Genomic DNA, 57,671 nt, shown 5'->3' with positions numbered 1-57,671 from the left:
CCGTCATCGCGCCAGGCGCGCAGCCGCTCCGGCCCCAGCATGGCGTAAAAAGCGTCGTAGAGCGGGCGCAGATAGGGATGCACCTTCTCGTAGAGGTCGCCGGGCAGAAAGCCCAGCTTCTCCCCCGCTTCCACTATGGGGCGGGTGAGGATAATACGCTCGGCCAGGTTCAGCTCCAGCGCGCGCAGCGCGGCGGCCACGGCCAGATAGGTCTTGCCGGTTCCCGCCGGGCCGGTGGCGATTACCAGGTCATGCTCGAAAATCGCCTCCAGATACCGCTTCTGCCGCGGCGAGCGCGGAACGGCGGGCCTGCGGCAGGCGGCCTCTTCCTCCCGCGGGGAGGGCTGGCGCGGCGGCGGCTGCTGCGCGGCGGCCCTTATGCGCGAGAGCGCCTTGTCCACTCTGGAAACACTGCCCCGCACCGACAACTCCACAGCCTGCCCGTCCGGGTCGTGGCGGACGAAAATGCCCACGCGCAGTTCGCGCTCCAGCTGGCGCAGCCTGCTGTCCTGCGCGCCCAGCACGGCCAGCGCCTGCGCCGAATCCTCCAGCCTGATTTTTTTGGTAACCATCAGATCAGCGTGCGGCCCCTGGGGATTACGGCTATGCCGGAGGGGTCTATGTAATGGTGCTGCGCGTCCTCGTCCGGGTCGTGGCCTATGGAGATTTTGGGGCCCAGCGTGTTGAAGCGGTCCACTATCACCTTCTTGAGGCGGGTGCCGGGGCGGATTTCGCAGGCGTCCATTATGATGCAGTCCTCAATGACGCATTTCTCGTGCACCGTTACGCCGCGGCCCAGTATGCTGTGGTGTATGGAGGCGTTGTCTATGATGCAGCCGTCGCTTATCATGGAATCGCGCACGTCGGCGCCTATGAATTTCGCCGGCGGGGAATTGTAGCTGGCCGAATGTATCTGCCAGCTGCGGTTGCTAAGGTCCAGCCTGGGCTTTTCGCCCAGGAGGTCCATGTTGGTCTGCCAGTAGCTCTGTATGGTCCCCACGTCGCGCCAGTAGCCTTTTTCCTCGTAGGATTTTATGCCGGGCAGCGTCTGCGAATGGAAATTCCACGCGAATACGCGGTAGCGCTTGCATATCGCCGGCAGAATGCTCTTGCCGAAATCAAGCCCCGGCATTTCGGCATGTTCCTCGTGAAATATTTTCACCAGCGAGTTGTAGTTGAAAATATAATTGCCCATGGAGGCGTACACGCAGCCCGGATTGCCGGGAATGGGTTTCGGGTTGGCAGGCTTTTCCTCGAAGCCGGTAACGCGGCCTTTTGAATCCGTCATTATGGTGCCGAAGGCGCTGGCCTGTTTTATCGGCACCGTCAGCGCGGCTATTGTCACGTCGGCGTTGTTGGCGACGTGGAAATCTATCATCTGGCGCACGTCGCAGCGGTAGACGTGGTCGGCGCCGAATATGGCCAGGATGTCGGGCTTGAAGTCGCTTATTATGTTGAGGTTCTGGCGCACGGCGTCGGCTGTGCCGCGGTACCACATCTCGCCCAGCCGCATTTGCGGCGGCACTATGGTGATGAACTGGTCGTTGGTGATACCGCTTAGCCTCCAACTCATGCGCACATATTCAATAAGCGACTGCGACATGTACTGCACCAGCAGGTAGGAGGAGAACACGCCCGAGTTGACGAAATTGGAAAGGACGAAATCTATGATTCTGTACTTTCCGCCGAAGGGCACCGCCGGCTTGGAACGTTCCTTGGTGAGCGGGTACAGCCGCTCGCCCTTGCCGCCCGCCATCACAATTCCCAGAACTTTCATATGCCGCCTCCTATCCCAGACTGTCCAGAATTTCCGCCAGATCCGCGCCCACACAGAGCATGTTGGGCGTGTCGCGCAGCGCGAACTGTTTTATGCGCAGCTCGCGCAAATCGCGGGAGGCAAGCGCCAGGTCCTCAAGCGCGTCCGCCTCGCGGACTACTATATGCTCCTGCTCGTCCATGCCGTAGGAGTGGAAGAAATGCTCCGCCACTCCGGGAAACCGGGAAAGCGCCGCCTGCCGCTCGGCCAGGAATTTGTCGCGTTCGGGCTGGGAAAGCTCGTGCCAGGCATGCGCCCGCACCAGCGGGTGCAGCAGCATGTAGCGGTACTTGCCGAACAGCCCCGCCGGCACCCCGCCCGCGCAGTTTCTGGCGGGCGGCTGCTCCGGCAGGGTGAAAAGCCCGATAAAGCACATCGCCGGCGTGAAATACCTGCCCGCGCCGGAGGTGGAAATGCGCGACCAGGCCTTCTGGATAAGCCTTATGTCGGGCGCGGCCATCCACAGCAGCATATCGCAGCGGGCGTCCAGCCCCACCAGCGAATAGGTGCGCAGGAAAACCTCCTCCTGCGCGGCGCTGACCGTGTTTTCCAGCTCCTGCTTGGCGGCGATGCGCTCGTTTGAGAGCAGGCGGCGGAATTCCGGCGCGGCTTTAAGGAACAGGAAGTTGGCGTAGCGTATGTCGGACTGCCTGGATTTTTTTTCCATAAATCAGCTCTTGCCGCCGATTTTCCGGGCGGGGCAGGGGCAGCTGGCCCCTTCAGGCTTGATGTTGTAGAGCGAACTGGGGTCTATGTAAATCATGCCCGGCTCCACCCCGTCCAGAATTTCCGCGTAATTGCCCAGCCGTCCGCCGGGCTTGACCTTGGCCAGTATCAGCATATAGGTCTTGCCTTCGCGCCGTATAAGCGTGTTGACCGGAACCTTGGCGTAACGGGGGTTTGCGGGGTTTTGAATTTCGCCGGTGAAAACCATACCCGGCTGGTATGACTTGTCTCCGGTGGTTACTTCCACGCGCACTTGGTAAAGCCCGGTGTCGCCCACTGGCACGAAGCGGTCCAAAACGCCCCTGCCCTTGAGGCCGTCCGGATCCGCAACGATGGCGGGCATGCCCGGCTGCAGCGGTATGGGGACTTTGGTGTTGGTCCTGCCTATCACGTAAAACTTGCGGCCTATGGTGAGAATGGGGTCGTTCTCGTGCAAATCCTGGCGGTCCTTGACGTTCATCTTGACCACAATGCCGGAATAGGGAGCCTTGATATGCTCATAATCAAACACGCTGCCCCAGCGCCTGCGCACCGTGGCGGTGGAGGCGCCTATATCCAGCTGCGCGGCCATTTCCACCGAGGTGATGACGCCAAGGTCCTGTCCCTGTTCCACCCACTGGAACAGCTTGGTTTTGAATTCGTAAAGCCTGCCGTCAAAGGGCGCCAGCATGTCCGCGAAATCCGAAGCCGTGGTGGTGCCCGCAAAATGCACGAACCCTTCCACCGCGCCGGTTTTCACTCCGTCAAAAGAGCCGGAGAACACGCCTCTTGCAGTGGCAGGCGGTATATATTCCTCCGTTTTCCAGTATTTTTTTTCGGCGGGCTTTTGCGGCAGGGCCGCCTGCTTTGACTTTGTGGAAGAGCCCGTCTTTACACGTTTGCGCCTGGCGGGGGCGCGGGCTTTCCCGGTCGCCCGGTTTGCCGCAGGAGGGGGTGCGGCTTCCGGCGCGGGCAGCGTATCCCCGCCGGCGGGGGAGGGCATGGGCATGGGCGTCGCCTGCTGTTCCGCCGGCTGCGGCTGCGCGGCGCTGTCCGCCGGAGGCTGCTGCGCGGGCGGCTGCGGCAATGTCTGCGGCGCAGCCGCAGGCGGCTGCGCGCCGGAGTTCTGCTGCGGCTGGTCCGCTATCGGCCCGCCGGAGGCCGCGCCGGATATGCCCGGGGTTGAAAGCTGCTGCGGCACATTCGCATGAGTCTGCACTTCCGGCTGGTCCTGTGCCGCGGCGCAGGCGGCCAGCAGCATCATTGCGCTCAGCAGCATTTTCATAATCAGAAGCACTTCATGGACTGGCCGGAAAACTCCGCGGGACGGGAAAGATAGAGTTTCTCGAAAGCTTCCAGTGTCCAGGGCATTTTCATGCGGAATATGTTTATTATGGCGTCTGCATAGGCCCGGATTTCAAGCTGCGCGTGCGCGTCCGCGCGCAGCGCCAGGAAATTGAACAGGCTTCTGGCGTTCACCGTCCAGTAGAACTGCGTGTACTGGGACACGGGCAGCGCCATTCTGGCCATTTCGCGCGCGACGCCGGAGGCCAGCAGCTTCCGGTAGGCGGCAAAAGAAGCCTCCACCGCGGCGGAATACTCCGCCAGCAGCTTTTCCTGGTCCAGCTTTTCGGACGAGACGGAGCCCTGCTTGTTCCCCGTATCCTGGGCGCGGAAGGCCTGCGGGATGTAAAACTCGTCCCGGACCTCGGTATAGCGCGCGCTGACCTCGTTGTAGGAGCCCCAGCGGTGCCGCATCCATTGCCGGGCGACGAATATGGGGCATTTTACATGGAATTGGAAGACGCAATGCTCAAAAGGCGTGAAATGCGCGTGGGCGAGCAGGTATTCTATGAGCTTCTTATCCCGCTCCTCCCCCTTGGAATCGGAACCGAATGTAACCCGCGCGGATTCCGCCGCGCGCAGGTCTCCGCCCATGAAATCCTTCAGGCGGACAAATCCCTTGTCCAGCACGGTTACGGACGCGGCTTCCCGCTCTGTGGTTGTGGTCATAATCATTCCTTGCCAGCCGGCGCCATGGCCGGCCCGGCATACAGCGGCCCCGGCTGCAACTTAAGCCCCGCGCGGTGCATCTGCTCAAGCCAGGACTGCAAACCCTTTTCCGGCAGGGAGACTGTCCCGCCCCGGGTGTAAAACGCGCCCGCAAGTATCTCCCCGGTGATTCTATCTAATTCCCCCGCATCAGGTGAATAGCCGAGAACAAGAGTTCTGGCCCCCGCCGATAATTCGCGCACGGCCTTCAGCAGTTCCGCGCGGCTGCGCCGGGCGCGTTCGCCCGCCGGAGCGGGGGGGGACAGCTTTGCCGGCGCGGAGCCGCCCATCCGCCCGAAAGCGGCCCCTGCCCTGCTGTTGCCGGCAAAGAGCAGCGCGGCGCGCGACTTTTTAATACCGGCCTTGCGCGCGGCGGCGTCCGCCGCGGAGGCAAGGCATGACAGCAGCGCGCGCGCCTCGCCGGGGTCGTCCGGCTCGGCGGCGACAACAACCAGCGCCGCGGCCCCCGGCGAAACCGCCGCGAAAGCCGACGCCGGAGCCAGCAGCGCGGAAAACAGCATATCGCTTTTGTCCAGCCCCTGCGTCATCACTACGGGAATTTCGTTGCGTGCGCGCTCTGCCCGGCGCGGGAGGCGGCCCGCGTTCAGTTTCTTCGTATACGGCGCGCTGGGATTTTCCGCAAGGCCCAGCAGGAAGCGGCTCTGCTCCAGCTCCGGCGAATCCGGCGGCAGGAACGCGGGCACCGCTATTATTTTTCTGACTCCCGCCGCGGCCAGCCGCCGCAGCGCGGGCGAAAGCGCGCGCAAATCCGCCGCGCCGAATACTGTTTCCACCGGCATTTTCCTGCCCAGCGGCGCGCAGGCCCGGCCAAGCTGCCGCTGCCAGCCCGCTCCGCTTTCCGGGGAAAGCACCAGCAATCCGGCCTCTCTGCCGGCGTTCTGCGGCGTTGCGGGCGCGCGGGTCCGCGCGCGGAAAACGGCGGTGTCGCTCTCCATCGGCGGCAAAGACCGCGCCGCCGCGGGCGCGGCGCAAAGCAGCGCCGCCAGCGCGACCGCCGGGCGCGTTTTCAACCGCAGTTGCAGGGCGGACGGCATGTCAGTAAGAGACCAGTTTGATTGTGGTTTTGCCGTCCGTGCCCACCACGGCGGCCAGCACCCCGGCCCCTATGCCCGGCACGGAGCCGCTTTCAATGTCGCAGGCATAGCCGTCCAGCGGGGTTTCGCCGGCGGGTTCAAAGGCGCTGCCGGTCCAGCGCAGGGCCATGAGTTTTGCGTCCTTGTAATGGGAGAATGTCTCCGACAGCAGGCCGTCGCGCGGGATATTGGCCACGGCATAGAACATGCTGCCGGACGCCGCCACGCGCGGATAGAATTTGAGCAAACCGCCCTGCGTCCTGAGCACATTGGGCGTCTTGCCGAACAGGGCGTCGGTTTCCGCGTAATTTTTTCTTTGCGCGAACTGGGCGCGCAGCCGGCCCGAATCCGCAGTCATCACCAGCGCATGGGCCTGTCCGCTGTCTTCCAGCACGTTGAAGCCGTAGACGGTGTCAAAACGGGGGATGTCCGTCCGCGCGGATGAAAGCGCGAATTCGCCGCCGCGAAACTCCACCCGGCGCACGGAGGACGCCCTGAACTCGCCGGAATTGTAAAACTGCTGGCCGTAAAGCCGTCTTTCCCCGGAAGGCAGCGCAACCGAGCGCGACAGCCAGCCCGTTACCGTGCTTTTTTTAAGTTCGCCGCCGGATATTTCCAGCGCGGCGGTCTGATACGCGCCGGACGAATTGTCGTAAACCGATACGAATAATTGCGGCCTGCCCGCGCCCCTGATATCCGCTGCGTCAACCGTTATTATGCGGTAAAGCCCGCCGGGCCGCCACGAGTATTTCCGCGCAAAACCGCCGGAAAAGCCGTATACCGCGACCTCGCTTTCGGAGGCGACGGCAACCTCCTCTCCGGAGCCGTCAAAATCTCCCAGCGCGAGGGAGACCGCCTCGCAGTCCAGCGCCGGGGATTTCCAGATTACTTTCTCCCGCCCGGAGGGCTGCGCCGCCGGCGCGGGCGGGGCGGCCTGCGCGGCCCACTCAAAGAACTGGCCCGGTTTTGCCGCGCCGATGCCGGTTAGCAGCGTCCCGACGGCGTATTTGGGATGAGTCTCCGTTATCTCGCCGGAGGCGACATTGTCATGCGTCCTGCCCAGGGACTGTTTTGTAACGGGATTGACCAGTTCCCCGCCTTCCTCGTATACGGCAAAGCGCGCGCCCGCGCGCGCGGCCTGCGAGGAGGCGGTTATGTCCAGATACACCGTCGCGGAATCGGTCTTGACCACATAGCCGTCCTGCGCGTTCGCGCGGACGGAAAAAAGCAGCGCCGCCGCCAGCAACTGAAAACAGGTTCTTAACATAGTAAAATTGTATATATTTACCCGATTGGAGGAAACATGAAACGCGCATGCGGAGCTTCTTTTGTAAAGCTGGCGGGGATTATGGAGAAACTTCTCTCCCCCGAAGGCTGCCCCTGGGACCGCAAGCAGAGCCACAGGACGCTCATCAGGCACATGCACTCCGAGGCGCGCGAGGTGGAACTTGCCGTCAAAAAGAAAGACTGGGCCAATCTGGAGGAGGAACTGGGCGACCTGCTGCTTCAGGTGGTCTTTCACGCCGAGCTTGCCCGCCGCGCCGGCAGGTTTGACCTCAACGATGTGGTGCGCGGCATTTGCGGCAAGTTGGTGCGCCGCCATCCGCATGTTTTCGGCGGCAAAAAGCTCAAAACCGCCAGGCAGGTGCTGGTCCAGTGGAAAAAAATCAAGGAATCCGAGAAGCGGCGCAAATGATTCCCCCGCCTGGGAATTGGCGGGTTTACGCCATGATGCTGGCGGCGGCCTCCATATGGGGCGCGTCGCTGGCTTTCACCAAAACGCTGGTAAGCGAATTGTCCCCCGTAACCCTTATAGCAATGCGCTGCCTGCTGGGCGCGGCGGTGATGTTTTTCCTGAGCGGGCCGCTGGGCTGGCTTAAAAAGCTCTCCGCGCGGGAATGGCTGCTGCTTGCCGCCTGCGGCCTCTCCGGCGTGCTGGCTACGCAATTGCTTCAGGCCTGGGCGCTGACGCGCACCAGCGCCAACCATGCGGGCTGGCTGATGGGGTTCGGGCCGGTGGTGATAGCGGCGATGTCGGCGCTGTTTCTGGGAGAGAGGATAGGCCGCCTGCGCTGGCTGGGCTTTGCCGTGGGTTTTGCGGGAACGCTGATGGTTATTTTCTCGTCCCAGAGGGACGCGGGCGGGGCGGTAATCCCCACCGGCACGGGCGACCTGGTTTTTCTGGGCGGCTCTTTTTCCTGGGCGGCGTATGTGCTGCTGGTGTCGGCCATGGGCAATGTGCCGCAGACGGGCGTAACCTATATGAATATGGCCATGTCTTTTGCGGCGCTTGCGCCGGTGGCGCTGCTGCGCGGCGGCGCGGGCGAGGTTGCGCGCCTGAGCGCGCATGGCTGGTGGGCGCTGGCCTATATGGGCCTGCTTTCCTCCGGGCTGGGGTATTATTTATGGAATACCGGCGTGCGCCGGCTGGGGGCCTCGTCTTCCGGCTCTTTCCTGTATGCGGAGCCGTTCGCCGCCCAGTTCGCGGCGGCCTGGTTTCTGGGGGAGCGGCTTTCGCCTTATGCCATACTCGGCGGGCTTGTGATACTGTGCGGCGTCTACTGGGTCAACGGCGGCAGGGCCGGGGCCGGGCCGCTTAAGAGAATCTACTGCATGGTCGCGGAGTAGCGCGCAATAAAAGCGGCCCCGTTCGCGTTAATTGACCAGCCGGTCATTTTTTGGATATGCTCAAATGAACATGCGCCTTGCAATCGTTTTTGTCCTGACGGCCTGCGCGCCGGCTTTCTGCGGCGGGGGCGCGCCGCTTTCCTGGCAGGACTGCCAGGAGGCGGCGCTTAAAAGCAATCCGTCGCTGGCGTCATACCGCAACGCGCGCGACGCCGCGCGGTTCACCTACTCCGCCGCCAGAAACAACCTTTACCCGGCACTGAGCGCGTCGCATTCCTATTCGCGCGGCGGCAATAATTACGGCTCCGGCCCGGCGGATTCCTGGGGCGCGAATCTGGGAATATCGCAGACGCTGTTCAATCCCAAAACCTACGCCGGCATCGCCGTGCAGTTGAAAGCCGCCGAGCAGGCCGACATATCGCTGCATCAGGCGGCGGTGGCGGCGCGGGCGAATTTGCTGAACTCGTTCAACTCGCTGATATACGCGCAGACGGGCGTGAACGTGGCCAAACGGATTTACGACATACGGCGCCAAAACGCCGATACCGTGGCCCTCCAGTACCAGGGCGGCACGCAGAGCAAGGGCAACATGATGTACGCCCGCGCCCAGGCCGAGCAGGCCAGGGCCACCATAGCCCAGGCCGAGCGCGCCGTGATTTCCGGACGGCGCGACCTGGCCAAAAATCTGGGGATGGACGAGTTTTCCGCGCTGGCTTCCAGCGGGGAGCTGTCGGTCCCGGTGTCGGCATCCGGCATCAGCATAGACGACGCGGCGCGCAATGTCCCCGCCGTCATGGCCGCCGCAAAACAGCTTGAAACGGCCCGGGCCCAGCTTGACCTGGCGGGAAGCGACCTCTACCCCTCGCTGTCGGCAAACGGCGGGCTGAACTGGAGCGGCCAGCAGGAGTTTCCGGGCAACCGGGCGTGGACGCTGGGCGCGGCGCTGACCTGGCCGCTGTTTTCCAACGGCCCGACATACCATAAAAACACGGTTGCCTCCGCGCGCAGCCAGCTTGAAAAAACGCGCGAGGATTACCGCTCCGCTTTTCTGGGTGCCAAGTCTGATTTGCAGTCCGCGCTGGCGCAGCTGGACAACTCCATAGACTCCGCCGGCGTAAGCGCGCAGATGCTTTCCGCCGCGCGGCAGCGCTACGGCGAAAGCTCCATAGAATACCTGGCCGGCACCATCAACTTCCAGAACTGGGAGGATGTGTCGCAGTCGCTGGTGTCGGCGGAGCAGGATTATCTGGGCTCGCTTCTGACAGTCAACAAGGCCCGCGCGCAGCTGGACAGCCTGCTGGGCATTCCGCTGGGAGAATAATTTATGAAGAAAATATTTTTCCTTATAATCATCGCCGCGCTGGCCGGCGGCGGATACTGGTATTACGCGAAAGCCAATCGCGGCAAAAAGCAGCATTACGGCTCCGCCGTGGCGGAAAAGGGCAATATAACCGAGACCGTCGAAACCACCGGCAACGTGGAGCCGCTCAACCGCGTGCAGGTCAATTCCCCTGTCGGCGGGCGGGTGGACAGGCTGCTGGCGGAGGAAGGCGACAAGGTCAAGCGCGGCCAAATTCTGGCGTATCTGAGCTCCACCGAGCGCGTGGCCATACTGGACGCCGCCCGCGCCAGCGGCGAGGCCGAAATATCCAAGTGGGAGGACACCTACAAGCCCACCCCCGTGCTTTCCCCTCTGGACGGGACCGTCATTCTGCGCAACGTGGTCCAGGGCCAGACAATAGACACAAACACCTCGCTTTACGCGCTTTCCGACGATCTGATAGTGGTCGCCCAGGTGGACGAATCCGACATAGGCCGCCTGAAAACCGGCCAGCGGGCCGATATAACGCTGGACGCCTATCCGGGGAAAAAGGTTCACGGCCTCATTTTCCAGATTCTCCAGGAAGGCAAGAATGTAAGCAACGTCATCACCTATAACGCCAAAATCCGCCCGGACGCCGTGCCGCCGTTTTTCAAATCAGGCATGACGGCCAACATCAAAATCATGGTAAACCGCAAAAACGGTGTCATTATTCTGCCCGCCATAGCCATAAGCGAGGACCAGGACGGCAGCAAAACCGTGCTCAAGGGAACGCCCGAAAACCCGGTCCCCGCGCCGGTGAAAACCGGCATAGAGGACGGCTCCAACGTGGAAATAGTCTCCGGCGCGGAGGAGGGCGAGAAGGTGTTCTACCGCTCATCCCACATCCAGCAGTCCGCCGGCGCGTCCACCAATCCGTTCATGCCGGCCCGGCCTGCGCAGCAGGGCAATAAAACCGCCAACCGGGCCGCCCGGCGGTTCATGTGATAACAGGCAATGCGCCTCTTGTAGACATAAAGGGCATAACCAAGGTCTACCGCCTGGGCGATACGGACCTGGAGGTGCTGCGCGGCGTAACGCTCTCCATCCGGGAGGGCGAGTTTGTGGCCATAATGGGCCCCTCCGGCTCCGGCAAGTCCACGCTGATGCACATACTGGGGCTGCTGGACAGGCCCACGGCGGGGCAGTACAGCATCGCCGGCAGGGACATCCTCAATTTGAGCGACGACGAGACGGCTTTTCTGCGCTCCAAAACCATAGGCTTTGTTTTCCAGCAGTTCAACCTGCTGCCGCGCATGACGGCCTGCGACAACGTGGCGCTGCCGTTGATATACTCGCGCGCGCAGGGCCGCCGCGCCGTGGCGGAAAAGCATCTGCGCCAGGTGGGGCTGGAAGACAGGCTGGACCACCGGCCCAACCAGCTCTCCGGCGGGCAGCAGCAGCGCGTGGCCATAGCGCGCGCGCTGGTCAATAACCCCAAGATAATTTTCGCCGACGAGCCCACAGGCAACCTCGCCTCCGCCCAGGCCGACGAGGTCATGCGCATGCTTACGGAATTCAACAGGGCCGGCATAACCGTCATCATGGTAACCCACGAGCCGGACATAGCCGCCTGGGCCAGCCGCGCCATCCACATAAAAGACGGGCAGATTACCGACGATAAAACCAGGTCTGACGCGCCGCCTCTGCCCGCGCCCACAAAGCACGCGCACACAACGCGCGGCTCCGCCTATCTTACGGCGGCGGAGCTGGCGGAGAATTTCATGTCCGCGCTGCGCGCCATGGCGGCAAACAAAATGCGCTCTTTCCTGACCATGCTGGGCGTCATCATCGGCGTGGCGGCCATAGTGGCGATGATGGCGCTGGGGCGCGGCGCGCAGAAAGCCATAGAGGACCAGCTTTCGGCCATGGGCTCCAACCTGGTGATGATAATGCCCGGGTCTTCCGGGATGGGCGGCGTCTTCGGGGCAAGGGCCAGCCGCTTTACCGCGGAGGATATAAAGGTCCTCGCCGAAAACAAAAGGCTGGTCGCCAACGTCGACGGCAACGTGCAGGACAACGAGCAGGTCGTTTTCGGCCCCAACAACACCAACACCCAGATAACCGGCGCGTATCCGGTTTATGCGGCCATGCACAATGCCGTTCCGGTCTACGGGCGCTTTTTCACCGGCGCCGAGAACGAGAACATGGAGAAAGTGGCCGTAATCGGGCAGACGGTGGCCACTAATCTGTTCGGCGCCAACAATCCCGTGGGCCATACAATAAAAATAGCCCGCAAGAACTTCAAGGTCATAGGCCTGCTGCCGGCCAAGGGCGCCTCCGGCTTCCGGGACCAGAACGATATGATAGTAATCCCGCTCAACACGGCGATGAAACGCTCCCTGGGCAAGAAATACATAAACCAGATATGGCTGGAGGCCAAAGACGCCTCCTCGGTTGATGCGCTTATAGACTATGCGGCCTCCGTCATCCGCAAGCGGCACCGCATACCGCCGGGCAAAGATGACGATTTTCAGATAATGAACATGTCCGACCTGCGCGACATGCTCAGTTCCACCACAAACACCATGAGCATGCTGCTGGGCGTAATCGCCGGCATTTCGCTGGTGGTGGGCGGCATAGGCATAATGAACATCATGCTGGTCAGCGTAAGCGAGCGCACCCGCGAAATCGGCCTGCGCAAGGCCATCGGCGCCAGCCGCGCCGCCATACTGACTCAGTTCCTGATAGAGGCCGCCGCGCTGTCCATCTCGGGAGGGGCGCTGGGGATAGCGCTGGGCGCCGGCTCGGCTGTGGCGCTGGCCAAAATCGCCAACTGGACTTTGATTGTCTCGCCTTCGTCGGTGATAATGTCGGCGGTGTTTTCGGCCTCGGTCGGGATACTGTTCGGCTTCTGGCCGGCCAAGAAAGCCTCCGAACTTTCCCCCATAGAAGCCCTGCGCTACGAGTAACATTGTTTTTCTCGCCGCCAGCCGCGTAAATGGGTAAAATACAGGCAATGGACAAGATACTTATACGCGGGGCGCGGCAGCACAACCTCAAAAACATCACGTTGGAATTGCCGCGCGAAAAAATGATCGTTATTACCGGACTTTCCGGTTCCGGCAAATCCAGCCTGGCTTTTGACACCATTTACGCCGAAGGCCAGCGGCGGTATGTGGAAAGCCTCTCGGCCTACGCGCGGCAGTTTCTTGAACTGATGGACAAGCCGGATGTGGACCATATAGAGGGCCTCTCCCCGGCGATTTCCATAGAGCAGCGCGCGCCTTCGCGCAATCCGCGCTCCACGGTGGCCACCGTAACCGAGATTTACGATTATTTCAGGCTGCTGTTTGCGCGCATAGGCAAAAGGCATTGCCCCAAATGCGGCAGGCCGGTGGAGGCGTGGTCGGTTCAGGCCATGACCGCAGACATACTGGCCCGGTTCAAAGACAAGAGCATTTACATTTTCGCGCCCGTGGTTTCGGGCCGCTCCGGCACTTACGAGGAGCTTTTCGCGCGGCTGAAAAAATCCGGCTTCGCCAAGGCCCGGGTTGACGGCAAAATCATTGAGCTGGGCGCGCCGCCCAAACTTTCGCGCTACAAAAAGCACACCATAGAACTGCTGGCCGACGAGCTGCGCGCCGGTCCCGAAGAAAAGGAGCGGCTTGCCGAATCGCTGGAAACCGCCGTGCGCTACGGAAACGGCCTCGCGCTGGCGGAGGAAATAAAGGCCAAAAATTCCTTCACCTACAGCGAGGCCAGCGCCTGCCCCGGCTGCGGAACCGGTTTCACCGGGCTGGAGCCGAGGCTTTTCTCTTTCAACTCGCCCTACGGCGCGTGCGGGGAATGCGCGGGGCTGGGCGTCAAAACCGTGGTGGACGAGGAACTGGTGGTGCCGGCCCCGGCGCTTTCCATAGCAGGCGGGGCCATCGCCGCCTGGTCCAGCCCCGTTACCACCAAAAGCAACCGCTGGAAAAATTCCTGGTCGTCCTATTACATGGAGATTGTGGGCGACGTTTGCTTGCGCAACAACATCCCGACCGACAAACCCTGGCGCAGCCTCCGGCCCGAGCAGCGCAAACTGCTGCTTTACGGCGGCGGCGCATACCGCGTGCACTGGGCGGGCAAGGACAGCGCGTTTGAGGGGATAGTCAACAACCTCATGCGCCGCTACACCGAATCGGAAAGCGCGTATGTGCGGGAGGAGATTTTCAGCCGCTATATGCGCGAGGTTACCTGCCCTGCCTGCAAGGGCGCGCGCCTAAAGCCGGAGGCGCTGGCGGTGCTGGTGGCGGGCAAAAATATCTCGGAAATCGCCGCGCTGCCGGTTGACCGGGCGCTGGCTTTCGCCAAAAGCCTTTCGCTGACCGAAAAAGAGCTTGTAATCGCCCGGCAGATTCTGCGGGAAATAAACGCCCGGCTGGGTTTCCTGTCCGCCGTGGGATTGAATTACCTGACGCTGGACCGCCGCTCGGAAACCCTTTCCGGCGGCGAGGCGCAGCGAATACATCTGGCCACGCAAATCGGCTCCGGCCTGACCGGCGTTTTATACGTGTTGGACGAGCCGACCATAGGCCTCCACTCCCGCGACAACGAAAGGCTGCTGTCCACCTTAAAATCGTTGCGCGACATGGGCAACACCCTGGTTATAGTGGAGCATGACGAGGAAACCATACGCTCCGCCGACTGGGTGGTGGATTTGGGCCCCGGCGCGGGCGAGCATGGCGGGTATATAACCGCGCAGGGAACGGTGGAGCAGATTCTTAAAAATCCCGCTTCGCTGACCGGGAAATACCTGCGCGGCGAGGCCGTTATAAAACGCGCCTTCCCGCCGGTGAAATCGCCGTCCGGCTGGCTGGAAATAAAAGGGGCAAGCCAGTTCAACCTCAAGGATATAGACGTCAAAATCCCGCTGGGGATGTTTGTGTGCGTGTCGGGGGTGTCCGGCTCGGGCAAGTCAACGCTGGTGCACGAAGTTTTATACAAGGCGCTGGCAAAAAAAATCTACGGCGCCAAAGAGGCTGCGGGCGCGCACAAATCGCTTTCCGGCACGGAGAAAATCAACAAGGTCATCATAGTGGACCAGTCGCCCATAGGCCGCACTCCGCGCTCAAATCCGGCGACTTATACGGGCGTTTTTTCCGGCATACGCGACATTTTCAGCCAGCTGCCGGAGGCCAAACGGCGCGGCTACAAGCCGGGGCGGTTTTCCTTCAACGTAAAAGGCGGACGCTGCGAGAAATGCGAGGGCGACGGCATACTGCGTATTCAAATGCAGTTCCTGCCGGACGTCTATGTCCGTTGCGAGGAATGCAACGGGCGCCGTTTCAACGAGGAGACTTTGCAGGTCCATTACAAGGGCAAAAGCATAGCCGACGTGCTGGATTCCAGCGTCTCGGAATGCCTGAAGCTCTTTGAGCCGCTGCCGCACATAAAAACCACGCTGCAAACGCTGGAGGATGTGGGGCTGGGATACATCAAGCTGGGCCAGAGCGCAACCACCCTCTCCGGCGGCGAGGCGCAGCGCGTCAAGCTGGCCTCCGAGCTGCGCCGCCGCGCCACCGGCAGCACCTTATACATTCTGGACGAGCCTACCACCGGCCTGCATTTCGCCGACATAGAAAAGCTGCTTTCGGTGCTGCACCGGCTGGTAAGCCATGGCAACACCGTTGTCATCATAGAGCACAATCTGGACGTCATCAGGACGGCGGACTGGATTATAGACCTGGGGCCCGAAGGCGGCGACAAGGGCGGGCATATAGTGGCCGCCGGCCCGCCGGAGAAAATCGCAAAGGCCCCGGATTCGTGGACCGGCAAATACCTCCGCCCGCTGCCGGGAAAACCAGCCTGAAACTTTAGGCTAGATATACCCCATTTTTCCGGCTTTTTCGCGCAGGCCGGCGCGGAAATCCGGGTGGGCGACGCTTATCAGGTTAAGCGTCCGCTCCCGCACCGTGCGGCCCCGCATGTAGGCGATGCCATGCTCGGTTACTATATGGTCGCAATTGCTGCGGTGCAGCGTTACGGCCGTGCCCTCGGGCAGCACCGGCACTATGGTGCTGACGGTGTTGTTTTTCGCCGTGGAGTAGCACGCGATTACCGATTTACCCAGCCCGTCATAAGCCTCTTTTGCGCCCACGGCGGTGTCGGTCTGGCCGCCGGTGCCGGAATACTGGCTGGTGCCGATTGATTCGCTTGCCACCTGGCCGGTGAAATCCACCATCAGGCAGGTGTTTATTGAAACCATGCGCGAATTCTGGCGGATTACCGCCGGGTCGTTGACCCAGGAGCCGCGCCTGAACTCCACTGCCGGATTGTCGTCCAGCCAGTCGTAAAGCTTGCGCGAGCCCATCGCGAAAGTGCACACGAATTTGCCCCGCGCCAGCGACTTGCGCGCGTTTGTAACCGCGCCCTGATGATAAAGCTCCATCACCGAATCCACCAGCATTTCCGTGTGGACGCCCAGGTCCTTTTTGGCGCGCAGCGCCAGCGCGGCGGCGTTGGGTATGCCGCCTATGCCAAGCTGTATGGTGGCGCCGTCGTCCACCAGTTCGGCGATATGGTTGCCGATGAGCATGTCCTTGTCCGACGGGACGGGGGAGGGCAGCTCCGGCACGGCGTGGCCGCATTCCACGAAATAATCAACCTCGCTTACGTGAACGGCGGTGTCGCCGAAGGTGCGGGGCAGGTTTTTGTTGACCTCCAAAATGACAATATCGGCGGCCTCCATTACGTCTCGCTCGTAAGTAACGCCCAGCGAAAGCGACACGAAGCCGTGCTTGTCCGGCGGGGTGCAGGTGCCAAACAGCATGTTCGGCTTGTGTGCGTGGATGCGGTCCAGCGCGGCGCGGTGCAGCATATTGGGCACGAAAGTAACCGTTCCCGTCCCCGCCGCTATCGCCTGGCGCGAGCCGGGCGCGTGGAACCAGCTGCACAGCTCAAAACGGCCTTTCATGGCGGGGTTCATGTAGAATTCGTAGGGCTTGAGCGTCAGCACCGAAAAAACGTGCACGTTCTCCACCCTCTCCGCCGCGAGATGGAACCGGGACATGCACCCCTGCGGCTCCGAGGCGCACTGCGCCACTATCACGTCGTAATCGGATTGTATGAGGCCCGCGGCGTCATCGGCGGAAATCAGCTTGCTTTTATAGGTTGTCAGCCAGCTTTTCTCGCCGGTTTCCTGTATGGTTTGCATGGTTTCTCCGGTTGCGCGGCGGCAAGGGCGGGGTGTATGGCTTTGCGCCAGTTTTCAATCCCGTCCCTTCCGCGTATGCGCATATGAATTGAGAGGATGTAAACTCCCCCGTCCAGCGCGTCCCGCCAGTTCTCCGGGAAGCGCGTGAAATCCTTGTATGTCGTTATAAGCGGCCTGCCGCCGCACAGCCGGGAGGCGTCCGCCAGTTCGGCCAGGGTGTAGGGATGATGGTCGGGATAGCGCCATTTCTGGGTAAGCTCCAGCCCCAGTTTGCGCAGAGTGTCCTCAAAAGACTGCGGGTCGCCCACCGCGGAAAGCGCGGTGGCCTCTCCCTTTATGGAATCCAGCGGGACTTTGCGCGCGTTGCGGACGTCAAGGTAATACTCCGGCTCGTGGACGGCTTCCGCCAGCGGCGCGGCGCTGTTGCAAAGCCCGGCCAGGCCTTTGGCCGCCGCCAGCCGCTCCGGCGAGGCCAGGTCGGCATGGGTAATCAGAATAAGCCCGGCGCGCCCGAGCGCGGATTTAGGCTCCCGCAGCCGGCCCAGCGGCAGCAGCGAATTGCCGCCGAACGGGTCGCGCGCGTCCAGCAGCGCCACGTCCATGTCGCGGTTGAGGCGGAAATGCTGGAAGCCGTCGTCCATCAGCAGCACGGGGCTTTTGAATTCGTCCACGGCGGCGCGGGCGGCCTTCACCCGGTCCGGGCAGACCACGACGGGCACGTCGCAGTCGCGCAGCGCTTCAAACATCATGTAGGCTTCGTCTCCCGCCTCGCGCCACGATGCCGAATGCCGGGAGGACAAAATCACCACCACATCCTTGTCCGCTGCGCGCTTGTAGCCCCGCGTGATTATCGCGGGGCGCAGCCCCGCGGCGGCCAGTTCGCGGGCGGCCAGCATCACGGCGGTGGTCTTGCCCGTGCCGCCCGTTGTGATATTGCCAAAACACACCACCCGCGCGTTGACGGAAAAGGATTTCATGAACCCCGCGTCGTAGGCAGCCTTGCGCGCCGCCACCCCCGCCCGGTAGAAAAGCGACAGCACCCAGAGCAGAACCCTGCCCGCGAAATTCGCCCGCAGTTTTTCCTGAATTCCCGCAAAATCCATCGTGGAAATTCTACAAAATTTCCCGCGCCCCCAACCTTCCTGTGATTGCGACATTCGCAACCCATACAATTGCTTTGGGTTCACGGATAGGACTATTTGCCAGAGATTGCTTCCTGTAAGTATTTGTTTATGCGGTCACGAGACGCTGTTTCCGATAACGATGAAAACTGCTTTTCTACAACATCGCTGAATTTCGCAAGTGTACGACGATTTATATTCTCTTGATCCTCAAATATTGCAACCGAACGGAAAGACACCCCCCACTTTTCAAAGGTAAGCAGATTTATTTGCGCAATGTGGCATTTTTCTGTATTGTTGATTCCATAGATAAGCAACGGTTTCGCCATGCCATTGACATAACAATCTATCGCATATTTTTTTTGCGGGTCCTTTTCGGGAAAACTATAACCGAATTTAGCCCGCTCGGCGGGAATGATTTCTGATATACATCGGTTAAAATCTTCCATAAATGTCGAACGCACCATTTCTCTGGATAAAAAGGATACATCTGTAATTCTAGTCAGTCCTTGCAAAAAAGAGAACAACGCATCGCCAATATTTTCTTCTGTGGTTTCTAGAATTAACTCGCTCTCATTGTCTTGCATACCATAAGTTGCAACCACATTAGCTATTACCTTTGCGCGAGTGCCTTTCCCTAACTCTTGGTGTGAGATATCATAACTCAAGTGTAAATATGTGTCTCCCTCATCGGAAAAGCGCCATTTGTTCCCTTTTTGGGACAGAATCACCCTCAAATGGTCTCCATCGTCAAACTGGAAGGGAGTCACCACGTGGTATCTATTGAGGCCTTCCTGCATTAGCCGAACGGAGGCTCCCGCCTTATCCCTGAGAAGCTTTTCGATAGAATCTTTATTCATCCCTGCCCCCTAACGGCAACCATGGCCGAGTGTCGTCGTTTTCTTGCGATATATTGCACAAATCGCACAGGCATTCTATTGCCCCATGCAACGACGTATATTTATCCGTAATCTCCGCATACCCTTCCGATCGGGGACCAGACGATTGATACCGCTCTGTGGCGCGATGAATGTGAAATCCGATAAAAGTTTCTCCTTCAAGTCTGTTGGTATGCGTGTGTTTGCCATTGCATCTGATGAGCTTTATATCCTCATTAGACTTGGGAGGCCCATAGGATAGGATAACCGAAAAATTTGTTCTGTCAAGACTTGAAAGCCGCAACCGAATTATAAATCTGCTTCCATCAGCGCGCGGTAGTTCCACCTGCCTGTAACTGTTGCACCCACGCAAACTCATTTTACTTAAATCACAAATATCCGCAGGAACTTTTTTGGGTTCGCGGACCAGCTCGTCTATTTCTTTCTCTCTCAAAAATACTGTCATAAATTCGTGCTGTTTATCATCCCGTCTTTCGTCGTCAAGTCCATTACGATTATACCGCTTGCGCCAATCGTCGTCAATGCAGCTAAATTTGTGGAATATTTGCGCCGTCAAACTCGCGCACATATTTGACGAAATGTTCAGTCATCCAATAACGGGGGGTATTTGTATCTGCGACGTTTGTGATATAGCCGTTATCTTCAAGCAATCTGACTGCATGCATTAAATCTTCATGCTCGCTTTCGTAGTAGATGATGTCCTTCTTACTACCAAAGCCGAATACAACGTTGCGGTTTGGCAACACAAAAAAGCTGCGGATCATCCGAAATTCAGGTTTTGCCAAATCACTCTGCATCTTCTTTATCAGATTGGGCATGCGTGCAGCAATTTGGCGGAATTCATCATCTGCTTTTGCTTTCAATTCCTTCTCGCGTCTGCGGTCGGTGTATTTATCCGCAAGATATGCGCCGCTTGTTGCGGTAAGTATTCCTGCAAGATAAGCCAATAAAGTGTCTGACGATATTTGCATAACGTCTTATCCCATCGGCCAAGCGTTGATGGATTGGTCTATTTCGGATTGTAGGGTTATGGTTTGGGAAAGGGCGGCGGTTATGGACATGTAGCGGGTCAGGTCGTCGTAGGAGAGTTTGCGGGATTTGCGGTCTTTCAGCCATTTGTTGCAGACCTGATAGCCGCCGATTTGGTAGTTCCAGACTTGCGGAGGGACATTTTCAAAATACTGTTTCGCGTTGATATACACTCGGCCCGGCGTTTTGCCGGACGGCTCGGTGTAGCGGACATTCTCAACCAGATTGTCGCCGGTTTCGGGGTAGCGGGCCTTCGGGGCCGGCAAATTTTCCATGAGGTGCAGACTGACAAGTTCCTCTCCGATAGCGCATAACTTTCTGAATAATTTTATGTCGGTTGTGAGCGGCAGGCGGGGGAAATCCATTTTCAGGAATTGGGCGTAACGGCGGCGGTATTCGGGGGAATAGAACACCGTATAGCCGTAATGGAAAATATCCTCCGGTCCGAATGTGGTTTTCAAATCGCCCTTGCCGTCCTGAATAAACGAAAGTTTCAGCCGTTCTGCAAATTCTTTGATAAATTCGGGAGACAGGTTGGGGCGGCGTTCGCCGGAGTCCGCCTGCTCAAACAAATCGGCGGTATCAGCCGTCTGGTAAAGATAGAGGGGAAACAATGATTCGCCGCCTTTGTTGTCTGACCTGATAACACCGTCTGATATTAAGGAATTGCTTGCGTAAAAATACGACATCAGTTCCCCAATCATTTGACGCCGTGCAATGATAGCCAAATTTTTCCCCGCCAGCATATGGCGCATTACTTCGCCGCGCGGCATGCAATGGAAGCCGCGCGAATTGCCGGTGTAATAGGTATGCCGCACATCAAATGGGCGATAGAGTATCGGAACCAGCTTATCCTCGGAGAGAGGGGGCGCTTTCAAATCCGCTTGCGCAAGCGCCACTTTCCAGTCCCGCGCGTCATCGCCAAGCCCGTATTTTTCGCGGGCGGTTTCAGGCGGCAGATTGGCGAAATCGTTGACGACGTGCCATGCTTCCGCGCGGTCTAAATGAATGGTGAGCGCGTCGCGCGCGGTAACAATCCCGACGCTGTTTACCGGCATTATCTCGTTGATTTTCCAGCCTTGCTCGTACTCGGCTTTGAGCCTGTTGTCCTGCGGGATGAAAAGATAATGCGGCGATTGCGGTTTAAGAGTTTTCCATTTGGTGGAGACGCAATCCGTCTCCGACAGGATTTCGTATTTGCCTTCGCGCAGGCCGGAAAGCCCTGCATGGCGCACCTGCGCGTCTTTGTCATGTTTTCCGGCGCGCTTTACGAAAATGCCGATTGCCACGCCCTGCTGAATATCAAAAACATTCTCGTCCTTGCCGCCGTCGGCGGCTTTCTCTTTTTTCTTGCTGTTGCCGTGCAGGTCAAGGATATAAATATCGTCAAAAGTTTTCATCAGGCTTTGGCGCATTCCGCGAAACGTCGGGTTATCCAGATAGCCGTGATTGGTAACAAAAGCCAGCACGCCATAGCCGGTCTGCTCTATCCGCCATTGGGCGAAGCGGATGAATTTTACGTAATCGTCGTTTAGCCATTTCGGGTTTCGCTCGCCCAGCGGTTTGCCGTCGGCCATAAAGTAATTTTCGGTGTCCCGCTTTGTCAGCGTGTCAAAGCCGTTCAGCAGTCTCTTAATCCACTCGCCCGTATTCGCGGAATGGCCCGAATACGGCGGGTTGCCAAGCACCACCATTATCGGCGCATCCTTTTTGATGGAGCTTGCGCTGTTGGCTTCTTCCGCCAGCCACTGCGTGAACAGCGGCAGGCCGGTATGCTCATGCGCCTCTTCCAATGTGTTGGTGAGATAAACGCGCAGCCGTTCCTCGCTTTTGAAATCGTAGCCGGTCCCGCTCAGCAAAAGCCCGAGCTTCATGTGCGCGACAGCGTAGGGCGCCATCAGCAGTTCAAACCCGTACAAACGCGGCAAAAGGTCTTCGCTGACATACCCGGCCCACAAGCCTTTGTTGCCGGACATGGTTTCATGGATATGCGCCGCAACCTGATGCAGAAATGTGCCGGTTCCGGCGGCGGGGTCCAGAATCTGAACACGGTGCATACCGGAATTTTCTTTGCCCTTGCCGCTTATTCGGGATGAATCCGCCAGGCCTTTGGGCAATTTGAAATCGCTTTTCAGAATCTCGTCAACGCTGCGCACGATATAGGAGACCACCGGCTCCGGCGTGTAATAAACGCCGCGCGATTCGCGCATTTGCGGGTCGTAAGCGGCGAGAAAGGTCTCATAGAAGTGAACAACGGGGTCCTGCTGTAATGTGGCGCGGCCAAAATCTTTTAGGACGGCGGCAATGTCGGCGCGGTTGAGCAGTTCGGCAAGGCTGTCAACCGCCCAGACTATGCGCTCGTCCAACTCCGGCCCGGCGATATGGCCGAACATCCGGCGCAGAAACGGGTTGGTTTTGGGTAGATCATGAGTCGCATTTTTTCTGTCAAAATGCGGCTCCGCGCCGTTGCACCGCGCGGCGAACAGGCCGTAGCAGATGGTTTGGGCGTACATGTCGGCAAACTGCGCCGCCGTCAGGTCGTGCATCAGAATTTTGCGGAAGGCGTCCAACTGGTCATGCAGCGAGCCGCGCTCGCCCTCCTCCGCCAAGGTCCGGCTGATAATGTCGCGGATAAGCCGCGCCAAAGCCGCCATGCGGCCGGCAAGCTCTCCGGGCGTGGATATGACGGGGATATTCTCGCTGAAAAACCGGTCCAGCAGCTCTTTAAGCCGTTCAATGCCGGCTGCGTCCGCGCGCAGTTTGCCGCTCTGGATATTGGCGACGCGCGCGCAAAGGCGCATTTCCCCGCCGATGTACCAGCGGAATTCCAGATAATCGGTGAGAACGAGATTGGCAAGACTGTCGCGGTAGCGTTTGAGTTGCTCGCTGTTTTCAGTCTCTTCAAGCGAAACACCGATATCTTTGGCTTCAATAAATCCGAGGGGGATTTCGCCCCGGACGACTATATAATCCGGCGCGCCGCAACTTATCCGTTTCGGCTCGTTTATGGCGGTTGTTCCGGCGGAAAAAGCCTCAAGCAGATTTTTCAGCGCGGGGCGGTAAGTATGCTCGGTCGCGCTGCCGGTTTCATGTGCTGCGGCAATTTCGGACAAGTAGGCTTTGAAAAGCTGGCCCATGCTGCAAGTTTAGCACTTTTACGCTGGGGATTCCTGAAAAGACCGGCTATAAAACCGCATGGGCTGCGCGCTGCGCCGGATGATGTTGTTAGGGCGGCAGGAAGCGGTATTTCGGCCTAACCGGGCGCTGGCGTATCCGCCGGCAGGGCGAAGGAAAACACGCTGCCTTTCCCTTTTTCGCTTTCCGCGAAAAGCCTGCCGTTGTGCAGCTCCACCAGCTTTTTAACCATCACAAGGCCGAGGCCGCTCCCCTCATAGTTGCGCGCCGCGTTGGCCTCCACCTGGGCAAACGGCTTGAACAGCCTGCCCATATCCTCCCGGGCGATTCCAATGCCGGTGTCCCTGACGCTGACGAGCAGATACCGGGCGGAATTGACGGCGGGCAGAGGCTCGTCCGGCAAGCGTACGGCCCGCATTCCGTCCAGCTCGTCGGAAGACGCCATGCGCGCCTCAAGCGCGACAGTGCCCCCGCGCGGCGTGAATTTTATCGCGTTGGACAGCAGGTTTATGATTATCTGCCGGATTTTGCGCTCGTCAGCCGTTATTTCGGCGTTGCGGGACAGCGATAAATGCTGCTCGAAATGTATCCCGGAGCAGGCCATCTGCTCTTTTAGCAGGTCAACCGTCGCGCCTATTGAATTCCATATATTGAATGAGGCCGGCTGCAGAAGCATTTTGCCGGATTCAATTTTAGTCAGGTCAAGAATGTCGTTTATCAGGCTCAGCAGATGCTTGCCGCTCGTGTGGATATAATTCACGTACTCCGCCTGTTTTTCCCCGAGGGCGCCGAACATATTCGTTGCCAGCGCGCTGCTGCTGGCTATGATGATGTTGAGCGGCGTGCGCAGCTCGTGGCTCATGTTGGCCAGAAAAGCCGACTTGGCCTTTGTGGCGGCCTCCATGGTGCGCTTGTCCACTTCCAGCATACGCATTATTTCGTCTTTTTTTCTGCGTTCGGTGATGTCGCGCATAATGCCGCGATAGCCGCGCGGCCCGCCGTTTTCGGCGATAATGGGGACGGTGCTGGTTTCCACATGCACCGCGTGTCCGTCTTTGTGAAGAAGGATTGTTTCCAGCAGAATGAGCGGCTCCCTCTGGCACAGGATATGCCGTTCCACCAGCGCCCTGAAACGTTCCGCCTCGCCGGAAGGCATCAGGCCGAACAGATTCTTTCCCGGCAGCTCGCCCGGCTCGTACCCCAGGATATTCTGCGCCTTGGGGCTGGAATAGAGGAAAAAGCCGCCGGCATCGGTTTCCCAGAGCCAGTCGCTGGTTATCTCGGTCATCACCCGGAATTTTTCGTTTATATCCTGCCGCCGGCGCTCCTCCGTAACATCGCGGAACACCAGCACCGCGCCCATTATTCCGTTTTCAAGATTCAAAATCGGGGCGCAGCTGTAGGATATGGCTGTCCCGTGGCCGTCGCGCCCTACAAGCACGGCATGGTTGGCGGCGGTTATGGCCTGTCCGCTGCGCAGCACGGTGTTGAAAGGGCTGTCGCATTCCTTGAGGCTTTTTTCGTCTATTATGCGGAAAACCTCGCCGATATGGCGGCCCGCCGCCTCCTTTTCCGCCCAGCCGGTGAGCTTCCCGGCAACAGCATTCATCATGATGATATGCCCGTCCGGGTCCGCAGACACCACCGCATCGGCTATGGAATGCAGCGTAACAGCCAGCCGCTGCCCGTATTCCCTTATGGTGGCCTCGGCCCTTTTCTGCTCCGTTATATCGCGCACCGTGGCCTGAAGCAGCGTTTTGCCGCCTATTTCCACGCGCGTCAGAAGCACGGTGGCCGGGAATATCCGCCCGTCAATAGTTTTGTGCGTCCACTCAAAGAAATGCGAGCCTTCGCGCAGCGCCAGTTCCATCGTGTTCCGCGCTTTGACCGCGGAAAGCTGCCCGTCGGGCTGGTATTCCGGGGACAGCGAGGACGGGGTCTGCCCGGTGAATTCGTTTTCGTCGCGGCAGCCGAACATCTTTATGGTCGCCGCATTGCCGCCCGCGAATTTATTGCCCGGCATCAGCAGCATCACCGCGTCGGCGGAGCTTTCGTATATCGCGCGGTATTTCCTTTCGCTTTCCTGAATCCGGAGCTTTGCCGTCTTCATGTCGGTTATATCGGAAAATAATCCCATAACGCCAACCGGCCTGCCGTCGCTGCCGCAAAGCACGGAGACAAAAAGATTGGCCCATACGACGCCGCCGTCCTTGCGCAACAAACGTTTCTCTAACCTGTAATTTTTTAGCCTGCCGGAAAACAGTTCTTTATGCTTGGCTGAAGTTTCTGGGATATCGCCGGGATGGGTGATGCTTAACGCGGTCCGGGCGAGCATTTCCTCCTCGCTGTAGCCGAGCAGCTCGGCCCAGCGTTTGTTTACATAGACAAACCGCCCCTCCAAATCAATAATGCCGACTCCGACAGTGGTGGAAGTGTCCAGAAACTTGAAGTAATCCACGGATTCCAGCCAGGAGGGCGGCTGTTTCGCGGCAGGGCCGGCCACCGCCGCCGGGCCTGTCCCTCTTTTTTTTCCTTTCCCGGAACTGCCCATAGAGTGTCCCCCTTCTGAATTAGGATTGCTCTCGAACGCAAATCCCGCCAGCGGGAAATATCCCCGCCAAATGTCAGAAATTAGCCTACACGCCCGCCCGGACGGCTGCCGGAATTGACCGCATGTTTCCCGGACTTTTTTGTTGGATTTTTCAAAACCGGATGTAAAAACCTCATGGCTTTACGGTGGGAATTTTGATTTATGCGCGTAATTATGTAGAATTTTGAAAATGACATCTTCGTTCTGGATTGCGGCTGTGGTTGCGGTTCCGGTGTTCGGCGCGGTGCTTGTTCCCGTGGCGGCCCGGATTGCCCCCAAACGCGAAAAGTTGCTTTCGCTGCTGCTGGGCGTCATCACTGTCCTGGCCGCGTGCAGGCTGCTGGTCGCCGCCTCGCACGGGGAGAGCATCTCCTATAGTATTACGTTTCCGATGGGCTTCGGGCTGACGCTGTATTCGGATTATCTGGCGGCATTCGCGGCGGTGGTGTCCTCTTCCATAAGCGCGGTTATCATCTACTACTCCAACGGCTATATCACCGAGTCGCGCGGCCATGCGGAATACTACTCCATGGTTACGCTGTTCCTGGGTTCCATGATGGGGCTGGTGTTCTCGCAGAACCTTATATGGATGTTTGTTTTCTGGGAGATAACCGCCGTATGCAGCTGGCGGCTGGTTGGGTATTACCGGGGCGAAAAAGAACTGCTCAAGGCGAACAAGACTTTCCTGGTCACGGTTTTCGGCGCGCTGTGCATGCTGCTGGGCATAGCGGCCATATACGCCTATAACGGCACGGTGGACCTGGGCCACCTGAGGGGCCAGATGCTGCCGGATTTCGCGGTGCTGATGCTGATGCTGGGCATTTTCTCAAAATCCGCGACTTTGCCGTTTTCCACCTGGCTGCCGGACGCCGGCGTGGCTCCCTCTCCCGTAACCGCGCTGCTGCATGCGGCGGTGCTGGTCAAAATCGGCGTGTATGCGTTCGCCCGGATTTTCTGCGCCACCTCGCCGATGGACCCGGTGTGGAGCATGTGCATACTCTATGTCGCGGGCGCCAGCACCATAATATCCGCCGGCGCCGCGCTGGTGGAAACCGATATAAAGCGCATCATCGCCTATTCCACCATCAGCCAGATAGGGTTTATTTTCCTGGGCTTTGCGGTGATGAACGATGTGGGCATAGGCGGCGCGGCCCTCTACATTCTGATGCACGGCGTGGCCAAGGCCGGGCTGTTCCTGTGTGCCGGAATAATAGAGCACAAGGCCCACACCAAGGACATCACCAAGATGGGCGGCCTGTTCAAAACCATGCCGGTTACGGCGGTGGCGTTCGGGCTGTGCGCTTTTTCGGTGATGGGCATACCGCCTTTCGGCGGGTTCTTCTGCAAACTCATGGTGCTGCGCGGGGCGGCGGCATTCGGCCATCCCGAAATACTGATGATGTTCGTCTTCGGTGCGGTGCTGACCATAATTTACCTGCTGCGCCTTTTCTACGCCGTGTTCATGGGAACGCAGCGCCCCGCCGAAAACCGCGGCCACGAGGCCGCGCCCCAGATGCTTGCCAGCGTAACGGCGCTGGGCGTGGCGTCGCTGCTGCTGGGCATATTCATCTATTATCCCGCGCATTACGCGCAGACCATGTGCCTTGAAATGGGTTTCGGCTCCAGCATACGGGCAGCGGCGTCCGTGCTGCCGGGGGTGTCGAGATGACGCTGATGCTGCTGGCCATTTTCCTGCCGCTGGCCGCCGCGCCTCTGGCGATGTCTTTTGCCGGCAAGCTGCGCCGGGTGGGCGACGCGGTGGCCATACTGGTCAGCCTCGTCTGCCTTGTCGCGTCGGTGCTGCTGTTCGGCAAGGACATGCTCTACACCCTGCCGTGGGCCGGCTTCGGCTTTGATTTCTCCATGCGGATTTATCCGCTGGCCTCGCTGGCTTTGTGCGCGGTCAACGGTTTTGCGCTTCTGGTCTCGCGGTATTCCTGGAAGTTCATGGAAGACAAGCCGGCGAGGGACTGGTATTACTTCTCTTTCCTTATCACGCTGGGTTTCGCCAACGGCGCAATTCTGGCGGAAAATCTGGTGCTGATGCTGTTTTTCTGGGAAGGGCTGCTGGTTACGCTGTATCTGTTCCTGGCGCTGGCGCGGGAAAACAACGAATGCAAGGCCACCGCCATGAAGGCGCTGATTATCAACGGCGCGGGCGATGTGTGCCTGATGGCCGGCGTCGTCATAACCGGCTGGCTGGCCGGGACAATGAGCATGAAATCCGTCGCCGCCGCGCCGCTTGCCATACACGGCTGGGGGATGGCCGGGTTCATATTCATGGCGCTGGGCGCGATGGCCAAGGCCGGCGCGCTGCCCTTCCACACCTGGATACCGGACGCTGCTTCGGACGCGCAACTCCCCTTCATGGCCTATCTGCCCGCCGCGCTTGAGAAGGTGCTGGGAATTTATCTGCTGGCAAAGGTCTGCCTGGAATTTTACGCGCTGAACTCTTCGCTGTCCATGCGTCTGGCGCTTATGACGCTGGGCGCGGCCACCATACTCATCGCGGTGATGATGGCGCTGGTGCAATCCGAATACAAGCGGCTGCTTTCCTACCACGCCATCAGCCAGGTGGGCTACATGATACTGGGCATCGGCACCGGCAATCCGGTCGGAGTGGCGGGCGGGCTTTTCCACATGGTCAACCACGCGGTGTACAAATGCTGCTTGTTCCTTACCGGCGGCTCCGTGGAAAACCGCGCGGGAGTTACAAAGCTGGACGAGCTGGGCGGCCTCGCCAAAACGATGCCGGTTACGGCGGCTTGCTTTGTGGTGGCGGCGGCGGCCATCTCCGGCATACCGCCTTTCAACGGCTATTTCTCCAAGGAACTCATATACAAGGGCGCGCTGGACACGGGATATACCGGTTTCTTCATAGCGGCGGAACTCGGCTCTTTGCTGACGCTGGCGTCCTTCCTCAAGCTGGGCCACAGCGTCTATTTCGGCAAAAAGCCTGAAGGCTTGAACGTCAAGGAAGCGTCATGGCATATGCTTGGGCCGATGCTGGTTCTGGCCGGCATATGCGTGATCTTCGGTTTCGGCGCGAAACTGCCGCTCAAGTTTTTGATAGAGCCTTCCCTTGCCGGCACCTATGCCGACGCTTCGCTTGCAAGCCTCTACGGCTTTTCAGTGCCGGAGCATTTGCACGGCTTTCATGCGGACAAACTGTTCTTTATGGCGCTGGGCGTGATTGCTCTGGCCTCGCTGAACCACTGGTTCGGCCTCAGGCGCGGCGGTTCCCCCCAGAAGGCGAGCGAGCATGTTCACCACGCCCCGGGGCTGGGCTTTGTCTACAGCTTGGCTGAAAAGCGGTTTTTTGACCCCTACGACCAAGGCATGAAGCTGACTTTCTTCCTGGGCCGCGGCCTGTATGTGCTGGACCGCGTCATGGATTTTTTCACCGACACGCTGCCCGCCGCGCTTACGGATTTCGCCTCACTGCTTGTCAGCCGGCTGCATGGCGGGTTTTTCGGCTATTATCTGGGCTGGGCGGTGGCGGGTTTTGTGCTGTTCGCGCTGATAATTTCCTATACCGGAGCGCTGCCGTGACCATCTCCTATTTCAGCTTCGTGTCCATTCCCGCGCTGGCGGCGCTGGCCTGCCCGTTCGTCGCCAAACTCAAGCCCAGGTATGCCGACATGATTTCCGGCTCCGCGCTGCTGGCGGGGCTTATAACGGCGGTGTCCTACATCTGGGAGTTCCACCAGCCGGTCATGGCGGCTCTTCCGCCGGCGGATTTGACTTTCAATCTGGAAGTGTTCAGGAGCGACATTTTCTCGCTGCTGATGATTATCGCGATTTACCTGGTGGCGGCGGCGGTCGCCTTCTTCTCCATTTTCCACCGCAGGCAGGACAGCCGAGCCGGCATCTGGCAGGGGCTGCTGCTGATGTCGGCTGCGGCGATGAGCGGCATAGTCTCCGCGCGGGATTTCTTCACGCTTTATGTTTTCGTTGAGGTGGCGGCCGTGGCCGCTTACGCGCTTATCGCCTTTGACGACACCGCGGAGGGCATAGAGGGCGCGCTGAAATACTTTTTCATGTCCGCGCCGGCGTCGGCCTTCATACTGCTGGGCGTGGCGCTGCTGATGCTCTATACCGGCGGCGTGTCCTTTGCGCATTTGTCGCGGGCGGCGTCTGCCTCCGCCGCCAACGAGACGGCGGTGGTGGTAATCCTTGGCGTGATGGCCTGCGGCTTCATGGTAAAAGCCGGCCTTGTCCCCTTTCACGGCTGGACGCCGGACGCCTATCAGTCCGCGCCCGCGCCGGTGTCGGCACTGCTGTCGGGCATCGTTACGAAAGCGGCGGGCGTGTATGCCCTCGTGCGCATAGCGATGGCGCTGAAATCCATGCCGGGCAACGTCGCCGCCGCTGCGGCCTGCAACGGGCTTATGTTTTTCGGCGGATTGTCCATAGTGGTCGGCGCGCTGGGCGCGCTGCGCCAGCGGGATTTCAAGCGGATGCTGGCGTTTTCCAGCATAAGCCAGGTCGGCTACATTGTGCTTGCCGCAGGCGCGGGAACCCCGCTTGCCATGGCGGGCGCGATATTCCACCTGTTTAACCATACCACCTTCAAGGCTTCGCTGTTTCTCAACAGCGCGGCTATAGAAAAGCAGACCGGCACAACCGACATGAAATCCCTCTCCGGGCTTGAAACCAGAATGCCCTGGACCGCGCTTACCTCTTCCATAGCCATGCTGTCCACTGCGGGGATACCGCCGCTGTCCGGGTTCTGGAGCAAGGCCATAATCATATTCGCGCTGTGGAAAGCCGGGTTCCACGGTTACGCCGTCATCGCAACGTTGGCAAGCGTTCTGACGCTGGCTTATTTCATAGTAATGCAGAGCCGGGTGTTTTTCGGCAAAACGCCGGAGCATTTGTTGCAGGTCCGGGAAGCCGAGTTCGGGATGCTTGTGCCGGTGATTGTTTTCTCGGCGATTATAGTGGCGCTGGGGCTTTATTTCCCGATACTCTTTACCGGCATGGCCTGGCCTGCGGCGCGGACGGTTTTATGAGCCTGCACACATTTCTGCTTGGACTGATAGTGGTTTTCGGGCTGGGGGCGGCCATGGCGCGCAGCCTGCTTGCCTGCGGCATAAGCCTGGCCGTGGCCAGCGTGGCGCTTTCGCTTGTCCTTTTTGAAATGGGCGCGCCCTGGGCCGGCATATTTGAATTGTCGGTATGCGCGGGCCTGATAACCGTGCTTTTCATCAGCACCGTAACGATAGTCCGGCCCGGCGAGGATTTTGTGAAGGAGGACCGGCTCCGTTTCTACGCCATGCCGGTGTTTCTGGCGCTGTTCGGGCTGGCGTTCTGGCTGTTTTCCGAGCCGCTGACGACCGCGCTGGTTCCCGCGGGCACGGCGCGTTCCTGCGCCTCTTTCGGCCAGGTGATGTGGAACTGGCGTTTCGGCGACATTGCGGGGCAGTTGTGCATGTTCGCGGCGGGAGTGTTGGCGGTCAAAGCTTTTTTCAGGGGCAAAAACGATGCCTGACAACATCATGTGCCTGCTTCCGGTGAACTGGTTTTTCGCCGCGCTTCTTTTTGTGTCCGGGATTTGCTGCATGCTGGTTTCGCGCAATATGCTGCGGCTTGTAATCGGCGTGGAGCTTATCGCCAAAGGCTGCCTGCTGGCGATAATCGCCAGCGGCCAGGCGCTTGGCAACATGGCGCTGGCGCAGAGCATAGCGGTAACGGCCATAGTGGTGGAAGTGGTGGTTGTTGCCGCCGGGCTTGCGCTGATAGTGCGCGCCTATGCCAGGACAGGCACGGTTGATATTTGGAAGTTTGACAAACTCAAGGGCTGACGCCGCGCCGCATACATCCGTTTGCAAAACCGCCTGCCTTCGTTGAAGGCAGGCGGTTTTTTTAGAAATCTGGGCCGGACAGGGATTGAACCTGTGACCTCCTCCTTGTAAGGGAGGCGCTCTACCGCTAAGCTACCGGCCCGCGTGTATTGACGATTTTAGCAAATTTCCAACCTCTCAAATCACGCGGTGTCCACATACCCCCTATCAGCTTGACTGTTGGAAGCGGGGCTGATCGCCTTCGGGCCGCGGCTGCGTCGCTTGTCGCTTGTATGCCGCAGAGGGTATGCCTGTCAAATCCCGCGCCGCTGCCTCGGTCCTCGTGTCAACTGAAACTTTGAGGTTAATCGTCTATATTGATGTCGCCGGTCAGCGAGCAGGAGTATGCGGACAGTTCCCTGCCGTCGTAGCTTCTGTAGGCGGTAACGGGGCAAGGCTCCACCACCCGGCGGGTTGATATGGTCCTTCCGGCGCGGTTCACATAACCGGCGTCGGTCAGCACGACCGGCTCCATGCCGCCGTTGTCCCTATCCATCAGCATGGCGGGCATGCCGGGCCTGGGGGCGCCGTCGGTGAGAATGTTCACCACGTCTATAACCTTGCCGCTGCCGCTGATTACGCCATACATGGTGGAATAGCGGTTCTGGGACGCGCCCGCGACGGGTCTGGCCATTATCATCCGGCCATCGTCCAGTATGAACCCTCCGGCAACAACGGTGGCCGGTTTCGGATTGCCGTCGGGACGTATTATAAGGGATACTTTGTCGCCCGCGTTAAGCTGATGGGCGTAAGCCGCAACGGCGGCGATGGTTGCTATTGCCAGCGCCGCCATGGCGCAGCGGGCAATAATATTTACCGGCTTGTTCATTTTCCTGTCCTCCTGATTTCGCTCCACTTATTATCCAAATTAGGCTCCGCGCCTTGCATGGGCCAAAAGGCCCACCCATCGCGCCGTCGTTTACAAATGTTTCCGGTTTTGGGATAATCTCTGTTGCAAGGTTCGCGATGCGCGGGCGGAGTTTTTGGTGTACGGACGGGCCGCCGGCGCGGTTCCGCGCGGATTTTATGAGCGAAAAATCGCCCTGGCGGCACGCGCAGATAGGCATTCAGGCGACGGTCTGCGTGCTGGCCGGTTTTTTCGGCGGGCGCTGGCTGGATGCGAAATTCTCGTCCGCGCCGTGGCTTATGCTGGGCGGCGCGGCGGCGGGAATTGCGGCGGGGCTTTATTCCGCCATAAGGGACGCTCTGGACGATAAATGAGCATATTTTCAAACACCGTTTTCTGCCTGGCGGGCGGCGCGCTTTGCGGAACTGCCTGCGGCCTGATATGGCGGCGGGCGCATGCAGGCGCGCTGACAGCGGGCAACCGGGTCTTTTTCGCCGTGTGGACGGCCGGCATTCTGGTCCGGCTTGCGCTTGTGGTCGCGGCTTTCGCCGCATTGTGCCGATTCGGAGTGAAACGCGCGCTGCTGTTTTCGGCGGCGCTGGCCGTGGCGCAGGCCGCGGCCCTGGCATGGCCCTGCAAACATCATGCTGGCTAAAATTTTTGAACACCATATAATAGACCACACCGTCGCCGTGCTGCGGGTGGCGGGGTTTTCGCTGCCGATAACAAAGCATCTGCTGATGATGTGGCTGTCCGGCGGCTTCCTGATGATTGCCGTGCCCGCGCTGGCGCGCGCGCGGTCGCCGCGGTTCGCGCTGGGCCGCTCGCTGGTTGAGGCGGTGGCCGCCTTCGTGCGCAACGATATAGTGCTGCCCAATATGGGCGAGGCCGGGCTGGTTTACACCGAGTATTTCTGCACCCTTTTCACTTTCATACTGGTGTGCAATTTCATAGGGCTGGTGCCTTTCGGCGCGACGGCTACGGGCAATATCTCCGTTACGGCGGCGCTGGCGCTTAGCACCCTGGCCCTGATAATATTCTCCGGGCTGAGGGAGCAGGGGCTGGCCGGCTATCTGAAATCCTTCGTTCCCTCCGGCGTTCCGGGCTGGCTTGCGCCGATGATTTTTCCGATAGAGCTTATCAGCCTGGCGGCCAAGACATTCGCGCTGTGCATCCGGTTGTTCGCGAACATGATAGCGGGGCATTTCGTGATACTGTCGCTTTTCGGACTGATATTTATTTTCGGGGCCATCAGCCCCGTGGCGGACTGGACGCTCACCGTCCCCGCCGCAGTTGGCATGGCGCTGTTTGTGTCGCTGCTGGAGGTGCTGGTGGCGGTGCTGCAGGCCTATATATTTACGTTTCTGACCGCCATATTCGCCGGCATGGCGATGCATCCACACTAAGGAGAATCCAATGAACGAGACAATGTATATCGGGCTGGGATATCTGGGCGCGGGATTGGGCGCGGGGCTTACCATCGTGGGCGCGGGGCTGGGCATAGGCAAGCTGGCCGCCGCCGCGCTGGAAGGCACGGCCCGCCAGCCCGAGGCCAGCGGCACCCTGCGCACGACGATGATTATCGCCGCCGCGCTTATAGAGGGCCTTGCGTTTTTCGGCCTGATAATATGCCTGCTGGGGCTTATGAATTTCAGCAAGCCGGAGCCGGCGCATCAGAGCGCGCCCGCAGCGGCCGCCCAACCTGCGCATTAAATGGAACATCTGATAAAGCCCGACGCCGGGCTTATATTCTGGACGCTGGTCAATTTCGCCCTGCTGGTTTACCTGCTGGGGAAATTCGGCTGGCGGCCCGCCGTGCGCGCGCTGGAAATGCGTGAGCATAAAATCCGCGAGGATGTGCAGGCCGCCCAGCAGGCCCGCCTGGCAGCCGAAAGCGCGAAGGCGGAGGTGGAGGCCCGGCTGCGCAAGATAGAGACCGAGGCGCAGTCCGCCATAGCCCGCGCCGCCGCGCTGGGCGAAAAGGAAAAAGCCGCCCTGCTGGAGGCCGCGCGCAAGCAGGCCGAAGGGATTGCGGCGTCGGCCAGACGCTCGCTGGAGGCGGAAAAAGACAGGCTGGTGGCCGAATTGCGCGGCGAGGTGGCCGGGCTTTCAATAGCGGCGGCGGAACGTATTCTGGCAAAGGAAGTGGACAAAGCCTCCGGGGAGCGCGCGGTGGAGGAGTTCCTCAGCAAAGTCAAATGAAAGCCCAGGACAGAATTCTGGCCGGACGCTACGGCAAAGCCTATATAACCGCCTGCGGCGCAGACGCGCGGGCGGGGCTGGACGAATTGTCGCTGCTGCACGCGGAGCTGGCGCCCGCGCTTGAATATCTCAACAATCCGCTTATCCCCGCGGCGGACAAAAAAACCATTCTGTCCCGCGCCGCCGCCGGGCGGGAGGCTTCCCGCGCCTATGCCCTGGCCGCCGCGCTGCTGGACGCGCGCCGCTTTTACCTGCTGGACGCAATCATGGCCCGCGCCTCCGATTACTGCGACCGGCGCGAGGGCATTATGGCTGCCGGCATAACCTACGCTTCCGCGCCCGACGGCGCGCAGACCGCGCGGCTGGCGGCGGGGCTGGAAAAACTCTCCGGCGCGAGGGCGCGGGTCTCCGTCTCGCGCGACGGCGCGCTTATAGCCGGATTTTCCGCCCGCATGGGCGATATTCTGGTGGACGGCTCCGCGCGCGGCGCGCTTGCCCGGCTTAAAACCGATTTGCAAAAACTATGATAAAACCAAGCGAGATAACCGATATACTCAAAAACCGGATAACCGGATTTGCGCCCGGCGCCGATATCGCCGAGGTGGGCAACGTATTGTCCGTGGGCGACGGCATCGCGCGGGTCTACGGCCTGTCCAACGCGGTCTACGGCGAGCTGCTGGATTTCCCGCACGGCGCGCGCGGCATGGCGCTTAACCTGGAGCAGGATAACGTCGGCTGCGTCCTGATGGGAGAGGACAGGCTGGTAAAGGAAGGCGACCTTGTGCGCCGCACGGGCCGCGTGATGGACGTGCCCGTGGGCGAGGAACTGATAGGCCGCGTGGTAAGCCCGCTGGGCGTTGCGCTGGACGGCAAAGGCGAAATAAAAACGCAGCAGCGCCGCCTGCTTGAGGCGGTGGCCCCCGGCATCGTGGACCGGCAGCCCGTGAAAGCGCCGCTGCAAACCGGCATCAAGGCGGTGGACGCCATCATCCCCATAGGCCGCGGCCAGCGCGAGCTTATAATAGGCGACCGGCAGACGGGCAAGACTGCCGTCGCCATAGACGCTATCATCAACCAGAAAAACGCCCCGCCCAAAGAGCGGGTGATCTGCATTTACGTGGCCGTGGGCCAGAAGCAGTCCACAGTGGCGCAGGTGGTGAAAACGCTGACCGACCACGGCGCGATGGAATACACGATTGTGGTTTCCGCCTGCGCCAGCGAGCCGGCGTCCATGCTCTATATCGCGCCCTACGCCGGCTGCGCGATGGGCGAGCATTTCATGTGGCAGGGCCGCGACGTACTGATAATCTACGACGACCTCACAAAGCACGCCCAGGCCTACCGCCAGATGTCGCTGCTGCTGCGCAGGCCGCCGGGGCGCGAGGCGTATCCGGGCGACGTCTTCTATCTGCACTCCCGCCTGCTGGAGCGGGCCTGCAAATTAAGCGAGGCCAACGGCGGCGGCTCGCTTACCGCGCTGCCAATCATAGAAACCCAGGCCAACGACGTCTCCGCCTATATCCCGACAAACGTCATCTCCATAACCGACGGGCAGATCTATCTGGAAAGCGGGCTTTTCCATTCCGGCGTGCGCCCGGCGGTCAATGTGGGAATATCGGTATCGCGGGTGGGCGGCTCGGCACAGATAAAAGCGATGAGAAAGGTGGCCGGGCGGCTGCGCATAGACCTGGCGCAATTCAACGACCTGGCGGCGTTCGCGCAGTTCGGCTCCGAGTTGGACAAGGAAAGCCGCCGCCAGCTCGCCCGGGGCGAGCGCATGGTGGAGCTGCTCAAGCAGCCGCAGTACTCCCCCGTTCCCGCCGAGGAGCAGGTGCTTGCGCTCTATGCCGGGGTAAACGGCTGGCTGGACGATTTGCCCAGGGAAAAAACCCGCGCCTTTGAGCGCGAACTTGTGGAATTTGCAAAACAGGCGCATCCCGAAATACTGCGGGAGATAAAAGAGCGCCGCGACATTGACGATACTCTGGATGCCAGGCTCAAGACGCTGATGGCCGAGCATAAGGAGCGTTTCGCCCGGTTGGACAATCCGGGCGCGCGTTTCAAGGGAGTCTAGCTTGCGCGGCGCCGCGATAGCGCGCCTGAAAAGTCTGTAACGGGGTCGGCGCAGCGCGCCGGGGAGAACGTTATGAGATGTCTTGTTACCGGAGGGGCGGGGTTTGTGGGCAGCAACCTCGCGCTGGAGCTGGAGGCGGCGGGCCATTCGGTCGCCGTGCTGGATAATTTTTCGTCCGGCGGGTTCAAGAATCTGGAAGGCTTCAGGGGCTATGTCCGCGCGGGCGACATAAGGGATTATGCCGCGTTTGCCGGCTTCGCGGGCCGCTTCGACGCGGTGTTCCACGAGGCCGCGATAACCGACACCACCGTCATGGACCAGCGGCTTATGATGGAAGTAAACGTGGAAGGTTTCCGCAACGCGCTGGCTTTCGCCAGAGAGCGCGGGGCAAAGCGGGTGGTGTATGCCTCCTCCGCCGGGGTTTACGGCAACGGCAAATGCCCGATGGAGGAAACGTCGGTTCCCGCGCCGGAAAACGTCTACAGCTTTTCAAAAGCGGTGATGGACAATGTCGCGCGCGAGTTTGCCGCGGCGAATCCTAAAATGACGCTTGCCGGGCTGCGCTATTTCAACGTCTACGGCCCGCGCGAAGGCTATAAAGGCAAATTCGCCAGCATGATATACCAGCTTTACCTGCAAATGAAATCGGGCAAAAGGCCGCGCGTGTTCCACCCGGGCGAGCAGAGCCGCGATTTCATATATATAAAGGACGTCGCCGCCGCCAATCTGGCCGCGCTGAAGGTTAAAAAAAGCTGCGTCATAAATGCCGGAACCGGCAGGCCGGAAACTTTCAACCGCGTCATTTCCTGCCTCAACCGCGCGCTGAAAACCGGGCTGGAGCCGGAATATTTCAAAAACCCCTACAGCTTCTACCAGAACAAAACCCAGGCGGCGACCGCGCTGGCCAAAAAGACGTCCGGTTTCGCGGCGCGCTGGAGCCTGGACGAAGGCATCGCCGATTACGCCAAATTCCTGGAAGGCGGGCGCTGATGGAATCTTTGCGCGACATAAGGCGCAATATAAAATCGTTCAGGGCTACGCGCCAGATAATGCGCACCATGAAAATGGTGGCCTCGGCGCGCATGAAAAAGGCGCAAAACGGCATAATTTCGGCCCGGCCTTTCGCCGCGAGGATGGAGGAAATGCTCTCCGAAGTGTCCGGCCATCTGGCCGCGGCGGAGGGGGCGATGCGCGGCTTCTGCGGCGAGGCGGACCTCTCGCGCCCGGCGGGGCTGGTGGTAATCACGTCGGACAAGGGGCTGTGCGGGTCTTTCAACGTCAACGCCGTCCGCGCCGCGCTTGAATGGCTGGGCGAAAACCGCGGGCGCGGGGCGCAGTTATTTTTAATCGGCAAAAAGGGGCGGGACTATCTGCGCCGGCTTTCCATGCCCGGCGTTTCCGTCGCATATGAAAACACCGGCATTTTCCCCAAGGCGGGTTATGTCCATGCCGAGCTGCTGGGGCGCGCGGCGCTGGCTGCCGTCTCGTCCGGCGCGGTGTCGGAATTGCATGTGATATACAACGAATTTGTCTCGCTTGCCGCGCAGCGCGCCGTGATAAAGCGGCTGCTGCCGCTGGATTGCGCGGCTAGCCGCGCCAAAGGCTTCCGCGACGATTTCATATTTGAGCCCGGCCGCGCCGCCATGCTGGAGGCGCTGCTGCCGCGCCATGTCAAGGCGCAGCTTTACCGCTGCCTGCTGGAATCTCAGGCGGCGGAGCTTGCCGCCCGCATGAACGCCATGGACGCCGCCGACAAGAACGCCGGCGAACTTATTGACGACCTGGCCCTCAAGCTCAACCGCACCCGGCAGGCGATGATAACGCGGGAAATTTCCGAGATAGTGGGCGGGGCGGAAGCCCTTAGTAACTAGGAGCTTTATGAATACAGGCAAAATAGCGCAGATAATCGGGCCGGCGGTGGATATAGAGTTTCTGCCGGGGCAGCTGCCCGCGATTTACAATTCGCTGGAGGCGGAGATGCCCTCCGGCGAAAAACTGGTGCTGGAGACCGCGCAGCATCTGGGCGACAACGTGGTGCGCGCCATAGCGCTGGGCCCCACCGAGGGGCTGCGCCGCGGCCTTGCGGTATCCGACACCGGCGCGCCGCTTTCGGTGCCGGTGGGCAAGGCCTGCCTTGGCCGGCTGCTGGACGTGCTGGGCAACCCGCGCGACGGGCTGGGGCCGGTCAACGCGGATAAAAAACTGCCCATTCACCGCGCGCCGCCGCCGCTTGCCTCGCAGACAACCTCGCAGGAGATTTTTGAAACCGGCATAAAAGTGGTGGATCTGCTGGCCCCGTACATGAAAGGCGGCAAGGTCGGGCTGTTCGGCGGGGCGGGCGTGGGGAAAACCGTCGTCATAATGGAGCTGATAAACAACGTCGCGCGCCGGCACAGCGGCTGCTCGGTCTTCGGCGGGGTGGGCGAGCGTTCGCGCGAGGGCAACGATTTGTGGCTGGACATGAAGCAGGCCAAGCTCTCCGACGGAAGCACGGTGCTGTCCAAGACCGCGCTTGTCTACGGCCAGATGAACGAGCCGCCCGGCGCGCGCGCCCGCGTGGGTCTTACCGCGCTTACCCAGGCCGAATACTTCCGCGATGAGGAAGGCCGCGACGTGCTGCTTTTTATTGATAACGTGTTCCGCTACGTGCTGGCAAATGCGGAGGTTTCCGCGCTGCTGGGCAGAATGCCCTCCGCCGTAGGCTACCAGCCCACCCTTGGCACCGAAGTGGGCTGGCTGCAGGAGAGAATCACCTCAACCGACAAAGGCTCCATCACCTCCATTCAGGCCATTTACGTCCCGGCGGATGATTTGACCGACCCCGGGGTCGCCACCACCTTCACCCATCTGGACGCGACCACGGTGCTTTCCCGCCAGATATCGGAGCTGGGCATTTATCCGGCGGTGGACCCGCTGGAGTCCACCTCGCGCATACTGGACCCCAACATAGTCGGCGCCGAGCATTACGAGACGGCGCGCGCCGTGCAGAAAATTCTCCAGCGCTACAAGGAGCTCCAGGACATCATCGCCATACTGGGCATAGACGAACTGTCGGAAGAGGACAAGCTGGCAGTCTCCCGCGCGCGCAAGGTGCAGCGTTTTCTGTCGCAGCCGTTTTCCGTGGCCGAGCAGTTCACGGGCCGCGCCGGAAAATACGTGACGCTGCCCGAAACCATACGCGGCTTCCGCGAAATAGTGGAAGGCAGGCACGACGCGGTGCCGGAGCAGGCTTTCTTCATGGCCGGCGGGATAGACGATGTTCTTGAAGCCGCCAAAGCGGCGGGCGCGGCCAGATGAGCGGCAGGCTGAAACTGGTCATAGTAACGCCGGAAAAGCCCGTGCTGGACTGTGCGGCGGATTTCGCCGCGCTGCCCGCCCGGGGCGGCGAGCTGGGCGTGCTGCCCGGCCATGCCAGCGCGCTGGTGCAGCTTAAAGAGGGAATTTTGCACTACACTTCCCAAACAGGGGACGGGGCTTTCGGCATAATGGGCGGCTTTGCCGAAATCCACAAGGACGAGGTGATGGTTTTCGCCGAGGCCGCCGACCTCGCCGGCGAGATAGACGCCGAGGCCGAGCGCCAGGCCGTGCAGAAAGCCAGGCAACTGCTGGATTCCCCCGAAAAAGACATGGACATCGCCGCCGTGGAGGCCTCGCTGCGCAGAAGCCTGCTGCGGCTGAAGCTGATTGAACACAAGCGCCTCCGCCGATAGAACCCGCCTGAAAAATCGCCGGGAGCCGGCGTCCGGCAACACATTTCCACACGCGGTTTTAGTTCGCGCGCGAAGTCATTGCTTTCGGGCCCGCCAGTCTGTATAATCTCGCTGTCATGTGCAGACTTGCGCTTGTAATCGGCCTCTCTGTATGCGGAACCTGCTTTTCCGCGGATTATTCCGCCGCCGCCCGCCGCGGCGACCGGTATTTCAACGCATACATCCTCAAGGCAGTAAGCAAACTTTATGCCAGCTACCGGCTGATGGGATACGATATACATTCCGTCCTCACCCACAATATACGCTACGACGGCTATGGGGTTATACAGGCGACCAATCCCCCGCTGACGATGTGCGTGGCCGCGCAAATGGAGGTAATGCTGACCGCGTATCAGATTTACGCCGCCGAAACGGGCGACAGCTCCGTCTACGATTATCTGCCCATTGACAGCTACGAGGGCCTGGACCGCGAGGACCTCAAAGGCCATATCTGGGTGAATTCCGAGTTCAACTCCTACGGCACGGCGGACGCGCTGGTTAATTTCGGCATGGGCGAGCATATCCCTTTTGAAAAGCTGACCCCCGGGGCTTTCGTCAACATCAACCGCGTAAACGGCACGGGACATGCGGTTGCTTTCCTGGGATACATAAACAAGCGCGGGGAAATGCAGAAGGAATACAATTCCGCCGTGGTGGGCTTCAAGTATTTCTCGTCCCAGGGCAAAAAAGACGCCGGGCTGGGCGGTTTTGACTACCGCTATGCCGTTTTTGACAGCTTCGGCTGCCCTGAAATGCCTGGCAAACGCGACTGCGGTGTTATTTATTCAAAGGACCAGAAAATGCTAAACACCGGCGTCATGCTGGCTCCCCGCAACTGGCGGCATCCGCCGGCGCGGTCAGGCCCCCGCCTGCCCCCGCGCAGCACGGTATTGAACGAGAAGTTCTTCAACGGCCTCACCACCGACGACGAATAGCTCTGCGCAGGAATGTCCAGCCGGCCACTTCCGAATTCCGCTGTCCGTCTGCTGTTTCCGGGCTGGTTTTTGCACACAGATTTCCAGGACTTTTTATAAAATTGTACACGGCAAGCTGAAAACAGTAACCTGAAATTTTCAGGCTACTGGCGGCTGAAAAAACGTTTGTCCGCGGATTTGCCGTCCGCCGGATGGTTTTTCGCCTTTTTGGAGAGTTTCAGCGCGCGCAGCGGCTTGCCGGAGCAGTCCGAATCCGGCGCGTAGAACTTTATGCCGCCGGGGGATTGCGTAAAATCCAGCCTGCCGTAAAGTGGCGCATCCCCTTCCAGCTTGAGCGTTTTGCATGACGCCTTGCCAACCGCCACCGAGCAGCGGAAGCTTTTGCCGTTCCAGGAGTTTGCGTCCCCGGGAGCGAATTTCACGCGGGAGCCGTCCAAATCTTTATACTCGCCCTCCAGCGGGGCGCAGCCGCCCCAGACCGGATAAACGCAGGTTTTGTCTTTCAGTTTGCCGCCGCTTAGGAGGCAGTGTTTGTCCATATCGGTCCGGGCGGCGGAAATGTCCACCCCGCCGGCGGGGCATTCGCCCCGGAACAGCGCCCATTCCTCGCACTGGCGGTCTTCGCCGAATATGCAGACGCCGTATTCCCCGGCATCGCCTTTCCTGATTTCCAGCCTGCCGCCGCGTTGTTGGCAGTTTACCGAAGCCGGGTTCGGCATGGCCGCGGCCAGGGCCGGCAGCGCGGCTATGATAATGAGAGTTCTCATCGGTCAACACCCTCCAGTTTGAATATGAAGCTGTAGTAAAACGCGGTTTTTTTCAGCTGCTCGTAGCGTCCGGTCTTGGCGTGATGGCCGGCTTTCATCTCGGTTTTCAGCAGCGCCAGCCCGCCCGGATTGGCGGCGCGCAGCTTGGCCACCCATTTGGCCGGCTCCCAGTAGCCCACCTGGGAATCGTTCCAGCCCGCCGTTACCAGCAGCGCCGGATATTTCTGCGGCCTGACATTGTCGTACGGCGAATAGGTTCGGATATAGTCGTAATACTGTTTCTCGCCGGGGTTGCCCCACTGGTCGTACTCGCCGGTGGTAAGGGGGATGGACGGGTCCAGCATGGTGGTTATCACATCCACAAAGGGCACGCGCGCGATTATGCCGTTGTATAGGTCCGGCCTCATGTTGGCGATTGCGCCCATAAGCAGGCCGCCGGCGCTGCCACCCTCGGCATAGACATGGCCGGGGGCGCAGTACTTTTCTTTTATGAGGAACTCCGTGGCGGCGATGAAGTCGTTGAAAGTGTTTTTCTTGCCAAGCTGCCGTCCGTTGTCGTACCACGGGCGGCCCATTTCGCTGCCGCCGCGTATATGCGCGATGGCAAACACAAACCCCCGGTCCAGCAGCGGCAGGCGCGCGGCCTCAAAATCCGGGTCATAATTGTCGCCGTAGGATCCGTAGCCGGTTATGAACAGCGGATGTGTCCCGTCCCGTTTCAAATCCCGGCGGTAAAGCAGCGTAACCGGCACCTGCGCGCCGCCGGAGGCGGGGGCGAATACGCGCTCCGTCCGGTAATCGTCCGGGTTATAGCCGGGGACTTCCTCCCGTTTTTTCAGCTCGCGCGAGCCGGAGGCCATATCGTAATCGTACACGGACGGCGGCGTAACCGGCGATTCATATTCAAAGCGCAGCAGCGGCGAGCCGTATTCCGCATTGTCGCCCAAAGCCACCGTGTAGGCTGGCTCCTGGAAAGGCGCGTAGGCGTCCCGCCCGGAGGCGCGGTCAAAAACATGCAGCAGCGAAAGGCCGCCTCGCTTTTCCCCCAGCGCGAAATACCTGTCAAAGACAATGGCGCTCTCTATAAGCGTATCTTCCCTGCCCGCGACGGCGTCTTTCCAGTTTTCGGGGGAGGTTTTATCCTCCGGCGCGCGGCAGAAGCGGAAATTGCCGGCATTGTCGTTTGTGAGAACGAAAAAACAGCCGCCGCCGTGATAAACCGAGTATTCCACGCCAGGCCTGCGCGCCGCAAACACGCGGAACGCGCCGCCGGGATTGTCCGCCTCCAGCAAGAGGCATTCGCTGCTCAGGGTGTTGGCGGTGTGCATAAAAATGTATTTATCGCTGAGGCTTTTTGACACCGTAACTTCAAAGGTCTCGTCTTTTTCCGCGTAGACTTCCGCGTCCCCGGCGGAGCCGAGGATATGTCGCATTATCCTGTCGCCGCGGAGGGTTTTGTCCAGGCTGCCGTAGAACAGCGTCTTATTGTCATTGGCCCAGGCGAAATCCCCGCCGGTGTTGCTGATGGCGTCCTCCAGCATTTTGCCGGTGCGCATATCCTTGAAATATATGGTGTAGACGCGGTCGCCGCTGTCGTCGGCGCCCCAGGCGATTATATTGCCGTCCGGGCTGGGGCGCGGCCCGGCCACCAGGTAATAATCATGCCCTTTCGCCAGTTCGTTGACATCGGCGATTATTTCCTCCGGCGCGTCAAGGTTCCCTTTTTTGCGGCAGAGGATGGGATACTGCCTGTCTTTCTCGTAACGCTCGTAGTAATAATAGCCGTTCAGCCGGTAGGGGACGGAGGAATCCGTCTCCTTCACGCGGGATTTCATCTCCTCAAACAGCCTGCCGGCAAGGCCGGCCTGCGGGGCCAGCACGGCGTCGGCATAGTTGTTTTCGGCTTCAAGGTAGGCGCGGACGGCGGGGTTTTCCCTGTCGCGCAGCCAGTAATAGTTGTCAATGCGGACATCGCCGAATTTCTCCAGCCGGTAAGGCGAGATTGCGGCCACGGGCGGCTCAGCCACGGCGGCCCGCGCCGCGCCCGCGGCGGACAGCGCGATTAACAGGAATTTCATATGAACCCTCCATATCGTGATTATAGGATTTACACCCGCCGCTTCAAAACCGCACCCGGGCAGCCATCCGCGCCGTGTGCCCAAATTTGCTAATATTGAGGTATGGAAGTTTCAGACTACCTGCTGGTTCCGCCTGTCGCGTTCATTCTCGCGCTGGCTTTCACCTGGCTGTTTTCGCGGCTGGCAAGCCGCCTTGCCCATCCGAAGGTGGAGACCGAGGGCAAAAACCTCCCCTACGCCTGCGGCGAAAATGTGCCGCTCAAAAAGCCGGAGCCGGAATACGGCGCATTCTTTCCTTTCGCCATATTTTTCACGGTGCTGCATGTGGCGGGGCTGATGATAGCCTCGCTGTCCGGCGCGCAGGCGCTTGAGGCCGTAACCGCCGGCGCGGTTTATATAATGGTAACCGCTGTCGCGCTGGCCGTGCTGTTTGTGGGCTAACATGAACAAAACAATAACCCGCGTGGTAACCTGGGCCAGGGCCAAGTCGCCTTGGATAATACACTTCAACTCCGGCGCGTGCAACGGCTGCGATATTGAGGTGCTGGACGCGCTGACCCCACGTTTTGACGTGGAGCGGTTCGGCGTGATGCTCAAGGGCACGCCGCGCCACGCCGACGTGCTGGTGGTCTGCGGCCCCGTCACCCGCCAGATTGAGGCCCGCCTCAAGCGGATATACTCCCAGATGGCGGAGCCTAAATTCGTCGTCGCGGTGGGCGCGTGCGCCTGCTCCGGCGGGGTGTTTGACGGCTGCTACAACGTTTGCGGCGGGGTGAACAAGGTCATACCCGTCTCCGCCTATATTCCCGGCTGCCCCGCCAGGCCGGAGGCTATCATAGACGGTGTCGTAAAATTGCTTTCCACATTGGACAAATAATATGGAACAGGAAAACGCGCTCAAAGCCGCGCTGGAAGCGAAATTCGGGGCCGTGGTTTCCGATGTCAAAGCCGTCCGCGCGCGGCGGGTATGGGCTTCCACCACCGCCGCCAACATGAGGGATATTATCTCCTGGCTGCACGGCGAGGGGTTCACGCACCTTTCCACCATCACCGGCATAGACACGGGAAGCGGATTTGAATTTCTCTACCACATCGCCAAAGGCGGGCTTTTGCTGACGCTCCGCGTCTCCGTCCCCGCCGGGGACGTTTCGCTTCCCACGATAACAGATATTTTCCCCGGCGCGGAGGATTACGAGCGCGAGCTGGTTGACATGTTCGGCGCCAAAGTCGCCGGCCTGCGCCCCGGCAACCGCTACCCGCTGCCGGACGGCTGGCCGGAAAACCAGTATCCGCTTCGCAAGGCCTGGACGCCGCAACAGCTTTACCCGCAGGAGGAGAACAAATGCCAAAAATAACGGTTCCCCTCGGCCCGCAGCACCCCGCGCTGAAAGAGCCGGGCAATTTCCTCCTCTGCCTTGAGGGCGAGGAGGTCGCCGGCGCGACTATGCGCCTGGGCTACAACCACCGCGGCATTGAAAAAGCCGCAGAAAGCCGCACCTTTATACAGGATATCTACCTTATAGAGCGGGTCTGCGGAATCTGCTCGCATTCGCACACCACCTGCTTTTGCATGGCGGTGGAGGAAATCGCCGGCGTTGAAGTCCCGCGCCGCGGCCAGGCCATACGCACCCTGGTGGGCGAGCTGGAGCGCATTCACAGCCATCTGCTCTGGCTGGGCGTGGCGGGCCACGAAATCGGCTTTGACACGTTGTTCATGTACACCTGGCGCGACAGGGAGCTTTCGCTTGACTGCCTGGAGAATATCAGCGGCAACCGCGTGCATTACGGCATCAACACCATAGGCGGCGTCCGGCGCGACATCAGCGCGGAGCAGGCGAAGGAAATCCTTTCCCGCATGGACGCCATTGAAGAGCGCACCAAATATTACATCAAGCTCGCCACAGAGGAGCCGACAGTGCTTGCCCGCGCGCACAAGGTGGGCATGCTGCCTAAAGAAGAGGCGCTAAAACGCTGCGCCGTCGGCCCGCTGGCGCGCGCAAGCGGCGTCGCCAAAGACGTCCGCAAGGACGACCCGTACCTGCTTTACGGCGAGCTGGATTTCAAACTCATCACCCACGATTCCTGCGACGTGTTCGGCAGGCTTTTCGTGCGCGTTTTCGAGCTGCTGGAATCCATCAAAATGGTCCGCCAGCTGCTTAAAAACCTGCCGGAGGGGCCGGTATCGGTGAAGGTGCCGCGCAAAATCCCGGCGGGCGAAGCCGTGTGCCGCTACGAGGCGCCGCGCGGCGAGGATATACATTTTGTCAAATCCGACGGCGCGGAAAAGCCCTCGCGCGTGAAGGTGCGCGCGCCAACGCTGGCCAATTTCGCTTCCGTGCCTTACATGCTGGAGGGCGGCTGGCTGGCGGACGTGCCGCTTGTAATCGCCGCGATAGACCCGTGCTTTTCCTGCACCGACCGGGCGATAGCCGTGCGCAAAGACGGCGCGGCGCCGCTGGACTGGGCCGAGCTTCGCCGCAAAAGCATAGAAAGCTGGAAATCGCGCGGCGTGGACTTTTCAAAACTCTGATACCGAGGTTCAACAGATGGACATAGCGTATCCTTTGTTCGCGGTGGCGGTGTTTCCGGGACTGCTGTTTCTGTCAACGGCGGGGTTGTTCATGGAATGGGCGGACCGCAAACTCTACGCCCTGATGCAGAACCGCGTAGGCCCGCCCTGGTACCAGCCGACGGCGGATTTCATCAAGCTGCTGGCCAAGGAAGTGGTGGTGCCGGACGCCTCGGACAAACGGATGTTTTTGTCGCTGCCGCTGTTTGCGGTGGCGGCGGTGGCGGCATCTTCGGTGATGCTGCCGGTGTGGGGGACACGCGCCGCTTTCGCCTTCCAGGGCGACCTGATAGCGGTTATATACCTGCTCACCATCCCCACGGTCACATTCTTTCTTGCGGGCTGGAGTTCCACCAGCCCGTACGCCGCAATCGGCTCAATGCGCGTGCTGACGCAGCTTTTCGCCTACGAGGTGCCGATGATGCTGGCGGTCATCGGCCCGGCGGTGCTGGCGGGGACTTTAAGCATCACGGAAATCGCGGCGTTCTATACGGACCATCCCGCGCTGATGCTGGTAAACATACCGGGGCTTTTAATCGCGCTTATCGCGCTGCAGGGCAAGCTGGAGCGCGTTCCCTTTGACATCCCCCACGGCGAGACCGAAATCGTGGGCGGCGCCTTCACCGAATACTCCGGCAGGCTGCTGGCTTTCATGCTGCTGGCGACGGATATGGAGATGGTGGTCGGCGCGGCGCTGGTGAGCGCGGTGTTTCTGGGCGGCGCGCTGGGGCTTGGCGGTTTCGGCGGCTTTGTTGTTTTCGCGCTGAAGGCGGGCCTGGTGGTGGTTTTCCTGGCCACGATGAAGGCGCTTATGGCGCGCATCCGCATAGAGCAGATGATAAAATTCTGCTGGCAGATACTGGCGCCCGCGGCGCTAATCCAGCTGCTGCTGGACATCATCGCAAAGGGGCTTTTATAATATGGCAAGACCGGCAAGGGCTTTGGGCGAAGTAATTCGCAATCTGCTGAAAAAACCGGCGACGGTGCTCTACCCCTTCGTCAAAACCAAAATCCAGGACAAGTTCCGCGGCAAAATACTTTTCACGCCGGAGCAGTGCATCGGCTGCAAGCTGTGCATGAAGGATTGCCCCGCCAAAGCCATCAATATCATACAGGTTGAAACGGCCTCCGCGCCCGCAGCCGCTCCGGCTCCCGGCGAGGCCCCCAAGCCCGCGCCGCGCAAATTCCGCTGCGAGATAGACCTGGGCCGCTGCATCTACTGCGCCCAGTGCGTTGACAGCTGTCCCAAGAAAGCTTTACATTCCTCACAGGAATTCGAGCTTGCCGGCATAGACCGCGACGCCCTCAAATACGACGAACGCCCCAAATAACTTCCCCATGCCGGCACGGGCAATTCCCTGGTTATCCGGAAATCGCGGTTGAACAGCGGAATCCGGCGGCGGCCGGCGGGACATTTTTGTGTAAAATTTCTCGCCGCTAGCTACGGCTATCAGCGAGAAATTTTACATCGAACAGTCCCCGCCATCCACCGTCTCGGTCCTCGTGCCAACTGAAACTTTCAGGTTATGCGGGAGTCAATAACATTTTGCAAATTTGTTTTTTAGCGCCTGCGCGACATGGGCGGGCACGCAACTGTCCAGCGAGCCGCCAAGCGAGGCCACCTCGCGCACCGTGGAGGAGGTAAGGTATACGTAGTTTTCGCCCGGCATCAGGAAAACGGTTTCCATCTCCGGGTAGAGAATGCGGTTGGTGTGGGCGAGCTGGAATTCGTATTCCAGGTCCGAGACGGCGCGCAGGCCTCTTATCGCCACGGTTATACCGTTGGCGCGCATGTAATCCACCAGCAGGCCGGAGAAAGCGTCCACCCGCACGTTCGGCCAGGGCGTGACGGCGCGTTGCAGCATGTCCATCCGCTCGGCCCGGTCGAAAAGCGCGGTTTTGTGGGGGTTGACAAGCACGGCCACCGCTATCTCGCTGAAAATGCCGCTTGCGCGGCGGATAATGTCCATGTGGCCGTTTGTAACAGGGTCGAAACTTCCTGGGTATACCGCTATTTTCCGGCGCATCACTCCTCCTTCCATTTTGACGCGGCTTTACGGCTGAAAAACAACTGCGCGCCGCCTTCTTTCATGCCGCGGGCATAGTTTATCAATTCTTGCGGGAAAGCGGCGGGGGAAAGTCCGCCGCTCAAATCGTAGACATATCCGCCGCCCTCAAAACCCTCTCGATACATGGCATCTCTTGTGATGACGCCGAAGTACGGGTCGTCCAGGAAGAACGCCATGCCGCGGGTTTTGCGCTGCGCCAGCGACAGTCCCCAGAACGCCGTGTCCGCGCTTTTGATTTTCGCGCCGCACATTTCAAGCACCGTTGCCGGCAGGTCAAGCTGGCTGGCCACCCGCCCGTCGCGCGCGGACTTGAGCATGGGCGACAGGAACAGCAGCGGTATATGGAACCTGTCCGCGCCGTAGTCTTCTATGAATGCGGCATGGTCGGCTGTTATGATAAAGACGGTGTTTTTGTAATGCGGGCTTTTCTCCGCCATTGAGATAAAGCGCCCCAGCGCGTAATCGGAATACAGGAAAGCCAGCCGCTCGCGCGGGACGCCGGGCCGCGCCGGGAAATCCGGCGGCACCGTGAAAGGGCCGTGATTGGAAAGCGTCATCACCGCCGCGAAAAACGGCTGTTTGCGCCCGCGCAGGACGCGGTCTACGTTCTCAAAAAGCTCCTCGTCAAAGACGCCGATGGGGTTTTTATGGCGCGGGTTCCTGAAATCCGCGCAGTCGTAAAACTCGCGGAAGCCGCTGTTGATTTCAAAGCCGGACATATCCTCGAAATGCCTGTCCCCGCCGTAAAAAAACACGGTGTCATAGCCCATATCGCCCAGATAGGCGGCGATGCCGGGGATTTTCTGCTGCGCCTCCACTTTCTTGGAGATGTTGACCCCCGCCATCGGCGGAAACGAGTTCAGCGCCGCCGCCAGCCCGCGCGAGGTGCGCGTGCCGTTGCCGTAAAACCGGGTGAACAGCACGCCGCGCTTTGAGAGCCTGTCAAACTCCGGGGTATACGGCTCCTTTGCGCCCAGCGCGCCGGTGTACCGGGCGGCGAAGCTTTCCATGAAAATCATCACCACATTCGGGCGGGTCCCTTTGGTAAGCGCGACGGGATTATCGCCTTTCGGCGCGGGGACGCCGTAGCGCGAAACATCCTTCACCGCCTTGAACGCCATCTCCGGCGGGGCGAAATAGCCGGAGGGTTTCACATGCAGCGCGCGCTCCTCCAGGAAAATCTGTATGTCGGCGTACAGATTGAACACGCCGTTGAGCGCGGTCTGATTCATGAAATTGTCCGGCGAGAAAAACGCCTCTCCCCAGTTCAGCGGCCTATTCTGGAAGCCGCCGCGTATGAACAATACGGTAAAGCCCGCAATCAGCGCCAGCGACGCAATGCGCGAGAAAAAGCCCTCGCCACGGTTGCGGTCAAACATCTTGCGGGACTGCCTGACGCCCGCGGCTGCGGCCAGCCAGACAACCAGCGGCGCCGCGATAAACAGCAGCGCCACGTATTTTATGCCGAGAATGGTGACGAAAAGCTCTTTGGGCTTGTCAAAGTACTCAAAGAAAAGGTGGTTCAGCCGCGACGAGTATTCTTTATAAAACGGAAATTCGGCGGCGACAAGAACGGACAACGTCGCGTTCAGCAGCGCCATATACAGCATCACCAACGGTTTGAGCAGCCATTCAAACACCCGGACGAACCCGGCGAAAGTTGCTAAAAAAGCCGCCGCGCACAGCAATGTGGCCGATATGGACAAATCCAGCCGCGCGCCGATGAAAAATGCCTTCGCTATGTCGCCGCCGCTGTGATGCCCGCCGGAAAAAACGAGAAAAAACACCAGCCGCGCCGCGAAAAAAATCGCCACATAGCGCGCCAGCAGCCCGAAGTAGGTTCTAAGCCCTTTGAGCATTCAATATCCGTCCGGCCAGATTCTTGATGGCGGCGCGCGCTTCCCGCGAGAGTCTGCCGCCGAAAGCCGTGGTTTTCGGCTGTATCCCGGCGATATAGACTTTCAGCCCCGGGATTTCGCGTTCAAGGTAAGACGTCAAAACCGTAAGCGGCAGCGCGTGCGACGAGAAAGAGACATTGCTGATGTTTTCCCCGTCAATAAGCGCGGTTTGTCCGGGTTTGAGGCCCATATCGGCGGCATCAACGATTACCAGCGACGAGGGCTTTAGCCGTATTATCTCAAAAGCCTTGTTCTCCGGCGTCTGGCCGCCGTCAATGAGGGTTATGCCGGGGCATTTGCCGGACAGCAGCTTGACAAGCGCCGGTCCCGCGCCGTCGTCGCCGCGCATGTCGTTGCCGACGCCCAGGATGACCGCCTTGCCGGAGAATGCGGAGAGGGGAATCTCTTTCACCGCAATATTGTAGCCTAAATCCGCCCGCCGGGAAAACCGGGTCTCGCGTCCTCTTGCAGCCGCAACAGCGCAAGCCCGCCGGTTTTAGGCGGGCTTGCGCTGTTGCGAATGGGATTGGATGGCGCAACTGACCGGGCGCTATTCTCCGTCGGCGTCCTGGTTCTTATTCTGGGAGTCTTTGAAAGCCGGCAACTGCATCGGGGTGATCATTTTGCGTTTGCGCGCGGGGGCCGATTCAAAATCCTCTTTTGGCGGCTCCTCGTCGCCTTCTGAATCGGAGGGCTCGGCCATTACCGGCAGCTTCCGCTTGGATTTGGCTTTCGGTTTCGGGGCGGAGGCGGCCTTTTTGGGCGGAGTTTTGTCTGCCGGCTTTTCCGCGGCGGACAGATTTTGCGCCTCCGTGTTTATCGGGGTGAAAGCGTTGCGCTGCGCGTCGTAATCAAAGCGGTATGTTACCGGCCAGCCGTTGGGCGCGGCGGGCGGCACGCGCACGGTTATGATGTAGCGGTCCGGCGCGGCCTGCTCGGCCTGCCAGTCCACGGCGGACATGTCCGCCTCCGGAGAGGCCGCCTTCACTGCGCTTTCAAGCGGGACGCCGGGTTTCACTTCGTAGGCGCGGATGGCCGCTATTATTTTCGGGTCCGGCGGAGGGGCCTGCTGGGCCGGGGGCGTCTCCTGGGCCGGGGTCTGCGCGGCCGGGGCCGGCGCCTCCGGCGCGGGATAGCGCCCCGCCGTCAGCGACGCGGCTATTTTTTTCATCTGCACCAGCACCGACGGAGGAAGAAACCCCTGCTTGACAAGGAAAACCGCAATCCCGGCGCCCACCGCGCCAAGCGCGACCACACTGAAAAGCATTTTCACAAGGCTTTTGAGCGGCCCCAGCCTGCTGGCGCGGGAACCGGAGATGCGGACCTCCCCAGCCCCGGACGGGGACGGAGCGGTTTGCGGAAACTCCTGGCCCTGGCCTTTCCACGAGGCTGTTGCGGCGCCGCCCGCGTAACCCGGAATGCCGCCCTGATGCTGGCCGGAGACGGAGGCGCTTATGTCCGCTATTTTAGAGGCGATATCGGTCTGCGAGCTTTGAATGCCGCCCACAAGCGTGGTTACGGTGGTTTTAAGCGATGCCAGTTCCGCGGAAATATGGTCCAGTTTTCCGGTCAGGTCGTCCGGCAGGGGCTGTCCGCCTCCCGCGGGCGCGGAACGGGAGGTGGCAAGCATCTGCCTTTGCGTGGTTTCCAGCATCTGGACGAGATTGCTGATGTTTTTGTCAAACTGGTCCAGGCGCAGCTTTATGTCGTCCCCGCCGGCGGGAGACAGCGAGGATGCCATCTGAAGCGATATCGCCGTTTGCCTGCCGGTGGAGGAGCGTCCGGTCTGCGACGGGCCGGGGGAGGGCGTCATGCCCGGCCCCAGTATGTCGGCGGCGTTCTCCATTGTCATCGGGCCGCAGGAACCGATGCCGCCGGACGGGCTTCCGGAAGACGCGGAAAGCGAAATGCCGTCCGCGGCGTTATCGGCGATTTTTATGGCGGCGTCCGGCTGCTGGGCGGGGGGCTGTTCCTGCTGCGGCGTCTGAACGGGCGCCGTCTGGGCGGGCGCGGCGGCTTCGGCGGCAAGCACCGCGGAAGCGGGCTGCCATTCCTGCGTTTTGCCGTCGGGCGGGGTTTCGGGACAGATAAGGGTTTCCTGAGTGAAACCCTCCACCGAGTTAAGCTCCGCCTTCTCGAAAGGTCCCTTGATGCCGTTGTTTATGTAGACCCAGTATCGCATTTCAAAACCGCCAATGGCCCGCATATGCGGGCAGATAGCCGGCCTGTTTCGCGCGTCCGGCAGCTTCTGGATTGTAGCAACTCTGCGCGGTGTTTACAACTGCCGCGGGCTTGCGCGGCGGGCGGTTGAAATGCCCGCGCGTTTATACTAAACTCTTGGAGATACCCAGATTTTCCCGGAGGTTTGGTATGAGAAAAATTGTCGCTGCGCTGTCGCTTTGCCTGATTTCGTCTGCGGCTTGCGCTTACGATTACGTGGCCATAGAAAAGCAATACGACTCCCTGATGTTCAAGATGCCGACCGGCGCGGCTTTCGCGGGCGACAGCCTGCTGGTGACAGACTCCAAGGCCGGCGCGGTTTTCATTTTCAACCCGAATGAAACCACCCCCCGCAAAATCACCGGGAAAAGCGGCGGGGAGCCGCTGTTCCGCTCGCCGATAGGCGCGGCGTCGGGCAAAAACGGCAGAATTTACGTGCTGGACGGGGATGCCGGTTGCGTGCGTGTTGTTGACGCGGACGGGAATCTGCTGTTCACCTTCGGCTCGCGCGGCTCAAAACCGGGGCAGTTTTCGGAGCCGCGCGCCATCGTCTCCGGCGCGGACGGCAGGATTTATGTGGCCGACACCGGCAACTCCCGCGTGCAGGTGTTCACGCCGGACGGCATTCTGTCGCTCATACTGACACAGGGGATGGACTCTCCGTCCGGCATGGCGGTGGACCGCTCCGACAACATCTACGTGTGCAACCGCGGCTCCAGCACCGTGATAAAGCTAAGCCCCCAAGGCGAGAAAATAGCGGAGCTTAAACTGGGCGCGGACTCCGTATGCGTGGACGACTACGGCTATATCTATGTGCTGGACTCCAGGAAGGGAAAAGTGCGCGAGTACGGGCCGGACGGAAATCTTTCCGGCGAGTTCGGCTCCTCCGGCAAGGGCCATGGCCAGTTTTACAAACCCTCGGCGATACTGGCCGGCAAAGACGGGCTGGTACTGGTGGTGGACACCGGCAACAAGCGCATTTTCGCATTCCGCCTGACCGACAAGAACAAGCAGGCCCGCCTTCCCGTTTCAAGGGACATGAAACTGCTGTTTTCCGGCCCGGAAACCTCCGTGAAGCTGCCGGTGGGCCAGTTCACCCCGCAGCCCGGCGGCGTCATAGCCGCCTTCCTGGGGGATTCGCAGAAAGCCGTCCTGCTGGACGACAAGGGCGCCATAAAAAGCGTGCTGGCCTCGCCCGACAAAAAATCAGCCGTGCACATACGCAAGGCCGGCGGCATGGCCTGGTCCGAAAAAACGGGGCTTGTGGTGTCGGATTCGGACGCGGGCAAAGTTTACATTTTCAATTCCACGGGTGGCGTCAAGGCCGTGCTGGGGGAGAAGGCTGGGTTTTTCGGAAGCTCGTCCAAAGAAGGCTGTTTCAGCAAGCCGTCGGGTGTCGCCGTCAGCAACAACGGCGCGATTTTCGTGGCCGACTCCGGCAACGCCCGCGTGCAGCAGTTCACCTCGGATGGGATGTTCATAAACGCACTGGGGCCGGAGCTGCAGGGCGCAACCCTGCTTGCCCCCGGTGATGTGTGGTGGACCGGAAAGGACCTGCTGATACTGGACCGCAAGCTCAAGAAAATCGTGGAAGTGGACCCGTCGTCCGGGCGCGTTGTGCTGGTCTGGGGCGAGCAGGGAGAGCGCGCCAGCCAGCTTGCCGACCCCGTGTCCATCGCCTACGACGGCAGGAAATTCGTTTACGTGCTGGACAAGGCCGATTCCCGCGTGAAGGTGTTTGACGGCAACGGCGCGTGGGTGGCCAGCTTTTTTGCCGCGGGCACGGGCACGGGCGCGCTGATATCGCCGGAGGAGTTGCATTTCTCCGGCAACAGGCTTTACATATCGGACTCCTCCGGCAAGCTGGAAGCCTTCGCCATGAACATAATAACCGCCCCGCCGACCGATCTCTCCGGCACGGTGAAAGAGGACCGGGTGAAACTCTCCTGGAAAGGCGCGCAGCCGGAATGGGTGTCCGATTACGAGGTGCTGCGCTCCACCGAGCCGGACGGTTTCGCGGTGGCGGCGGGAACCGCGGCGCAGACCGGGTTCGCCGAAACCATAAGGGAAACCCCGGCCACCTATTACTACCGGATATGCTCCCGCTCGCTTACCGGCGAGACGGGCCAGCCCTCGGAGCCGTACATGCTGTTTGTGCCGGGCAACCTCAACGTGGCGCGCGTGGAGCTGGCGAAGGTGAATCTGAATTACATATTCTCCGCCAATTACAAGTACTATCTGCATAACCCGGTGGGGCGGCTTACGCTTGCCAACAACAGCGACGTGACGTTCAAGAACGTGAAGGTTTCCTTCGCGCTCAAGGATTTCATGGATTACCCCTCCGACAGGGTAGTGGAGGAGATAGCGCCGCATTCCAAAACCGAGGTGGCCCTGAAAGGGACGCTCAACAACAAAATCCTGGAAGTCAGCGAGGATACCCCGGTGCAGGCCCAGATAAGCGTTACCTATTACGAAAATGGCGAGCCAAAGACCATAGAGGTCAACCAGCCGGTCAAGGTGCTTTCGCGCACGGCCATCATCTGGGACAACGCGGCGCGCCTGGCCAACTTCATAACGCCCAAGGACACGCCGGTGCTGGCCTTTGCGCGCGCGGCGCTCAACATGCGCTCCCCGGCGGAGGAATACACGGTCAACCCCAACATCTCCACCGCGATGCTGCTCTGGAGCGCGCTTGGCGAGCTTGGCATAAACTACGTCTCCGACCCGTCAAAGCCCTATGCCAGCATCAAATCCAGTTCCGAGCATCCGCTGGACAATGTGCAGCCGCCGCGCGACACGCTGAAGCTGCGCAGCGGCAAATGCTCCGATCTGGTGGCTTTGCTTTCCACCATGCTGGAGGGCGCGGGCATACACACCGTGTTTCTCGACTATCCCAGCCATATCGCGCTGGCTTTCAATACCGGCGCCGCCGACCCGGCGGATATAGGCATCCCGGCGGACAAGATGGTGCTTTACGAGGGAACCTACTGGATTCCCGTGGAATCCACCATGATAGGCAAGGATTTCCCGTCCGCGGCCAGAGAGGCTGTGCGGATGTACACCCGCGCCGGCGCGGATGTGAAAATCATAGACACGCACAAGGCGTGGGCGGATTACGAGCCGATGACTCTGCCCTCCGCCAACTGGGAATCCCCCGTGCCGGAAAAAGCCGCCGTGCAGGCCCGCTATAACGCCGACATGAAGGAAGCGGCCAAAACCCGCCGCGACTACATAAAGCAAGGCTACATGGACGCGCTGTCCAAAAACCCCGATGATGTCGACGCGCTGACCGGGCTGGGAATGCTCTGCGTGGAGACCGAGGATTACTCCGGCGCGCAGGAGAGCTTCAATAAAATCCTCAAGTTCGCGCCCGAAAATTCCGACGCGCTCAACAACATGGGCAATGTCTCCTATATGAAGGGCTCATACTCCGACGCGGACGGGTTTTACGCCAAAGCCTCCGCCGCCGATCCGGACGATGCCGGCATACTGCTCAACCGCGCGCGCGCCGCGATGAAGCTGGGCGACAAGGAAGCCGCAAAAAAATTCGCCGACAGGGCCGCCGACACGGACCCGGCTTTTGCCGAGGCCGCCGACGCCGTTTTGGAAATCAAGTAAAGGGAGGAAGAAACAATGAAGCTGACCGTGTTGTTTTTGTCCGCGATGATGGCGGCAGGCTCCGCCTTCTGCGCGGACGGCAAAGACAAAAGCTGGTATGAGACCACGCTTAAGGGGCTTAAGTCAAAAATAGCCCAGAAGTATCAGTCCACCTCGGTGGGCGCGTCCTCGGTGGCCGCGGTGCGCGGCGCGAAAGTTTCCGACGACTCGTCCAAGCCGTACTGGAAGGGCACACAGTCCGACAAGAGCGGCAAAAAAATGGCGGCGCAGCGCAAGCAGTTTGCCGCCGCGCTGGAGTTTGCGGTCTCCGGCAAGGATGCGGAAGCGTCCGCCGCGCTGGAAAAATTCATAAAGGACAACCCTGAAAGCCCGTATCTGGCGGATGCAAAGGAAGCGCTGAAACGGGTAAACGCCAAGCCGGAAGCCGAGGCCAAGCCCGATGCTCCCGCCCAGCCGCAGGCTGCCGCGTCTGCCGTGCCCGCGCCGCCCGCGCCGCCCGTGCCGCCCGTGCCGCCCGTGCCCGCGGACAAGCCGGCTGAAAAGCCCGCCGTTCCCGCGGAAGGCGGAAAGTAGTTTGCGTCCCGCAATCCGCAGCCGCCAGGCGGCTGCGGATTTTGGTTTTGCAACACGGCGGGGCTTTTTGTAGAATATATCCGTACGCCGCTGCGCCGCCGCGCGCGGCGGCTGTGAGTTCCGTTGTCAGCATGGCGGAACTCCGGCGGCGGTTGCGGCGCGGTAGCCAAGTGGTAAGGCAGCAGTCTGCAAAACTGCTATGCGCCGGTTCAATTCCGGCCCGCGCCTGTTATTTAGGAAGGCCCGCCGCGCGGGCGGAGGCGGCATACGGGCGGGCGTAGTTCAATGGTAGAACGGCAGCCTTCCAAGCTGCTCACGTGGGTTCGATTCCCATCGCCCGCTCCATATTTAGGGCATGCTGGGGTAGCTCAGCTGGTAGAGCATCTCCATGGTAAGGAGAAGGTCGTGGGTTCGATTCCCATCCCCAGCTAGATTTTAATACAGGGCATCACAAAACCGGAGGAGAGACACTATGGCAAAAGCGAAGTTTGAGCGGAACAAACCGCATGTGAACGTGGGGACCATCGGGCACGTGGACCACGGCAAAACGACACTGACGGCGGCTCTGACGAAGGTGCTTTCCAAGGAAGGCAAGTCCAAAGAGATGGCCTACGCCGAGATAGCCAAGGGCGGCGTGGTGCGGGACGCTTCCAAGATAT

51 protein-coding genes, 4 tRNA genes and 1 pseudogene (1 of these 56 running past the window's edge) are annotated in these 57,671 nt (G+C 60.2%); 35 read left to right on the top strand and 21 right to left on the bottom strand.

Features of this window, described 5'->3' with window-relative positions; genetic code table 11:
- The 7 genes in view from WC421_00280 to WC421_00250 are tightly spaced (at most 10 nt apart) and all read right to left on the bottom strand, a layout consistent with a single transcriptional unit that may run on beyond the window.
- On the bottom strand, positions 1–572 hold the 5' portion of the coding sequence (locus tag WC421_00280; protein MFA5160660.1) for a PhoH family protein. The gene continues 331 nt to the left of window position 1, outside the view; only the first 572 of its 903 coding nucleotides appear in the window; its start codon is at positions 570–572; its stop codon lies off the left edge, out of view.
- A complete protein-coding gene (glgC, locus tag WC421_00275) occupies positions 572–1,777 on the bottom strand; it encodes a glucose-1-phosphate adenylyltransferase (GenBank protein MFA5160659.1) in 1,206 nt (401 codons plus the stop codon). The genes WC421_00280 and glgC overlap by 1 nt, the downstream gene beginning before the upstream one ends.
- Before the next feature lie 10 nt (positions 1,778–1,787).
- The gene (locus WC421_00270) at positions 1,788–2,483 is read right to left on the bottom strand and encodes a chlorite dismutase family protein (GenBank protein ID MFA5160658.1); all 696 of its coding nucleotides are present in this window, start codon (positions 2,481–2,483) and stop codon (positions 1,788–1,790) included.
- Positions 2,484–2,486: 3 nt separating this feature from the next.
- On the bottom strand, positions 2,487–3,806 hold the full coding sequence (locus WC421_00265; GenBank protein ID MFA5160657.1) for a hypothetical protein: 1,320 nt from the start codon (positions 3,804–3,806) through the stop codon (positions 2,487–2,489).
- A gap of 2 nt (positions 3,807–3,808) precedes the next feature.
- Positions 3,809–4,534, bottom strand: a complete 726-nt coding sequence (gene thyX / locus WC421_00260) for an FAD-dependent thymidylate synthase (GenBank protein MFA5160656.1) — start codon at positions 4,532–4,534, stop codon at positions 3,809–3,811.
- Between the two features lie 2 nt (positions 4,535–4,536).
- A complete protein-coding gene (locus WC421_00255) occupies positions 4,537–5,628 on the bottom strand; it encodes a hypothetical protein (GenBank protein ID MFA5160655.1) in 1,092 nt (363 codons plus the stop codon).
- 1 nt (position 5,629) lies between these two features.
- Positions 5,630–6,934, bottom strand: coding sequence for a hypothetical protein (locus WC421_00250; GenBank protein ID MFA5160654.1), 1,305 nt, complete (start codon positions 6,932–6,934; stop codon positions 5,630–5,632).
- A gap of 36 nt (positions 6,935–6,970) precedes the next feature.
- Here WC421_00250 and WC421_00245 point away from each other — a divergent pair, with 36 nt between their 5' ends.
- The 6 genes from WC421_00245 to uvrA all read left to right on the top strand — a co-directional run bounded on the left by WC421_00245 (position 6,971) and on the right by uvrA (position 15,449).
- Entirely contained in the window at positions 6,971–7,363 is a 393-nt protein-coding gene (locus tag WC421_00245) for a MazG nucleotide pyrophosphohydrolase domain-containing protein (protein ID MFA5160653.1), read from the top strand.
- Positions 7,360–8,295 carry a DMT family transporter gene (locus WC421_00240; GenBank protein ID MFA5160652.1) on the top strand — a complete coding sequence of 312 codons (936 nt, stop codon included), beginning with the start codon at positions 7,360–7,362 and terminating at the stop codon, positions 8,293–8,295. The genes WC421_00245 and WC421_00240 overlap by 4 nt, the downstream gene beginning before the upstream one ends.
- A gap of 64 nt (positions 8,296–8,359) precedes the next feature.
- The gene (locus WC421_00235) at positions 8,360–9,616 is read left to right on the top strand and encodes a TolC family protein (GenBank protein ID MFA5160651.1); all 1,257 of its coding nucleotides are present in this window, start codon (positions 8,360–8,362) and stop codon (positions 9,614–9,616) included.
- A gap of 3 nt (positions 9,617–9,619) precedes the next feature.
- Positions 9,620–10,603: an efflux RND transporter periplasmic adaptor subunit gene (locus WC421_00230; protein ID MFA5160650.1), complete on the top strand. Its 984-nt coding sequence runs from the start codon at positions 9,620–9,622 to the stop codon at positions 10,601–10,603.
- Positions 10,600–12,567: an ABC transporter permease gene (locus WC421_00225; GenBank protein MFA5160649.1), complete on the top strand. Its 1,968-nt coding sequence runs from the start codon at positions 10,600–10,602 to the stop codon at positions 12,565–12,567. The genes WC421_00230 and WC421_00225 overlap by 4 nt, the downstream gene beginning before the upstream one ends.
- 47 nt (positions 12,568–12,614) lie before the next feature.
- Positions 12,615–15,449: an excinuclease ABC subunit UvrA gene (uvrA, locus tag WC421_00220; GenBank protein ID MFA5160648.1), complete on the top strand. Its 2,835-nt coding sequence runs from the start codon at positions 12,615–12,617 to the stop codon at positions 15,447–15,449.
- Positions 15,450–15,458: 9 nt separating this feature from the next.
- Here uvrA and WC421_00215 read toward each other — a convergent pair whose 3' ends face one another.
- The 6 genes from WC421_00215 to WC421_00190 all read right to left on the bottom strand — a co-directional run bounded on the left by WC421_00215 (position 15,459) and on the right by WC421_00190 (position 25,528).
- Positions 15,459–16,793, bottom strand: a complete 1,335-nt coding sequence (locus WC421_00215; protein MFA5160647.1) for an acetyl-CoA hydrolase/transferase C-terminal domain-containing protein — start codon at positions 16,791–16,793, stop codon at positions 15,459–15,461.
- Entirely contained in the window at positions 16,754–17,896 is a 1,143-nt protein-coding gene (lpxK, locus tag WC421_00210) for a tetraacyldisaccharide 4'-kinase (GenBank protein MFA5160646.1), read from the bottom strand. Before lpxK ends, WC421_00215 begins: the two co-directional genes overlap by 40 nt.
- A gap of 92 nt (positions 17,897–17,988) precedes the next feature.
- Positions 17,989–18,774, bottom strand: coding sequence for a DUF1828 domain-containing protein (locus tag WC421_00205; protein ID MFA5160645.1), 786 nt, complete (start codon positions 18,772–18,774; stop codon positions 17,989–17,991).
- 566 nt (positions 18,775–19,340) lie between these two features.
- Entirely contained in the window at positions 19,341–19,784 is a 444-nt protein-coding gene (locus WC421_00200; protein MFA5160644.1) for a hypothetical protein, read from the bottom strand.
- Positions 19,785–19,790: 6 nt separating this feature from the next.
- The gene (locus tag WC421_00195; GenBank protein MFA5160643.1) at positions 19,791–22,979 is read right to left on the bottom strand and encodes a type ISP restriction/modification enzyme; all 3,189 of its coding nucleotides are present in this window, start codon (positions 22,977–22,979) and stop codon (positions 19,791–19,793) included.
- Between the two features lie 116 nt (positions 22,980–23,095).
- On the bottom strand, positions 23,096–25,528 hold the full coding sequence (locus WC421_00190) for a PAS domain S-box protein (GenBank protein MFA5160642.1): 2,433 nt from the start codon (positions 25,526–25,528) through the stop codon (positions 23,096–23,098).
- Positions 25,529–25,757: 229 nt separating this feature from the next.
- On the opposite strand from WC421_00190, the gene WC421_00185 reads away from it, so the two are divergent.
- Genes WC421_00185 through WC421_00165 form a run of 5 tightly spaced genes read left to right on the top strand, consistent with a single transcriptional unit; the run spans position 25,758 to position 31,374 of the window.
- Complete coding sequence (locus WC421_00185) at positions 25,758–27,236, top strand: NADH-quinone oxidoreductase subunit L (GenBank protein MFA5160641.1); 1,479 nt, start codon at positions 25,758–25,760, stop codon at positions 27,234–27,236.
- Positions 27,233–29,119, top strand: a complete 1,887-nt coding sequence (locus WC421_00180; protein MFA5160640.1) for a proton-conducting transporter membrane subunit — start codon at positions 27,233–27,235, stop codon at positions 29,117–29,119. Before WC421_00185 ends, WC421_00180 begins: the two co-directional genes overlap by 4 nt.
- Positions 29,116–30,582: a complex I subunit 5 family protein gene (locus WC421_00175; protein ID MFA5160639.1), complete on the top strand. Its 1,467-nt coding sequence runs from the start codon at positions 29,116–29,118 to the stop codon at positions 30,580–30,582. The genes WC421_00180 and WC421_00175 overlap by 4 nt, the downstream gene beginning before the upstream one ends.
- Positions 30,579–31,061 carry a hypothetical protein gene (locus WC421_00170; GenBank protein ID MFA5160638.1) on the top strand — a complete coding sequence of 161 codons (483 nt, stop codon included), beginning with the start codon at positions 30,579–30,581 and terminating at the stop codon, positions 31,059–31,061. Before WC421_00175 ends, WC421_00170 begins: the two co-directional genes overlap by 4 nt.
- On the top strand, positions 31,054–31,374 hold the full coding sequence (locus tag WC421_00165; GenBank protein MFA5160637.1) for an NADH-quinone oxidoreductase subunit K: 321 nt from the start codon (positions 31,054–31,056) through the stop codon (positions 31,372–31,374). Before WC421_00170 ends, WC421_00165 begins: the two co-directional genes overlap by 8 nt.
- A gap of 70 nt (positions 31,375–31,444) precedes the next feature.
- On the opposite strand, the gene WC421_00160 is transcribed toward WC421_00165, so the two are convergent.
- Both WC421_00160 and WC421_00155 read right to left on the bottom strand, forming a co-directional pair.
- Positions 31,445–31,516: transfer RNA gene (locus WC421_00160), tRNA-Val, on the bottom strand.
- A gap of 201 nt (positions 31,517–31,717) precedes the next feature.
- Positions 31,718–32,242: a hypothetical protein gene (locus WC421_00155; protein ID MFA5160636.1), complete on the bottom strand. Its 525-nt coding sequence runs from the start codon at positions 32,240–32,242 to the stop codon at positions 31,718–31,720.
- A 197-nt stretch (positions 32,243–32,439) separates the two neighbouring features.
- Here WC421_00155 and WC421_00150 point away from each other — a divergent pair, with 197 nt between their 5' ends.
- From WC421_00150 to WC421_00095, 12 genes and pseudogenes are all read left to right on the top strand, one after another.
- Positions 32,440–32,634: an AtpZ/AtpI family protein gene (locus WC421_00150; GenBank protein ID MFA5160635.1), complete on the top strand. Its 195-nt coding sequence runs from the start codon at positions 32,440–32,442 to the stop codon at positions 32,632–32,634.
- Entirely contained in the window at positions 32,631–32,915 is a 285-nt protein-coding gene (locus tag WC421_00145) for a hypothetical protein (GenBank protein MFA5160634.1), read from the top strand. Before WC421_00150 ends, WC421_00145 begins: the two co-directional genes overlap by 4 nt.
- Complete coding sequence (atpB, locus tag WC421_00140) at positions 32,905–33,666, top strand: F0F1 ATP synthase subunit A (GenBank protein MFA5160633.1); 762 nt, start codon at positions 32,905–32,907, stop codon at positions 33,664–33,666. Before WC421_00145 ends, atpB begins: the two co-directional genes overlap by 11 nt.
- A 22-nt stretch (positions 33,667–33,688) precedes the next feature.
- Positions 33,689–33,898: pseudogene (gene atpE / locus WC421_00135) on the top strand (ATP synthase F0 subunit C).
- 75 nt (positions 33,899–33,973) lie between these two features.
- On the top strand, positions 33,974–34,462 hold the full coding sequence (gene atpF, locus WC421_00130) for a F0F1 ATP synthase subunit B (protein MFA5160632.1): 489 nt from the start codon (positions 33,974–33,976) through the stop codon (positions 34,460–34,462).
- A complete protein-coding gene (locus WC421_00125; protein MFA5160631.1) occupies positions 34,459–34,989 on the top strand; it encodes a F0F1 ATP synthase subunit delta in 531 nt (176 codons plus the stop codon). The genes atpF and WC421_00125 overlap by 4 nt, the downstream gene beginning before the upstream one ends.
- Positions 34,986–36,536: a F0F1 ATP synthase subunit alpha gene (gene atpA / locus WC421_00120; protein MFA5160630.1), complete on the top strand. Its 1,551-nt coding sequence runs from the start codon at positions 34,986–34,988 to the stop codon at positions 36,534–36,536. Before WC421_00125 ends, atpA begins: the two co-directional genes overlap by 4 nt.
- Positions 36,537–36,608: 72 nt before the next feature.
- Positions 36,609–37,526, top strand: a complete 918-nt coding sequence (gene rfaD / locus WC421_00115; protein ID MFA5160629.1) for an ADP-glyceromanno-heptose 6-epimerase — start codon at positions 36,609–36,611, stop codon at positions 37,524–37,526.
- Positions 37,526–38,407, top strand: coding sequence for an ATP synthase F1 subunit gamma (atpG, locus tag WC421_00110; GenBank protein MFA5160628.1), 882 nt, complete (start codon positions 37,526–37,528; stop codon positions 38,405–38,407). Before rfaD ends, atpG begins: the two co-directional genes overlap by 1 nt.
- A 7-nt stretch (positions 38,408–38,414) precedes the next feature.
- Positions 38,415–39,833 (top strand): F0F1 ATP synthase subunit beta, encoded by a 1,419-nt coding sequence (gene atpD, locus WC421_00105; protein MFA5160627.1) that lies wholly within the window; start codon positions 38,415–38,417, stop codon positions 39,831–39,833.
- A complete protein-coding gene (gene atpC, locus WC421_00100; GenBank protein ID MFA5160626.1) occupies positions 39,830–40,246 on the top strand; it encodes an ATP synthase F1 subunit epsilon in 417 nt (138 codons plus the stop codon). The genes atpD and atpC overlap by 4 nt, the downstream gene beginning before the upstream one ends.
- A 116-nt stretch (positions 40,247–40,362) precedes the next feature.
- Positions 40,363–41,220, top strand: a complete 858-nt coding sequence (locus WC421_00095) for a hypothetical protein (protein MFA5160625.1) — start codon at positions 40,363–40,365, stop codon at positions 41,218–41,220.
- Between the two features lie 143 nt (positions 41,221–41,363).
- On the opposite strand, the gene WC421_00090 is transcribed toward WC421_00095, so the two are convergent.
- Both WC421_00090 and WC421_00085 read right to left on the bottom strand, forming a co-directional pair.
- On the bottom strand, positions 41,364–41,987 hold the full coding sequence (locus WC421_00090) for a DUF333 domain-containing protein (GenBank protein MFA5160624.1): 624 nt from the start codon (positions 41,985–41,987) through the stop codon (positions 41,364–41,366).
- Entirely contained in the window at positions 41,984–44,065 is a 2,082-nt protein-coding gene (locus tag WC421_00085; protein ID MFA5160623.1) for a S9 family peptidase, read from the bottom strand. The genes WC421_00090 and WC421_00085 overlap by 4 nt, the downstream gene beginning before the upstream one ends.
- 102 nt (positions 44,066–44,167) lie before the next feature.
- Here WC421_00085 and WC421_00080 point away from each other — a divergent pair, with 102 nt between their 5' ends.
- Genes WC421_00080 through WC421_00055 form a run of 6 tightly spaced genes read left to right on the top strand, consistent with a single transcriptional unit; the run spans position 44,168 to position 47,965 of the window.
- Positions 44,168–44,506 (top strand): hypothetical protein, encoded by a 339-nt coding sequence (locus WC421_00080; protein MFA5160622.1) that lies wholly within the window; start codon positions 44,168–44,170, stop codon positions 44,504–44,506.
- 1 nt (position 44,507) lies between these two features.
- Entirely contained in the window at positions 44,508–44,942 is a 435-nt protein-coding gene (locus WC421_00075; GenBank protein ID MFA5160621.1) for an NADH-quinone oxidoreductase subunit B family protein, read from the top strand.
- A 1-nt stretch (position 44,943) separates the two neighbouring features.
- A complete protein-coding gene (locus WC421_00070; GenBank protein MFA5160620.1) occupies positions 44,944–45,420 on the top strand; it encodes an NADH-quinone oxidoreductase subunit C in 477 nt (158 codons plus the stop codon).
- Entirely contained in the window at positions 45,408–46,595 is a 1,188-nt protein-coding gene (locus WC421_00065) for a nickel-dependent hydrogenase large subunit (protein ID MFA5160619.1), read from the top strand. Before WC421_00070 ends, WC421_00065 begins: the two co-directional genes overlap by 13 nt.
- Before the next feature lie 16 nt (positions 46,596–46,611).
- Positions 46,612–47,553, top strand: a complete 942-nt coding sequence (locus WC421_00060; protein ID MFA5160618.1) for a complex I subunit 1 family protein — start codon at positions 46,612–46,614, stop codon at positions 47,551–47,553.
- 1 nt (position 47,554) lies between these two features.
- Complete coding sequence (locus WC421_00055; GenBank protein MFA5160617.1) at positions 47,555–47,965, top strand: 4Fe-4S binding protein; 411 nt, start codon at positions 47,555–47,557, stop codon at positions 47,963–47,965.
- A 204-nt stretch (positions 47,966–48,169) separates the two neighbouring features.
- Here WC421_00055 and coaD read toward each other — a convergent pair whose 3' ends face one another.
- From coaD to WC421_00035, 4 genes are all read right to left on the bottom strand, one after another.
- Positions 48,170–48,661 (bottom strand): pantetheine-phosphate adenylyltransferase, encoded by a 492-nt coding sequence (gene coaD, locus WC421_00050; protein MFA5160616.1) that lies wholly within the window; start codon positions 48,659–48,661, stop codon positions 48,170–48,172.
- On the bottom strand, positions 48,661–50,562 hold the full coding sequence (locus tag WC421_00045) for a sulfatase-like hydrolase/transferase (GenBank protein ID MFA5160615.1): 1,902 nt from the start codon (positions 50,560–50,562) through the stop codon (positions 48,661–48,663). Before WC421_00045 ends, coaD begins: the two co-directional genes overlap by 1 nt.
- Positions 50,546–51,013, bottom strand: coding sequence for a hydrogenase 3 maturation endopeptidase HyCI (locus tag WC421_00040; GenBank protein ID MFA5160614.1), 468 nt, complete (start codon positions 51,011–51,013; stop codon positions 50,546–50,548). Before WC421_00040 ends, WC421_00045 begins: the two co-directional genes overlap by 17 nt.
- Positions 51,014–51,151: 138 nt before the next feature.
- On the bottom strand, positions 51,152–52,783 hold the full coding sequence (locus WC421_00035; protein ID MFA5160613.1) for a hypothetical protein: 1,632 nt from the start codon (positions 52,781–52,783) through the stop codon (positions 51,152–51,154).
- 188 nt (positions 52,784–52,971) lie between these two features.
- Here WC421_00035 and WC421_00030 point away from each other — a divergent pair, with 188 nt between their 5' ends.
- From WC421_00030 to WC421_00005, 6 genes are all read left to right on the top strand, one after another.
- Entirely contained in the window at positions 52,972–56,439 is a 3,468-nt protein-coding gene (locus WC421_00030; protein ID MFA5160612.1) for a tetratricopeptide repeat protein, read from the top strand.
- 15 nt (positions 56,440–56,454) lie between these two features.
- Positions 56,455–57,012, top strand: a complete 558-nt coding sequence (locus WC421_00025) for a hypothetical protein (GenBank protein MFA5160611.1) — start codon at positions 56,455–56,457, stop codon at positions 57,010–57,012.
- Positions 57,013–57,168: 156 nt separating this feature from the next.
- Positions 57,169–57,240: transfer RNA gene (locus tag WC421_00020), tRNA-Cys, on the top strand.
- A 43-nt stretch (positions 57,241–57,283) separates the two neighbouring features.
- Positions 57,284–57,357 (top strand) — tRNA-Gly (locus WC421_00015).
- Between the two features lie 12 nt (positions 57,358–57,369).
- Positions 57,370–57,442, top strand: a tRNA-Thr gene (locus WC421_00010).
- A gap of 42 nt (positions 57,443–57,484) precedes the next feature.
- Positions 57,485–57,671, top strand: a 187-nt coding sequence (locus tag WC421_00005; protein MFA5160610.1) for a GTP-binding protein, incomplete at its 3' end; no start/stop codon positions are given.

It is taken from the genome of Elusimicrobiales bacterium (genome assembly GCA_041651175.1).
Lineage (GTDB): Bacteria > Elusimicrobiota > Elusimicrobia > Elusimicrobiales > Elusimicrobiaceae > JAQTYB01.
The sequence above is the reverse complement of the archived record's forward strand: the minus strand, read 5'-3'. Positions and strand labels throughout refer to the sequence as shown.

Coding starts and splice junctions, on each gene's coding strand:
- WC421_00150 (MFA5160635.1), top strand. CDS start 32,440: ATGAGCGAAAAATCGCCCTGGCGGCACGCGCAGATAGGCATTCAGGCG.
- WC421_00185 (MFA5160641.1), top strand. CDS start 25,758: ATGACATCTTCGTTCTGGATTGCGGCTGTGGTTGCGGTTCCGGTGTTC.
- WC421_00095 (MFA5160625.1), top strand. CDS start 40,363: ATGTGCAGACTTGCGCTTGTAATCGGCCTCTCTGTATGCGGAACCTGC.
- WC421_00055 (MFA5160617.1), top strand. CDS start 47,555: ATGGCAAGACCGGCAAGGGCTTTGGGCGAAGTAATTCGCAATCTGCTG.
- WC421_00045 (MFA5160615.1), bottom strand. CDS start 50,562: ATGCTCAAAGGGCTTAGAACCTACTTCGGGCTGCTGGCGCGCTATGTG.
- WC421_00165 (MFA5160637.1), top strand. CDS start 31,054: ATGCCTGACAACATCATGTGCCTGCTTCCGGTGAACTGGTTTTTCGCC.
- glgC (MFA5160659.1), bottom strand. CDS start 1,777: ATGAAAGTTCTGGGAATTGTGATGGCGGGCGGCAAGGGCGAGCGGCTG.
- atpF (MFA5160632.1), top strand. CDS start 33,974: ATGGAACATCTGATAAAGCCCGACGCCGGGCTTATATTCTGGACGCTG.
- atpB (MFA5160633.1), top strand. CDS start 32,905: ATGCTGGCTAAAATTTTTGAACACCATATAATAGACCACACCGTCGCC.
- WC421_00155 (MFA5160636.1), bottom strand. CDS start 32,242: ATGAACAAGCCGGTAAATATTATTGCCCGCTGCGCCATGGCGGCGCTG.
- WC421_00200 (MFA5160644.1), bottom strand. CDS start 19,784: ATGCAAATATCGTCAGACACTTTATTGGCTTATCTTGCAGGAATACTT.
- WC421_00030 (MFA5160612.1), top strand. CDS start 52,972: ATGAGAAAAATTGTCGCTGCGCTGTCGCTTTGCCTGATTTCGTCTGCG.
- atpC (MFA5160626.1), top strand. CDS start 39,830: ATGAGCGGCAGGCTGAAACTGGTCATAGTAACGCCGGAAAAGCCCGTG.
- WC421_00265 (MFA5160657.1), bottom strand. CDS start 3,806: ATGAAAATGCTGCTGAGCGCAATGATGCTGCTGGCCGCCTGCGCCGCG.
- lpxK (MFA5160646.1), bottom strand. CDS start 17,896: ATGGATTTTGCGGGAATTCAGGAAAAACTGCGGGCGAATTTCGCGGGC.
- WC421_00060 (MFA5160618.1), top strand. CDS start 46,612: ATGGACATAGCGTATCCTTTGTTCGCGGTGGCGGTGTTTCCGGGACTG.
- WC421_00255 (MFA5160655.1), bottom strand. CDS start 5,628: ATGCCGTCCGCCCTGCAACTGCGGTTGAAAACGCGCCCGGCGGTCGCG.
- WC421_00230 (MFA5160650.1), top strand. CDS start 9,620: ATGAAGAAAATATTTTTCCTTATAATCATCGCCGCGCTGGCCGGCGGC.
- WC421_00240 (MFA5160652.1), top strand. CDS start 7,360: ATGATTCCCCCGCCTGGGAATTGGCGGGTTTACGCCATGATGCTGGCG.
- WC421_00080 (MFA5160622.1), top strand. CDS start 44,168: ATGGAAGTTTCAGACTACCTGCTGGTTCCGCCTGTCGCGTTCATTCTC.
- WC421_00075 (MFA5160621.1), top strand. CDS start 44,508: ATGAACAAAACAATAACCCGCGTGGTAACCTGGGCCAGGGCCAAGTCG.
- thyX (MFA5160656.1), bottom strand. CDS start 4,534: ATGACCACAACCACAGAGCGGGAAGCCGCGTCCGTAACCGTGCTGGAC.
- WC421_00180 (MFA5160640.1), top strand. CDS start 27,233: ATGACGCTGATGCTGCTGGCCATTTTCCTGCCGCTGGCCGCCGCGCCT.
- WC421_00065 (MFA5160619.1), top strand. CDS start 45,408: ATGCCAAAAATAACGGTTCCCCTCGGCCCGCAGCACCCCGCGCTGAAA.
- atpD (MFA5160627.1), top strand. CDS start 38,415: ATGAATACAGGCAAAATAGCGCAGATAATCGGGCCGGCGGTGGATATA.
- WC421_00085 (MFA5160623.1), bottom strand. CDS start 44,065: ATGAAATTCCTGTTAATCGCGCTGTCCGCCGCGGGCGCGGCGCGGGCC.
- rfaD (MFA5160629.1), top strand. CDS start 36,609: ATGAGATGTCTTGTTACCGGAGGGGCGGGGTTTGTGGGCAGCAACCTC.
- WC421_00270 (MFA5160658.1), bottom strand. CDS start 2,483: ATGGAAAAAAAATCCAGGCAGTCCGACATACGCTACGCCAACTTCCTG.
- WC421_00235 (MFA5160651.1), top strand. CDS start 8,360: ATGAACATGCGCCTTGCAATCGTTTTTGTCCTGACGGCCTGCGCGCCG.
- coaD (MFA5160616.1), bottom strand. CDS start 48,661: ATGCGCCGGAAAATAGCGGTATACCCAGGAAGTTTCGACCCTGTTACA.
- WC421_00190 (MFA5160642.1), bottom strand. CDS start 25,528: ATGGGCAGTTCCGGGAAAGGAAAAAAAAGAGGGACAGGCCCGGCGGCG.
- WC421_00245 (MFA5160653.1), top strand. CDS start 6,971: ATGAAACGCGCATGCGGAGCTTCTTTTGTAAAGCTGGCGGGGATTATG.
- WC421_00025 (MFA5160611.1), top strand. CDS start 56,455: ATGAAGCTGACCGTGTTGTTTTTGTCCGCGATGATGGCGGCAGGCTCC.
- WC421_00070 (MFA5160620.1), top strand. CDS start 44,944: ATGGAACAGGAAAACGCGCTCAAAGCCGCGCTGGAAGCGAAATTCGGG.
- WC421_00170 (MFA5160638.1), top strand. CDS start 30,579: ATGAGCCTGCACACATTTCTGCTTGGACTGATAGTGGTTTTCGGGCTG.
- atpA (MFA5160630.1), top strand. CDS start 34,986: ATGATAAAACCAAGCGAGATAACCGATATACTCAAAAACCGGATAACC.
- WC421_00250 (MFA5160654.1), bottom strand. CDS start 6,934: ATGTTAAGAACCTGTTTTCAGTTGCTGGCGGCGGCGCTGCTTTTTTCC.
- atpG (MFA5160628.1), top strand. CDS start 37,526: ATGGAATCTTTGCGCGACATAAGGCGCAATATAAAATCGTTCAGGGCT.
- WC421_00215 (MFA5160647.1), bottom strand. CDS start 16,793: ATGCAAACCATACAGGAAACCGGCGAGAAAAGCTGGCTGACAACCTAT.
- WC421_00145 (MFA5160634.1), top strand. CDS start 32,631: ATGAGCATATTTTCAAACACCGTTTTCTGCCTGGCGGGCGGCGCGCTT.
- WC421_00125 (MFA5160631.1), top strand. CDS start 34,459: ATGAAAGCCCAGGACAGAATTCTGGCCGGACGCTACGGCAAAGCCTAT.
- WC421_00090 (MFA5160624.1), bottom strand. CDS start 41,987: ATGAGAACTCTCATTATCATAGCCGCGCTGCCGGCCCTGGCCGCGGCC.
- WC421_00035 (MFA5160613.1), bottom strand. CDS start 52,783: ATGCGATACTGGGTCTACATAAACAACGGCATCAAGGGACCTTTCGAG.
- WC421_00205 (MFA5160645.1), bottom strand. CDS start 18,774: ATGAATAAAGATTCTATCGAAAAGCTTCTCAGGGATAAGGCGGGAGCC.
- WC421_00195 (MFA5160643.1), bottom strand. CDS start 22,979: ATGGGCCAGCTTTTCAAAGCCTACTTGTCCGAAATTGCCGCAGCACAT.
- uvrA (MFA5160648.1), top strand. CDS start 12,615: ATGGACAAGATACTTATACGCGGGGCGCGGCAGCACAACCTCAAAAAC.